The organism is Pseudomonas sp. BW16M2, assembly GCF_014268865.1.
Classification (GTDB): Bacteria; Pseudomonadota; Gammaproteobacteria; order Pseudomonadales; family Pseudomonadaceae; genus Aquipseudomonas; species Aquipseudomonas peradeniyensis.
Genome location: NZ_JABWRI010000031.1, coordinates 1 through 57,671, shown reverse-complemented (window position 1 = coordinate 57,671; position 57,671 = coordinate 1). Strand labels below are relative to the sequence as shown.

49 protein-coding genes (1 of these 49 running past the window's edge) are annotated in these 57,671 nt (G+C 62.2%); 13 read left to right on the top strand and 36 right to left on the bottom strand.

Features of this window, described 5'->3' with window-relative positions; all coding sequences use genetic code 11:
* Positions 1 to 298, bottom strand: partial view of a cupin-like domain-containing protein gene (locus tag HU735_RS22240; protein WP_186715366.1) — the 5' end (the start) only. Its footprint begins 848 nt before the window's first position; only the first 298 of its 1,146 coding nucleotides appear in the window; it begins with the start codon at positions 296 to 298; its stop codon lies beyond the left edge, outside the window.
* A gap of 36 nt (positions 299 to 334) precedes the next feature.
* Positions 335 to 1,447 (bottom strand): SbmA/BacA-like family transporter, encoded by a 1,113-nt coding sequence (locus HU735_RS22235; protein WP_186715364.1) that lies wholly within the window; start codon positions 1,445 to 1,447, stop codon positions 335 to 337.
* Positions 1,448 to 2,579: 1,132 nt separating this feature from the next.
* Between HU735_RS22235 and HU735_RS22230 the strand changes: the two genes are divergently transcribed.
* Entirely contained in the window at positions 2,580 to 3,059 is a 480-nt protein-coding gene (locus tag HU735_RS22230) for a hypothetical protein (protein ID WP_186715362.1), read from the top strand.
* Positions 3,060 to 3,262: 203 nt separating this feature from the next.
* On the opposite strand, the gene HU735_RS22225 is transcribed toward HU735_RS22230, so the two are convergent.
* The 4 genes from HU735_RS22225 to HU735_RS22210 form a co-directional block, all read right to left on the bottom strand.
* Positions 3,263 to 3,502, bottom strand: coding sequence for a hypothetical protein (locus HU735_RS22225; RefSeq protein WP_186715360.1), 240 nt, complete (start codon positions 3,500 to 3,502; stop codon positions 3,263 to 3,265).
* A gap of 127 nt (positions 3,503 to 3,629) precedes the next feature.
* A complete protein-coding gene (locus HU735_RS22220) occupies positions 3,630 to 5,042 on the bottom strand; it encodes a TolC family protein (protein WP_186715358.1) in 1,413 nt (470 codons plus the stop codon).
* The gene (locus tag HU735_RS22215; protein ID WP_186715356.1) at positions 5,039 to 7,192 is read right to left on the bottom strand and encodes a peptidase domain-containing ABC transporter; all 2,154 of its coding nucleotides are present in this window, start codon (positions 7,190 to 7,192) and stop codon (positions 5,039 to 5,041) included. The genes HU735_RS22220 and HU735_RS22215 overlap by 4 nt, the downstream gene beginning before the upstream one ends.
* Before the next feature lie 10 nt (positions 7,193 to 7,202).
* A complete protein-coding gene (locus tag HU735_RS22210; protein WP_186715381.1) occupies positions 7,203 to 8,456 on the bottom strand; it encodes an HlyD family efflux transporter periplasmic adaptor subunit in 1,254 nt (417 codons plus the stop codon).
* Positions 8,457 to 9,100: 644 nt separating this feature from the next.
* Here HU735_RS22210 and HU735_RS22200 point away from each other — a divergent pair.
* The 4 genes from HU735_RS22200 (at position 9,101) to HU735_RS22185 (ending at position 14,007) form a co-directional block, all read left to right on the top strand.
* A complete protein-coding gene (locus HU735_RS22200; RefSeq protein WP_186715354.1) occupies positions 9,101 to 10,813 on the top strand; it encodes a hypothetical protein in 1,713 nt (570 codons plus the stop codon).
* A 4-nt stretch (positions 10,814 to 10,817) separates the two neighbouring features.
* A complete protein-coding gene (locus HU735_RS22195; RefSeq protein ID WP_186715353.1) occupies positions 10,818 to 11,294 on the top strand; it encodes a toxin-activating lysine-acyltransferase in 477 nt (158 codons plus the stop codon).
* Between the two features lie 431 nt (positions 11,295 to 11,725).
* A complete protein-coding gene (locus HU735_RS22190) occupies positions 11,726 to 13,261 on the top strand; it encodes an NCS1 family nucleobase:cation symporter-1 (RefSeq protein ID WP_186715352.1) in 1,536 nt (511 codons plus the stop codon).
* Positions 13,262 to 13,278: 17 nt separating this feature from the next.
* Positions 13,279 to 14,007 (top strand): aspartate/glutamate racemase family protein, encoded by a 729-nt coding sequence (locus HU735_RS22185; RefSeq protein WP_186715351.1) that lies wholly within the window; start codon positions 13,279 to 13,281, stop codon positions 14,005 to 14,007.
* Between the two features lie 69 nt (positions 14,008 to 14,076).
* Here HU735_RS22185 and HU735_RS22180 read toward each other — a convergent pair whose 3' ends face one another.
* From HU735_RS22180 to HU735_RS22165, 4 genes are all read right to left on the bottom strand, one after another.
* Positions 14,077 to 15,270 (bottom strand): D-amino acid dehydrogenase, encoded by a 1,194-nt coding sequence (locus tag HU735_RS22180; RefSeq protein ID WP_186715350.1) that lies wholly within the window; start codon positions 15,268 to 15,270, stop codon positions 14,077 to 14,079.
* Positions 15,271 to 15,315: 45 nt separating this feature from the next.
* A complete protein-coding gene (locus HU735_RS22175) occupies positions 15,316 to 15,978 on the bottom strand; it encodes a histidine phosphatase family protein (protein WP_186715349.1) in 663 nt (220 codons plus the stop codon).
* A gap of 214 nt (positions 15,979 to 16,192) precedes the next feature.
* On the bottom strand, positions 16,193 to 16,531 hold the full coding sequence (locus tag HU735_RS22170; RefSeq protein ID WP_186715347.1) for an FKBP-type peptidyl-prolyl cis-trans isomerase: 339 nt from the start codon (positions 16,529 to 16,531) through the stop codon (positions 16,193 to 16,195).
* 73 nt (positions 16,532 to 16,604) lie between these two features.
* On the bottom strand, positions 16,605 to 17,018 hold the full coding sequence (locus HU735_RS22165; RefSeq protein ID WP_186715345.1) for a GFA family protein: 414 nt from the start codon (positions 17,016 to 17,018) through the stop codon (positions 16,605 to 16,607).
* Positions 17,019 to 17,335: 317 nt separating this feature from the next.
* Between HU735_RS22165 and HU735_RS22160 the strand changes: the two genes are divergently transcribed.
* From HU735_RS22160 to HU735_RS22145, 4 genes are all read left to right on the top strand, one after another.
* On the top strand, positions 17,336 to 19,135 hold the full coding sequence (locus HU735_RS22160) for a hypothetical protein (RefSeq protein WP_186715343.1): 1,800 nt from the start codon (positions 17,336 to 17,338) through the stop codon (positions 19,133 to 19,135).
* A 258-nt stretch (positions 19,136 to 19,393) separates the two neighbouring features.
* Complete coding sequence (locus tag HU735_RS22155) at positions 19,394 to 21,622, top strand: autotransporter outer membrane beta-barrel domain-containing protein (RefSeq protein WP_186715342.1); 2,229 nt, start codon at positions 19,394 to 19,396, stop codon at positions 21,620 to 21,622.
* Between the two features lie 219 nt (positions 21,623 to 21,841).
* Positions 21,842 to 23,872 carry a hypothetical protein gene (locus HU735_RS22150; RefSeq protein ID WP_186715341.1) on the top strand — a complete coding sequence of 677 codons (2,031 nt, stop codon included), beginning with the start codon at positions 21,842 to 21,844 and terminating at the stop codon, positions 23,870 to 23,872.
* Positions 23,873 to 24,176: 304 nt separating this feature from the next.
* Positions 24,177 to 26,225, top strand: coding sequence for a hypothetical protein (locus HU735_RS22145; protein ID WP_186715340.1), 2,049 nt, complete (start codon positions 24,177 to 24,179; stop codon positions 26,223 to 26,225).
* 63 nt (positions 26,226 to 26,288) lie between these two features.
* On the opposite strand, the gene HU735_RS22140 is transcribed toward HU735_RS22145, so the two are convergent.
* From HU735_RS22140 to ccmA, 12 genes are all read right to left on the bottom strand, one after another.
* Entirely contained in the window at positions 26,289 to 27,077 is a 789-nt protein-coding gene (locus HU735_RS22140; protein ID WP_186715338.1) for a PhzF family phenazine biosynthesis protein, read from the bottom strand.
* Positions 27,078 to 27,108: 31 nt separating this feature from the next.
* Positions 27,109 to 28,047 (bottom strand): NAD(P)-dependent oxidoreductase, encoded by a 939-nt coding sequence (locus HU735_RS22135; protein ID WP_186715336.1) that lies wholly within the window; start codon positions 28,045 to 28,047, stop codon positions 27,109 to 27,111.
* 147 nt (positions 28,048 to 28,194) lie between these two features.
* Positions 28,195 to 28,620 (bottom strand): hypothetical protein, encoded by a 426-nt coding sequence (locus tag HU735_RS22130; protein ID WP_186715334.1) that lies wholly within the window; start codon positions 28,618 to 28,620, stop codon positions 28,195 to 28,197.
* A gap of 12 nt (positions 28,621 to 28,632) precedes the next feature.
* Positions 28,633 to 29,820, bottom strand: coding sequence for a c-type cytochrome biogenesis protein CcmI (ccmI, locus tag HU735_RS22125; RefSeq protein ID WP_186715332.1), 1,188 nt, complete (start codon positions 29,818 to 29,820; stop codon positions 28,633 to 28,635).
* A complete protein-coding gene (locus HU735_RS22120; RefSeq protein ID WP_186715331.1) occupies positions 29,813 to 30,289 on the bottom strand; it encodes a cytochrome c-type biogenesis protein in 477 nt (158 codons plus the stop codon). Before HU735_RS22120 ends, ccmI begins: the two co-directional genes overlap by 8 nt.
* Positions 30,286 to 30,822 (bottom strand): DsbE family thiol:disulfide interchange protein, encoded by a 537-nt coding sequence (locus HU735_RS22115; protein WP_050706642.1) that lies wholly within the window; start codon positions 30,820 to 30,822, stop codon positions 30,286 to 30,288. The genes HU735_RS22120 and HU735_RS22115 overlap by 4 nt, the downstream gene beginning before the upstream one ends.
* On the bottom strand, positions 30,819 to 32,792 hold the full coding sequence (locus tag HU735_RS22110) for a heme lyase CcmF/NrfE family subunit (RefSeq protein ID WP_186715380.1): 1,974 nt from the start codon (positions 32,790 to 32,792) through the stop codon (positions 30,819 to 30,821). The genes HU735_RS22115 and HU735_RS22110 overlap by 4 nt, the downstream gene beginning before the upstream one ends.
* An 11-nt stretch (positions 32,793 to 32,803) precedes the next feature.
* A complete protein-coding gene (ccmE, locus tag HU735_RS22105) occupies positions 32,804 to 33,259 on the bottom strand; it encodes a cytochrome c maturation protein CcmE (RefSeq protein ID WP_028691020.1) in 456 nt (151 codons plus the stop codon).
* Positions 33,256 to 33,432, bottom strand: a complete 177-nt coding sequence (ccmD, locus tag HU735_RS22100; RefSeq protein ID WP_011534872.1) for a heme exporter protein CcmD — start codon at positions 33,430 to 33,432, stop codon at positions 33,256 to 33,258. The genes ccmE and ccmD overlap by 4 nt, the downstream gene beginning before the upstream one ends.
* Positions 33,429 to 34,196: a heme ABC transporter permease gene (locus HU735_RS22095; protein ID WP_050706644.1), complete on the bottom strand. Its 768-nt coding sequence runs from the start codon at positions 34,194 to 34,196 to the stop codon at positions 33,429 to 33,431. Before HU735_RS22095 ends, ccmD begins: the two co-directional genes overlap by 4 nt.
* 46 nt (positions 34,197 to 34,242) lie before the next feature.
* The gene (gene ccmB, locus HU735_RS22090) at positions 34,243 to 34,911 is read right to left on the bottom strand and encodes a heme exporter protein CcmB (protein ID WP_028691018.1); all 669 of its coding nucleotides are present in this window, start codon (positions 34,909 to 34,911) and stop codon (positions 34,243 to 34,245) included.
* On the bottom strand, positions 34,908 to 35,540 hold the full coding sequence (gene ccmA / locus HU735_RS22085) for a cytochrome c biogenesis heme-transporting ATPase CcmA (RefSeq protein ID WP_186715329.1): 633 nt from the start codon (positions 35,538 to 35,540) through the stop codon (positions 34,908 to 34,910). The genes ccmB and ccmA overlap by 4 nt, the downstream gene beginning before the upstream one ends.
* 186 nt (positions 35,541 to 35,726) lie before the next feature.
* Between ccmA and HU735_RS22080 the strand changes: the two genes are divergently transcribed.
* From HU735_RS22080 to HU735_RS22065, 4 genes are all read left to right on the top strand, one after another.
* Entirely contained in the window at positions 35,727 to 37,289 is a 1,563-nt protein-coding gene (locus tag HU735_RS22080; protein ID WP_186715326.1) for a flagellar hook-length control protein FliK, read from the top strand.
* A complete protein-coding gene (locus HU735_RS22075; RefSeq protein WP_050706647.1) occupies positions 37,286 to 37,627 on the top strand; it encodes an EscU/YscU/HrcU family type III secretion system export apparatus switch protein in 342 nt (113 codons plus the stop codon). Before HU735_RS22080 ends, HU735_RS22075 begins: the two co-directional genes overlap by 4 nt.
* Positions 37,628 to 37,732: 105 nt before the next feature.
* A complete protein-coding gene (locus HU735_RS22070; protein ID WP_186715324.1) occupies positions 37,733 to 40,441 on the top strand; it encodes a DUF6543 domain-containing protein in 2,709 nt (902 codons plus the stop codon).
* 116 nt (positions 40,442 to 40,557) lie between these two features.
* Positions 40,558 to 43,275: a DUF6543 domain-containing protein gene (locus HU735_RS22065; RefSeq protein ID WP_186715322.1), complete on the top strand. Its 2,718-nt coding sequence runs from the start codon at positions 40,558 to 40,560 to the stop codon at positions 43,273 to 43,275.
* A 32-nt stretch (positions 43,276 to 43,307) separates the two neighbouring features.
* Here the strand turns inward: HU735_RS22065 and HU735_RS22060 are convergent, their stop codons facing one another.
* The 14 genes from HU735_RS22060 to flhA form a co-directional block, all read right to left on the bottom strand.
* On the bottom strand, positions 43,308 to 43,703 hold the full coding sequence (locus HU735_RS22060) for a DUF2802 domain-containing protein (protein WP_023630608.1): 396 nt from the start codon (positions 43,701 to 43,703) through the stop codon (positions 43,308 to 43,310).
* A 1-nt stretch (position 43,704) separates the two neighbouring features.
* On the bottom strand, positions 43,705 to 44,184 hold the full coding sequence (locus HU735_RS22055) for a chemotaxis protein CheW (RefSeq protein WP_003254393.1): 480 nt from the start codon (positions 44,182 to 44,184) through the stop codon (positions 43,705 to 43,707).
* Between the two features lie 67 nt (positions 44,185 to 44,251).
* The gene (locus HU735_RS22050) at positions 44,252 to 45,172 is read right to left on the bottom strand and encodes a CheW domain-containing protein (protein ID WP_186715321.1); all 921 of its coding nucleotides are present in this window, start codon (positions 45,170 to 45,172) and stop codon (positions 44,252 to 44,254) included.
* Complete coding sequence (locus HU735_RS22045) at positions 45,172 to 45,960, bottom strand: ParA family protein (protein ID WP_028691011.1); 789 nt, start codon at positions 45,958 to 45,960, stop codon at positions 45,172 to 45,174. Before HU735_RS22045 ends, HU735_RS22050 begins: the two co-directional genes overlap by 1 nt.
* Before the next feature lie 78 nt (positions 45,961 to 46,038).
* Positions 46,039 to 46,896: a flagellar motor protein MotD gene (gene motD / locus HU735_RS22040; RefSeq protein ID WP_186715319.1), complete on the bottom strand. Its 858-nt coding sequence runs from the start codon at positions 46,894 to 46,896 to the stop codon at positions 46,039 to 46,041.
* A 3-nt stretch (positions 46,897 to 46,899) separates the two neighbouring features.
* Positions 46,900 to 47,640: a flagellar motor protein gene (locus tag HU735_RS22035; protein WP_186715317.1), complete on the bottom strand. Its 741-nt coding sequence runs from the start codon at positions 47,638 to 47,640 to the stop codon at positions 46,900 to 46,902.
* Positions 47,640 to 48,764, bottom strand: a complete 1,125-nt coding sequence (locus HU735_RS22030; protein ID WP_186715315.1) for a chemotaxis response regulator protein-glutamate methylesterase — start codon at positions 48,762 to 48,764, stop codon at positions 47,640 to 47,642. The genes HU735_RS22035 and HU735_RS22030 overlap by 1 nt, the downstream gene beginning before the upstream one ends.
* A gap of 45 nt (positions 48,765 to 48,809) precedes the next feature.
* Positions 48,810 to 51,032: a chemotaxis protein CheA gene (locus HU735_RS22025; RefSeq protein ID WP_186715313.1), complete on the bottom strand. Its 2,223-nt coding sequence runs from the start codon at positions 51,030 to 51,032 to the stop codon at positions 48,810 to 48,812.
* A gap of 12 nt (positions 51,033 to 51,044) precedes the next feature.
* Positions 51,045 to 51,833, bottom strand: a complete 789-nt coding sequence (locus tag HU735_RS22020) for a protein phosphatase CheZ (protein WP_186715311.1) — start codon at positions 51,831 to 51,833, stop codon at positions 51,045 to 51,047.
* 19 nt (positions 51,834 to 51,852) lie between these two features.
* Positions 51,853 to 52,227 carry a chemotaxis response regulator CheY gene (locus tag HU735_RS22015; RefSeq protein ID WP_172402424.1) on the bottom strand — a complete coding sequence of 125 codons (375 nt, stop codon included), beginning with the start codon at positions 52,225 to 52,227 and terminating at the stop codon, positions 51,853 to 51,855.
* Between the two features lie 103 nt (positions 52,228 to 52,330).
* Entirely contained in the window at positions 52,331 to 53,071 is a 741-nt protein-coding gene (gene fliA, locus HU735_RS22010; RefSeq protein ID WP_050706656.1) for an RNA polymerase sigma factor FliA, read from the bottom strand.
* Positions 53,068 to 53,901, bottom strand: coding sequence for a flagellar synthesis regulator FleN (fleN, locus tag HU735_RS22005; protein WP_016393812.1), 834 nt, complete (start codon positions 53,899 to 53,901; stop codon positions 53,068 to 53,070). The genes fliA and fleN overlap by 4 nt, the downstream gene beginning before the upstream one ends.
* Before the next feature lie 114 nt (positions 53,902 to 54,015).
* Positions 54,016 to 55,329 (bottom strand): flagellar biosynthesis protein FlhF, encoded by a 1,314-nt coding sequence (gene flhF / locus HU735_RS22000; RefSeq protein WP_186715309.1) that lies wholly within the window; start codon positions 55,327 to 55,329, stop codon positions 54,016 to 54,018.
* 11 nt (positions 55,330 to 55,340) lie between these two features.
* Positions 55,341 to 57,470, bottom strand: a complete 2,130-nt coding sequence (gene flhA, locus HU735_RS21995; protein ID WP_186715308.1) for a flagellar biosynthesis protein FlhA — start codon at positions 57,468 to 57,470, stop codon at positions 55,341 to 55,343.
* Between the last annotated feature and the right edge of the window lie 201 nt (positions 57,471 to 57,671).

Below are 57,671 nucleotides of genomic sequence, written 5' to 3'. Positions count from 1 at the left end.
ATCGACCGACCAAACGTGGAAGTAACGTAGCCAGACCAATACGACCTTCGATTTTCAGCCGTCCTTGGGCAAATAGCGCTTCAATATCGGACTGACCACGCATGATGGCGAGAAACACCGACGCCTCCATGGCGATAGTGACATCTGCATCTGGATGAAGGCCCGGATTGACCTCGGTGCAAGCCGGTGGACTCACCCAAAAATGTTCCTGCCCGGAGAACACGAACTGGAAGGTACCCGCAACCCCCACCTCACTTGCCCCTGCAAACAATGACGACAGGGCAGACTGCACTAACATGTCGAACACCTCTGATCACGCCTTCCTGGAATCAGGTTACTTGGCAAAGACAGTGCCATGCCCATGCGCTTCGCGATGGGTTTCGGAACGCTCGGCCAAGGCCCCGTCGAACGAGATCAAACGGTCCGTCGTGGCTTTCCAGTCGGCCAGACGGTGATAGGCATTGATGAACCAGCTCAGGTTCCCGCAAAGATTGCCGAATGCCGAGTTGATCTGCATGACGTCGCCAAACATGATGGCGCCGGAAAAGAAACGCGGAACAGCCAACAAGCTGCTGAACACCAGCGACAGCTGGCTGTAGCTCTCGGTAAACAGGGAAAGACGCATTTTCACATTGATGGTACGGCGCATGTTCGCCACGCTGACATCGAGCTTCTCACTGATCCGCTCTTTCTCGCCATGACGAGCACGCGAGATCGCGTGCTCGTTGGAACTGTCGCGAAAACGGATCAGGAAATAACGCAGATCCGCCTCCGAGCGTTGCTGATTATTGCTCAAGGAGACCAGCTTGAAACCGATTTTCTGGCTGATATAGGTGCCCAGAAACGCATAAAGAATGGCGACCCAGAACATGTAGGCAGGAATGTTCAAGCCCCACATCTGGGCACTACCGGAAATACTGATCAACACCACGCTGAACGACACGACACTGGCCAAGGTGTAGGACAAACCGCATGCCAGGTCGATGGTCTCGAACGTAAACTTGTTGATATCCTCCGCTATGCGCTGATCAGGATTGTCGACCTGCCGCTCGACCTGATCGGGGCGCTGCGACTCAACGACCCATGCAGACAAGTAATGATTGGTCAGCCAGCGGCGCCATCTCAACGCAAAAACATCGACCCAATAAGTGATCAATACCGAACGCAGCACCGAGAACAGCACGATGACAATGAAGACCACTACAAGCCGATAGAAGGCGTAGGCATCGAGTTCCTGGATGGCGTTGTAGAAGTGCTTGTACCATTCATTAATCGCCAGCGCAGTGCCCACGGCCAGAAGGGACAGCACAAGCAGCGCGACCAGCGAACACCAAGCAAACAGTTTCTCTTCGCTTCTCCAATACAGGGCTACTACCAAATAAACTTTACGGTAAAATGAAGCTTTTTCAGGGGCGACATCACACCCCATGGTGTTTTTTGGATTCATCGGCATCACGACTAATAAATTATTATTGGCGGGGTATACATCCCCCTATGGATACGGCACGGACAATCCTGTCCTCGTACACCAACCTGCATACTCCAGACCTTCGATCGCCCCCGACAACCAATAGAACTCTTTTTTGGCCAGGCTACGCGCCACTTGCACTAGTCAGCCCGAGCTATTCCGTAGACCGCCCCAACAGTCAACAACCACCCGGAGACCCCATTCAACTTAATACACGAAGGGAAGCAGTGATGACGACTGCCATTAAAGCGTATTTCATGTAGACATTAACCATCCAATAGTCGGCAAGCGCGCCCGCTATCACCCCGATGGATATAGTTGCAACCATCGTAAAAAAGCCCTTCATAGCGTGCTCTCCAAAGCATACTCCGCACATCCTTTAGGGTCTGTACGAAATGTGTCTGCGCGAAGGCCAGACAAGGCGAAACGGGGGGAGGAAGCGGAGTGTACTGGAGTACATGAGCATTCCGAGCCCCGTTTCAACGCAGTATGGGCGAGTGCAGATACATTTCGTACAGAGCCTAGGACTTGATGCCACCCACTCTGCACATCATTATCGACCGACAATAGAAAGCCCATAGCCATCATTGATATCAAGTCTATCGGTACCCTGTCGCCCCCGACACCCTACAGGTGTAGGGATGGCCCTATGCCGCATCGCTGATAACATCAGTACTCACGACTGATGGCATATCGTGAGACCTATCCAGGACAACAACACCTACAATCTCGCACAGGATGATTTAAGCGATGAGAGATCTCACCGAATATGAAGTGGCTCAGGTTTCCGGCGCCGATGCCGGTTCAACCTTCATGGAGAACGTCGGCTCCACACTGGGAGGTGCCTTAGGCGCAGCTATCGGCTCCAGGACCGGACTGGGCCCGGTAGGTGGCGCCGCTCTGGGTAGCGGCGCAGGCGCTGTGGCGGGGGGAGCCGCATACAATACCGTGAAGGATGCTGCCAAGGCGTGGGACCCGTCGCCGTTCAGGGGCACTTCATTCTTCCCACAGACAAGCGGCGCCTGATTCACGCATGATACACTCGGCGCACGACGGTCGTGCGTCGTTTACCTAAAAGAACAAACAACAGCAATGACTGCGAGCCGTTAATATGCACCACACACTGAAACGTGCCAAACTTAGCGAACAGATCTCTGCAGACCCCTTGAAGATATTGGCCTTGGGCGAAAACATCCTTGCCAATATCGCTCTGACAACCTTGGTATTTCTGGCGCTACAAAAAACCGGCCTGACATCTCACTTTCTGACCGGGGCCGCACTTTGCGGCATCTTGGCATTCCTGATAATAACCACAAAAAACATGTATCACGACAACGCCCTTTCCCAGCTTGAGCTTGCAGCCGGGACCGACCCTACCGTGATAAACAGCGCGCTTGAAAACATTGGCTACACGCGAAACGACAGTGGCGAGTTTGTGAAAAAGAAGAAAATGTTCAGCCTGCTTCATCGCTGTAAAAGCGAAAAAATCCTTATCGAAATCCATGACACGCGGCTTAAGCTCAAAGGCCCGCATGCCGAGCTTGAGAAAGTCCTTGCTACCCCTGCTCTTATTCAAAGCACATCGGTTTGATTCTCGAGAGCTGCTGACCGGTCAGCAGCCGCAAACCGCCTGACGCCCCCGTTATTACTTCAGGCCCACCCTTCCTGTGCTCGACAGCTGATCCAGAAATCTCATTGCAGGCTGGCCTGAACAGCGCCGACACTACGCCCAGGCTACAATCTGCTGACGCTCGTTACCCCGCGTGTTGCTCACACGCAAGCTCGGCACTCCTGCTATACTGGGAATGGAAACAACGCAGCACAGAGCAAAGCAAGCGAGCTCGTCATCGGGAGCATGATGGCGACCTTGAGTGGCTGAGGCACACTACGCCGAGCAATGCGCTCAAACCCTTCTATGAGTAGACGCGACAGCGCCAGCATTATCATCCCCCAGGCAAAAATGTTGAAAAACTCATGAAACGAAAAATCTGCCATTACCTCATCCTCGCAGCCTGAACGGTTATCGGCTTTCATGTGCATTGCCAGTCCTGAAGCCCGGCCAGGAATGGCCGAGGCTCCATCAGGCTCACGCGCCGCTGCTCCCCCAGCCCCGCAGACGACATATCCAGGTACCACTTGCCAGACCTGTCAATGACAGCCATCAAAGCGCCCAGAACCCCAGGCGCCCCAAACTCGCCACCAGTCGCAAACGCGCGAGCTGCCAACGATTTAATGTCGCTGTATGCTCCTGCTCCGCCATTGCATAAGCGGAAGAAGCATTGAGCAGCTCGATCATGCTGCCCACTCCAGAGCGATAACGACCCTGGACCACTTGCAAGGCGAGCATTGCCTGCTCCACCCACTCGGCGGTTCTGTCCAGTGCCTGGGTCTCGATCCCCAGGGACTGGTAACTGGCCCACAGCTCCAGCGCCACTCGCTGCCGAGCATCCGCCAGTTCTGCCTCTTGAACCTGAACCCTGGCCCGGGCACCCCGAACCTGATAGGTGCGCCCGAACCCTTCAAACAGCGGGATGGTGACCTGAAGGCCAACGCTGTTGTCACGAATATGGCTATCACCGCTGTAATCCATGGCCTGATGGGTCTTTACATCCGATAGCGAGGCAATCAACGACAACGACGGGCGACCGGCAGCCTCACGCTCGACAACGACTGCCTTTGCCGCCTCCAGCTTCGCCTTGGCGGCGATCAACGCAGGATGGTCGTTGCCTGCCTGCTCAAGCAGTGCGGCCAGGTCCTTGACGAAGGCGGTATCCGGCCGTCGTGTCAGCGTTTGCGCCAGCATGAGCCGCGTCTGCGGCGCCATCCCCATACGCATGGCCATCTGACCCTTGGCATCGCGCACCAGCCCCTGGCCACGAACCAGATTCAGGCGGGCCTGCGAATAAGCAGTCTGCGCCTGAAGACGATCGCTCAACGCTGCAGCACCTGCGTCGAACTTGGCGCTTGCATCCTTGAGGTTTTCAGCTGCTAGCGCGGCGACCCGCTCAGCGGCCCGCTGCCTGTCCTGGGCGGCCAACGCGTCGTAGTACAGACTGGCTGCCCGCACAAAGGCGTCCTGCAAGCGTTCATCCTGATTCGCATTGGCCGCAACCAGCAACTGCCGCGCATTGCGAAGGTCAGCTTCACGCCGGCCGGAATCGAACAGCACCCAGCTCAGCTGCAGACGATGGTCGAGCTGACGCTGACGCCCGTGGACCGATGAATCCGTCTCCTCATAACGGGTGTCGTTGCGCCCACGACTGTAGGTGGCGGTGGCATCAAGCTTGGGCAGGTACGCCGAGCGCGCTACCCCAACCTGCGCCGCCTGAGCCTTGGCCTGCGCCCAAGCCTGCCGAACCTGGGGATCATGGCACAACACCCGCTCGACCATTACCTCCAGGGTGAGTACCTCCGGTAGTGCCGCGTCGACGCATGCCGCCCCGAGGCCTGCGCCTTCGAGCACGGCCCCGGGTGCCACGGTGTCGACAGTCGAGAACACATCCAGTGCAGCGGCACAGGACGCCCATGAGCACAGAAACGCCAGCAAGCAGCGGTTGAAAACAGCTGCACTCATGGCGTAACGGCTTCGCCCAGATCCGACGACAGCATCGTCCCGCGCTGATCGAGCACTACCCGCCCCGCTTCAAGACGCACCACCCGATCTGCCGAGGCAATCGTCTCGGCACGGTGGGCAACGATGATTCGGGTCACGGCGAGTGCCCGCACCGCAGCATTGACCCGCTGCTCACTGGCCACATCGAGATGGCTTGTCGCCTCGTCGAGGATGAGGATATCCGGCCGCTTGTACAGTGCCCTGGCCAGCAGCAAGCGTTGCTTCTGCCCCCCCGACAGCACCGTGCCCATGTCGCCCACCAAGGTGTTGTAGCCCATCGGCATGGCCATGATTTCGGCATGAATGGCCGCCATGCGCGCGCATTCCATGGCCCACTCCAGGTCGGGGCTCGATTCGAAGAAGGTGATATTGTCCGCGAGCGAGCCGGCGAACAGGCAGTCGTCCTGCATCACCGTGCCAATCCGCCCGCGCCAGGACGCCATGTCCAGCTGGCGCAGTTCATGTCCGCCCATGCGAATCTGTCCGCTGGTGGGCGGCAATATCCCCAGCAACACATTCACCAAGGTACTCTTGCCGCACCCAGAGGCACCGGTGATGGCAACGGACTCCCCGGGCGCAATGCGCAGGTCAATGCCATCGAGCACCAGCGGCTCGTGCTCGGAGTAGCGATAGCTCAAGCCCTGGATGTCGATGGTCATCTGGCGCGCGGGCCAGTCCACGCTCTGAGGGGCGTCCCGCTGTTCCTCGGGGGGGTGCATGACGATGTCGGCCAGCCGCTCGCCCTGCAAACGCAACATGTGCAGTTCGAACAGATGATCTACCAGACTAGCTACACGGCTGACGAACTGCCCCTTGTACGCCATGAACGCCATCAGCACGCCCACCGTGAAGTGATTGTCCATGACCAGCGATGCACCTAGACCGATGGTGCAAAGATTCTCCAGGCCGAAGATCAGCGCGTTGAGCTGGGTATAGAGCAACTGCAGTTTCTGCGTGCGCAATCCGGCGTTGATCTGGGCCACCAACAACCCGAGCCAGGTGGAGCGCCGCTCGCCTTGACGCTGGAACAGCTTGAGCGTGCGTACCCCTCGCAGCGTTTCGAGGAAATGGCTCTGCTGGCGTGCCGCATGAACGATCTGTTCCTCGCTGGCACGGCGCAGTGGGCCATACCACGCCCAGCGAACCAGGATATAGGCCACCATCGCCAGTACAGCGATCATCGCCAGCGACGGACTGTAGAGAAACATCAACACAAGGGTGGCGACAGTCATCAGGCCGTCGAGTATCGCCGAGAAGAACGCCGCGGTCAGCGTATGCTGAATCTGATCGACAGCCCCGAAGCGGGACACCACGTCACCCAGGTGACGCTTCTCGAAGTACTGGATCGGCAGACGCAGCAGGTGAGTGAAGAGGTTTGCCCGCCACTGCACGCTGAGCAACGTGCTCATGTGCATCATGACCCAGGCGCGCGTGGCGCTGACCAGCTGCTGCATCAACAGCAACAGGCCGAAGCCGATCATCAGCGTGGTCAGCAGATCACGGTCCTGGGTGACCACCACGTTGTCGAGGGTCCATTGCAACAGGAACGGACTGACCAGCGAGAACACTTCCAGCACCAGCGCCAACAGCAGCACCTGGGCCAAGCCACGGTACAGCCCGCTCACACGGCCGAGCATCTTGGTCAAGCCCAACCGGGGCTTGGCGGCCTGCTGCTCGAAACCCTGCTCGGGCCATACCTCCAGGGCAACACCGGTAAAGCATTCGCTGGCTTGGGCAAAGCTCAGCTGCCGCACCCCTTGACCGGGATCATGCAGGGTCAGGTGCTGCCCATGGACAGCCTTGAGCACCACGAAATGGTTGAAGTTCCAATGCAGCACACAGGGCAGCTTGAGCTTGTTCAGATCGCTCAGCTCCAGCCTGACCGCACGGGTGCCCAGGTTGAGGCGCTCGGCAGTCTGCATCAGTTGCCTGAGGGTGATGCCTTTGAGCGAAACACTGAACTGCCGGCGCAGCTCCATCAGGGTCGTATGATGGCCGTGCATGCCTGCGATCATGGCCAGGCAGGCCAGTCCGCACTCGGTGGCCTCGGTCTGCAGGATCAGCGGAAGACGGCGTCCCAGGCTCGGGGTGATGGCGTCGATGTAGTTCATGCGTCCATTCCTAGAGTTTGCCCGTCAGGCTGTAGAGCGGTTCGAGCACCCACTCGTAAAGACGCCGGGTTTCCTGCAGCACATCCGCCTCGACCAGCATGCCGGCCTGCAATGCCCGGGACTCCCCGTACGCCTGCACCGACTGCCTATCGATCGCCACGCGAATGCGATAGATCTGTTCGCCGTTGCCTCCCAGGCCGGGCACGCTCCCGACCACATTGGCAAGCTCGGCAGCGGAAAGCGTGGTCCTGGACACCGATATGACCTGGCCATGGTGCTGGCCAAATTTCTGATAGGGGTAGGCCTGGTAGCGAAGCAGTACCGCATCGCCCGCCTGGATAAAGCCAATGGCTTTGCTGGGGGCATATAGCTCTGCCTGCAGGTTGGCATCCGCCGGTACCAGGCTCATCAGCGCGCGCGAACTATCCACCACCTGCCCCGGCCCCACCAGGATGGCGGTGGCCACGCCTGGCTGGGGTGCCGTAATGACCAGCGAGCGCTTGGCTTCGCTTTCGATCAGCGCCTGCTGCACCGACGACAGCGATCGGCGAATGCTGGCCAGCTGATTACCATGCAGCGCCTCCAGCCCTGCCCGTTCATGCTGTCGCTCGACCAACTGCTGCCTGAGCACGGTCGATTCGCGCACCAGGCCCTGAAGACTCTGGCGCTGCCCCAGAAGCTCGGCCTGGCGCTGTTGAAGCTGGTCCATGGAGATATAGCCTTTGTCCATGAGCCCCTGATAGCGCTCGGCCGCATTGCCGGCCAGCTGCACGAGCCGCTGCTGGCTGGCGATCTGCTGCGCCAGCGTGTCCAGTTCCTGAGTGAGGCTTCGCAGCTTGCTATCCAGACTCTGCCGCGCCTCAACCTGCAGTTGCTGCTGCTTGCGCAGCTCTTCCTCCAGGGAACGACGCTGGCCCTGAAGCTGATCGCTGACCTCTGCCTGGACAGGCCCCGAGTCGACCGAGCGCTCACTGGAAATCAGGAACAGCCGCCCGCCCTGCTCTACCTGCTGCCCTTCCTCGACGTAACGTTCCAGCACGACACCGTACTGCGACGAATGAATTTTCAACTGTCCGGACGACGGCACCAGCTGGCCAGGAACGGTGCTACGCCTTGTATAACTGCCATAGAAGAAAAAACTGACGACCATCAGCGCGAGCAACAACGCCACGACTGTCATCACGGTGAAGGAAACAGGCCTGACCAGCACGATGTCACCCAGCCAGGTGCTCTGTCGCGCAGCCAGCGCTTCGGTTCGAAACAAGGGGGCCTTACCTGTCACGCAGTCATCCTTTACCTGGCCGGGTGGCTTCACACCGGGCCCGACCTCAGCGGGTCGACTTGATTACGAAGGTGCCCTCAAAGGACAACAAGCAAAAATCATGTGCGGCCCAACTAAATTTTTGACGCCGTCGCTCGTCCTCCCCCACCATGAACAGGACAGCACACAGAGCCACTTGACTTTGTCATCCGCCGCCTGACATTCGGCAACCGCAACACAAAGGAAACATGCGTTGAACATCACGGAACGAGAACACGACGTTATTCATTGCTTATCGAGAGGGTTGACCAACAAGGAAATCGGGCAACAACTGGGTATCAGCCAACACACCGTCAGGGACCATTTGTCCTCGGTATTCAAAAAGTTGAATGTTGGCAGCCGCATTGAATTGGCCATACTGTTCAGCACATCAAACGAACCCCCGCCCTCGCTTCAACACAAAGCCGCAGGCAATACGTAATTATTCACATTCTTGAAGCGCAGGCCATCCTACACCTGTAGGGTGGCACTTTGGCATGCCAGCAGGGTATAAACGTCAACATGCCCGCCTTGCAGAGCCGCGCGCCGTAGCGGGCCTCCCCGGCCTTGACACGCCTCGACTAATTGCCAGAACTTGTTCCGTCCAGATGATCGCCCCAGACAATGAAGTGGCGCAACTCAACGAGTTGCACGAAGTATTCGTCCCTTTTGAAACGGAATATATCGAGGGTTGCGAAGTTATTTATCTTAACGAGGCGCTGTGTGAACAGCAGACCTCGGCTGACTTGCTGGCTTCTTACAGCTACATGATCCGGACCGATACCGTGTCCCGGCGTGCCAATGCAATACGCAAGACCTTCATGGCTGAACGTTACGGCGGCGACGGCATTCTCAGCAACGGCGGCGGCGCACGCTGTGGTTTTGATGGAGTGTGGCAACTCAAGGGACTTGGGGCCAATCCGCTGGTAGGTCACGATGTGGATGCGGGACATGGTGATGGCAACTTGTCGTTGACCACCGCACTCTATGAGTCGGTGTGGGCAGAAATCATCGCGTCGGTGCTGCCTTTCGGGGCGACAAGAACCATTGCCATCCTCGACACCGGCCTGACCTATGACACCTGGCGCGGGACGCTGAAACGCGGCCTGCTGGTTCGCCAGCCGGTTGTGCGCCCGGCGCATTTCATCAGGTCCATCTACTTCAGACAGCAGCGCCTGGATGGCCTGGGTGAAGATGCCCTACGGGTGAAACAGGCCATTCAACGGCTCGTCGAGTTCCTTCCCCAAACACGAGCCTCGACAACGCCAATACCCTCACTCGAACAACGCCTGGAAAATGGCCTGGTCGAGTTGGCCGGGCGCTACGCCGAGCAGTTCGCGGCCGCGCGCGCCAAGCACATCATCCATTTCAATGTCAGTGCATCCAACGTTTCCCTGACCGGTGGCTGGCTGGACCTGAGCGGCATTTGCCTGTTCACTCACTTCATCAATGGTGACCGCTCCAGCATCGACCGCTTCAACAGCGAATACCTGCCTGCCCTGCAGAGCCTGCAGAGCCTGTGCTACTACCTGGGCAAGTACGCAGTCGTGGACAACGAGGTGTCGCTACACCTCTGGCAAAAGACCCTTGAGCAATTCAACCAACGCTACAGCCATTACCTGAATCTGTATCAGGTCGCCCAGGCCGGATTCCCACTCTGGTTGTTGCGCCGCCTGGAGAACACCCCGGAACTCAACGCCTTTGCCACTGCACTGCAGCGCATTCTGGCGCTTGACGATTTCACTGTTACCGCCATCGCCGACACCACGGGCTGGGACGGTTATCAACGCTGGACTGGACGACTCTTTCACGCGCTGCTGTCGCGCAACGGCAAAGATGGCGATCTGGCTTGGCTGGGGAGCGATGCCACGCTGACCGACCCATTGTGCTCAAGCTACGACCTGCTGTTTACCAGGGTTGCGCAGGCGGCTGGCGAGTACAACATAGACCGCCATAACCTCCAGCTCACCCTGCTGATCAATGCCACCCGGCTGAACCGGAGCCACCGTGTGCTGCATGATCTGCAGAGCCTTATCGAGGCTATCGATGCAGAACCGGTCGGCGACCGAAGAGCGGCCTTGCATGCACTGCAAGACCACGCGCTGCTGGCTGGTCGCTTCAATCTCGGCCACGAACAGCCGGATGCCCTGCCATTCTGGTCAAGTGCCACGCTAGCCATCTGCTTCAACCCGCAAACCGGCCGGTTCAGCCTGTCGGAGCGCGAAACAACCCCGCTGACGCTGGAGGCGTTGTCGGCAAAAGCCGAAGGCCATGAAGAAATCAGGCAGGCATTGAACTTCTACCCTGGCCTCGTGAGGTAAACAGATGAACAAACATTACACTCTGCAGACCAGCTGCCGAGACGCCAAGCTCAATGACAAGGCAACGATGCTGGGCCATGCCGCCATGGTCATGGCCGGCTGCCGACGCTCTTCAGGCTTCCAGATACGCACGTTGTACTACTGGCTCGCACCCGCTATCGAGCACGCACAGATCATCATGCTCTTCGACTCGACCTGTGCGCCGAGGGGCTTTCTCATCTGGGCGCACCTGGCGCCCGACACCGAGCAACGTCTGCTCCAGGACCCTAACTTCCTGCTGCACCCGAGTGAATGGAATGAGGGTGGACGCGCCTGGGTCATCGATTTCTGTTTCCCGGGGGGCGCTGTCAAAGAGGCGCTTTCCATGCTGAGACAGCATTTGCGCGAGGCTGGCATCGACCAGATTTCCTGGGTGCGCAGGCGCGCAGACTATTCGATTCGACGAATCGGCAGCTGCAGGACAGAGAAGCAAACCAGATGAATACTTGTACACACAAATGTCACGTTTAGTGCCATTTTTGTGTGCACTCTATCGGGGTAACGCCCCAATAGGTTACACATCCCCATCAAGAAAATTGACCAAATGATCAACTAAATCAACACTATAAAATTTAAACCTGTTCACTAGGTCAATTTATAGTTCAATGTTTTCATTTACTTACCTTTTCCATAGATAGATTCGAAATAAAGGTTAACTAGCATTCCCACTCCTGCTGGCATGGAACTGGCTTTTGTGTGCTTGTGTTTTGTATACAAGTTTTACGAAACATAAATACACAAGAACCCGCAGCGTCGCCCCACCGGCGACCGTTGCGCCCAGAACCCAGTGATGCCAACGCCTGCACCGACGAGATGGCGAGCCCGTGCGCCAGCGCCCGCTCATCGCAGTCACACGCATCAGGAGCCGCCGGAATGAGTAGCAGCCTCCCCCTTGCCCCTGAACTTTCCGTTGCCAGCACCCATCCCTCGACCACCACCCTCGAAGGCCAACCGGCCGATCTCGAACTGAGCCCACGCCTGCACAACCGCGACCTCGCCCCGACCAAACTGGCAGGCCGCCGCTGGGGCGGCTACAGCATCTTCGCGCTGTGGACCAACGACGTGCACAACATCGCCAACTACTCCTTCGCCATGGGGCTGTTCGCCCTCGGCCTGGGCGGCTGGCAGATCCTGCTATCGCTAGCGATCGGCGCGGCGCTGGTGTACTTCTTCATGAACCTGTCCGGCTACATGGGGCAGAAGACCGGCGTGCCGTTCCCGGTGATCAGCCGCATCGCCTTCGGCATCCATGGCGCGCAGATACCGGCGCTGATCCGCGCAGTGATCGCCATCGCCTGGTTCGGCATCCAGACCTACCTGGCCTCGGTGGTGCTGCGGGTGCTGCTGACCGCCGTGTGGCCGCAGGTGGCCGCCTATGACCACGACAGCATACTCGGCCTGTCGAGCCTGGGCTGGGTGTGCTTCGTGGCGATCTGGTTGGTGCAGCTGGTGATCCTCGCCTACGGCATGGAGATGGTGCGCCGCTACGAGGCTTTCGCCGGCCCGGTGATCCTGCTGACCGTGGCGAGCCTGGCGGTATTCATGTACTTCAAGGCCGATGCGCGCATCGCCTGGTCGGTCGCCGAGCCCCTGAGCGGCTACGAAATGTGGCGCAATATCTTCGCCGGCGGCGCGCTGTGGCTGGCGATCTACGGCACCCTGGTGCTCAACTTCTGCGACTTCGCCCGCTCCTCGCCATGCCGCAGGACCATCCGCGTCGGCAACTTCTGGGGCCTGCCGGTGAACATCCTGGTGTTCGCGGCGATCACCGTGGTGCTGTGCGGCGCGCAGTTCCAGATCAACGGCCAGGTCATCGACAGCCCGACGCAGATCGTCGCCAGCATCCCCAACACCGCGTTCCTGGTGCTGGGCTGCCTGGCCTTCCTGATCGTCACCGTGGCGGTGAACATCATGGCCAACTTCGTCGCCCCGGCCTTCGTGCTCAGCAACCTGGCGCCGCGCCACCTGAACTTCCGCCGCGCCGGGCTGATCAGCGCCACCCTGGCGGTGCTGATCCTGCCCTGGAACCTGTACAACAGCCCGCTGGTGATCGTGTACTTCCTCTCAGGCCTGGGCGCCCTGCTCGGCCCGCTGTACGGCGTGATCATGGCCGACTACTGGCTGCTGCGTAAGGGCCGCATCAACGTGCCCGAGCTGTACAGCGAGAACCCCACCGGCGCCTACCACTACACCCGCGGCATCAACCTGCGCGCCGTGGCCGCGTTCATCCCGGCCGCGCTGCTGGCGATCATCCTGGCCCTGGTGCCCAACTTCCACGGCATCGCGCCGTTCTCCTGGCTGATCGGTGCCGGCATCGCCGCCGCTGTCTACCTGCTGATCGCGCCACGCCACCGCCAATACCTCGATGTCAGCGGCGAATGCATCGCCGTCGACCACAGCAGCCACTGAATTCAGGGAGATCCGTCATGCGTATTCTGATCGCCAACGTCAACACCACCGAAGCCATCACCGAAGCCATTGCCGAGCAAGCGCGCAGCGTGGCCGCGCCCGGTACCGAGATCGTCGGCCTGACCCCGTGGTTCGGCGCCGAGTCGGTGGAGGGCAATTTCGAGAGTTACCTGGCCGCCATCGCGGTGATGGACCGGGTGCTGGCCTACGACCAGCCCTTCGATGCCGTGATCCAGGCCGGCTACGGCGAGCATGGCCGCGAAGGCCTGCAGGAGCTGCTGGACGTGCCGGTGGTGGACATCACCGATGCCGCCGCCAGCACCGCCATGTACCTGGGCCACGCCTACTCGGTGGTGACCACCCTGGACCGCACCGTGCCGCTGATCGAGGACCGCCTGAAACTGTCCGGGCTATACGAGCACTGCGCCTCGGTGCGCGCCAGCGGCCTGGCGGTGCTGGAGCTGGAAAGCGACCCACGGCGCGCGGTGGAAGCCATCGTCGAGCAGGCCGAACGGGCCGTGCGCGAGGACAAGGCCGAGGTCATCTGCCTGGGTTGCGGCGGCATGGCCGGGCTCGACGAGCAGATCCGCCAGCGCACCGGGGTGCCGGTGGTAGACGGCGTGAGCGCTGCGGTGACCATTGCCGAGTCGCTGGTGAGGTTGGGGCTGAGCACCTCCAAGGTGCGCACCTACGCCACGCCGCGGGCGAAGAAGGTGGTGGGCTGGCCGATGCGCTTCGGTCGCTGATCTGCCTATCGCGGGGCAAGTCGCATCGGCGCGCCGATGCGACTTGCCCAGTAATTAAGGTCAGCACAGTCAGCGCAACAACTTCGCCACTCGCTCGGCACTGCCGCAAGCCAGGGTGAACCCCAGGGCTCCATGCCCCAGGTTCAGCCACAGGTTGCGATACCGCGTGGCGCCAATGATCGGCACCCCGGTCGGCGTCGCCGGCCGCATGCCCGCCCATTCCACCGCCTGCCCGTAGTCGGCGGCCCGGGGCAAGGTTTCCCGGGCCAGCCGTCGCATGCTCGCGAGCCTGCCGGCATCCACCGATTCGTCGTAGCCGACGATATCCACCATCGCCGCCACACGCAGTTGGTCTTCCAGCCGGGCATAGACGATCTTGCGTTCGTAGTCGGTGATACTTAGCTCGGGCGCCCGATGCGCGGCGCCAATCGGCGCGGTCAGGCTGTAACCTTTCAAGGGATAGACCGGCAAATTCAAGCCCGGCAATGCCAGGCCAGCACTACGGTGCCCGGCGCTGAGCACCAGGTGCTGCACTTCCAGCCGCTCGTTGCCCATATCAAGCGCCAGCACCTGATCATCGTGCGCGATCAACCGTGTCACCGGCCGCCCCAACAGCAACCGGCATTGCCCGGACACTTCCAGGCGCTCGGCCAGGCGCAGGCAGAAACGGTGGCAATCGGCGACTTCCTCGCCCGGAGTGAACACACCGCCAACGAAGGGTGCATCGGCCAGCGCCGGATCGAGTCCACGCAGCTCGGCGGCATCCAGCGTTCGTTGGCTGTCGGGATCGAGCAAGTGTTGGCGCCCGTGGTCGAATGCACGCTGGGTACGGAATGCGACCAGCTTGCCATTGCGCCGCCAGGCGAAATCATCGAGGCCGTCCTGCTCGCGCCAACGCTGCAGAGCCGCCTGGCTTTCGAGCGCCAGGCTCAGCAGCTGAGCGGCATTACGGCGATTGACGGACGTTCGGCAGGCCATGACGAAAGCCGCCAGCCAATGCCACTGCGCCGGGTCCAGACGCACACGCAGGCGCAACGGCGAATCCCCCCGCAGCAGCCAGCCAAGCGCCTGCCACGGCACACCGGCATCGGCCAGAGGCGCCACGTAGCGGTACGAAAGTTGCCCGCCGTTGGCAAAGCTTGTGGCGCTGGCCAGGCTTTCACGGGCTTCGACCAGATCTACCTGCCAGCCGTCGCGCACTAGCGCATAAGCCGTCGCCAGGCCGACCACCCCGCCGCCGATCACTGTCACCCGCTGGTTCATGCATCCATTCCCGTCCAGGCCTGATGGCCCGACAGTAACAGCAGGTCAGGTCGGGCAGCCAGGCTCACCGTGATCGAGCCCCTGGCGCACGTTGCGGCTGAGCAGGGTCGCCTTGCCATCGCGCCAGGTCAGCGTGAGCACGTACAAGGTATCGAAGTCGTCGCGGTGCCAGTCTTCACTGAGCACCCGCTCCTCACCCAGGGCCTTGCCGGCCACGGTGTTGATCAGTTCCGGGAGATAACCGCGGGACCAGGCGGTGTAGACCGTCGCGTTGCGGTACTTGATACTGAGTAATTCGTCAGCCAGATCGTCGGTGTCGTTGGCGCCATAGTCGATGTTCACCGGCAAGCCGAGGCGGATGGCGCTGGGGCTGATGGTCATCAGCGGACGGATATAGCTGTAGCGCTCATCCTGGCTACCTTCCTCGACACCCCGCGAAGGGTTGGCGGCGAATACGTAGTCAGCCTTGCCGAAGCGCTCGGGCAGCAAGGTCGCGAGGTCCAGGGCGCGGTTGAGTCCCTGGCAGTTCAACTGCCCCAGCCCTTCGCCGGGCTTCTCGGCGTGGCGCAGGAAGACCAGGGTCTGGGTGCCATCCACGGGTTGCGCGCGGCTCTCGACCACAGCCAAGGCCAACGGCACAGCCGCAGCGGCGAGCGTCAGGCTCAACAACAGGTGGCGACGACGGCGAAGGAAGGTGGGCAGCTTCATCTGGGACGGACTCTTGTGGCAAGGGGTACTGGGTTGCCCCGCCACATGGTCCGGCAGCCCTGGCTGCTGGTCGTCCCTGTCGTGAATGCCATCCGTGGCAGCGAGTGAGGCTCAGAGTGCCTTCGACCCGTTTGGTTCCTCCCTGGGCGCACATGCCGTTCCATGGACAAAGGCCACGTTAACGCCTGTGTGTTGCTGAATTATTGCTCGCGGCTCAATCGTCCCGGGTCAGTACCTCCAGCAACTCGATCTCGAAGGTGAGGTCCGAATTCGGTGGAATCGAACCGACCGAGCGCTCGCCATAGCCCAGGTGCGCCGGCACCAGCAGCTTGCGCTTGCCGCCCACGCGCATGCCCATTAGGCCCTGATCCCAGCCCTTGATCACCCGGCCGGTGCCGATCACGCACTGGAACGGCTTGCCGCGCGACCAGGACGAATCGAACTCGCTGCCATCGGCCAGCGTGCCGCGGTACTGGGTGGTGATCAGCGCGCCCTTGACCACGGCCTTGCCGTCGCCTTCCTGTAGATCGATGACTTGCAGCTCACTGCTCATGGCAGGTTCCTCGAGACGGTTTTGGTGGGCGCCCTTTTCTCAGGAATATGCGGGTTTGGCAAGGCGGGTCGGCTCAAGACGGGGCGAACTGGTCGAAGATCTGTTGGCCGGTGAGGTTCTTGGTCTCGTTCTTGAAGCAGTACCAGGCGGGTTTTTCGTCGATGAAGATCTGCTCGGTGAAGGTCCAGTTTTCCGTGCCGTCCAGCAGGCCGACCGGAACGACGTAGAGGTTGCTCTCTTTCAGACGGTAGAACAGGTGCGTGCCACACTGGCCGCAGAAGCCGCGCTGGGCCCAGGGGGAGGAATCATAGACGCGGGGGGCTGGGCCTTCGAACTGTGGGGGTTCGGCGCAATGTACCGCCAGCAGCGGGCCACCGGTCCATTTGCGACACATGCTGCAATGGCAGGCGCTGACATGGGTATTGTCGATTGTTGCGCTCAGGCGGGTTGCGCGGCACAGGCAACTGCCTTGTTTTTCCACGGGCATCTTGGGGCTCCTTGCGGTTGTTCCGGGGAGTTGCAGTATAGGCGCAGGCTCCCGACATGTCCGGTATCGCGCTGCCGCAGGCCAGGGTGAAGCCCAGCCCGCCATGCCTGATCTTCAACCACAGTAGGCAGGCCCCAACGGCTGAAACGAAGGCGCTTGTTTTTCAGGCATGCACAGGTTTGGCAAGTGTGCATGGCCTCCAAGCCGGCTCACATCCGCACGACCTAGCATTTTTGCCAGTTGTTGCACATCAGGACAATTTCTAACTTGAGAGTTCCGGCAATGCCTGTCCCCCGCGCCGGCCAGGAGAAGCACCTATGAGCAGCACATCCAAAACGCCCGCGAAAACAACTGCAACTACTGCACCCGCCACTCACATCACAACGACAACTACAACGACGTCAACACCTACAACAACCACAACCACAACCACAACTACAACCACCACAAATGGCACCAGCCCCATTTCCTACGCCAACCTGATGCCTCCGAAAATGGTGGACGCCGACGACGATGGCCAGGGAAATGGTGGCCTCGGTTATTATGACTTGTTGCACGACCCAAAGAAGATTCTTGAAACGCGTGTTGGCCCGTACCTCGACGTAGCGGATGGAGATGACATTCAGTTGTTTCTGGACGACACCATGATATACAGTCGATTCGTAAAAAAAGACGAGACCGGCGTCATAGTGCTAGAACCTACTGCAGAACACTTTATAAATACAAAAGAAGGCTTGTATGGCCTCTGGTACAAGTTCATAAGTTTCCCGGGCGGCATAGAATTCCCCTCGGATAAAACCGAGCTCTATATCAAGACCACGATCCCCGGGGACCCTGATAAAGACCTGCCGCTCCCAGACGAGAACTACAAGCTGGAAAAAGCGTCGATCGTCCCTGAGTGGTTAGCAGGGGACACCGAGAAGGTCACCATAACGGTTCCCAAATGGACTTACCAATCCAGATACGACACCTTGACGATACATTGGTCTGGTTTCGAACACAGTATCCGAATTGATGATATCGATAATGACACGGTGATCGTCCTCGACGACTTGCAACCCAAGATCCCTGGCGGCAGAACTTCGCTGACCTACAGCATTACCGACGATGCAGGCAATTACTCGCTCCTGGCCCCGCCCACGACGGTGGACGTGGACTTCGACTATCCCGAACAGCCTGGCGCACCGCGCGTTCTTGTCGACGGTCAGGAAGACCAAGAGATCGACATGAGGTACCTGTTGACCGCCGACCTGGCTGTTGTGGTGCCTGCGGATGAGAAGCTGCTGCCCGGACAAATTGTCGTCGTTGAAGCGTATGGTCGGAACGCCGATGGCGTAGACATGCCTTTTACAAGTGAACCACAGAACGTCGGCTCTCCGGTTGGAGACATGTTGTTCAAAATTCCCAATGACTTCGTAAAAGCATTGGTGAACGGTTCGATCCGTGTCGCCTACCACGTGGACGGGCAACATCTTTCGAAAAGTGCTTTCCGGCCGGTAATCTATTCTGTCATTGAAGCCCCCACGCTTCCCCAAGCCAGGAACAACAAGCTGGATTACCTACGCGATGTGCAGCCCGATCAACATCTCAAGGTCGATGTGGAGCCTTACCCCGGTATGCGAGCTGGACAAAAGGTCACTGTAGTGTGGAAGGCAACGGGCGTTGTTGAATGGCGCAGCGAGGAGAAAATAGTCCGTTCGAGGGAGACCCTGAATTTCTTGTTGCCGGACTCGCTGGCGATGGGGGGCTACTCAACTGAGGTCTTGGTGACCAGTTTCGTCAATGGCATAGCCTCGACGCCCCGCAAGGTGACTATCGAGCCCCAGGCTGTGGGTACACCGGCCATCAAGATCACCTCGAACGGCGACAAATACACCGCCGATGTGGACTTTTCGAACCGAGAGGATGGCGACCAAGTCAACATCATTATCAATGGCCGCGTGAGAAAACAAACCTCTTCTTACCACCCACTTGACGAAACAGGCCAGGCAACAATCCAGGTCTCGGATTCCTGGATCACAGAGAACCGAGGCGGTCCCGTCCTGTTCAACTACAGCATCTGGCGTCGCAAGGAGACTACCTACTTCTTCTCACCTCCCGCGTTCATTCAACTTTGAACCAGCGACCAGGGCCCAAGCCGGGCCCTGGCAATCCATGCCGCTTTCCTCGCACCTGAAAACTAGCATTTTTGTCAGGTTACTTCCCATCACCCTTGGCTCAAGCTACCCGCACGCATGAGCCAGGAAGTGACGCCCATGTTCACCTTTTCCCGTGCCAAGCTCAGACTATTCCTACAGCCTCAATTCACTTCTTCCCGCACTCTTCAACGCTCCCCGAATGCCTGTCCCACTTACTTATTCGCGTCGGAGTCTACGATGAAAAAAGACCTGTGCCTGCGTGTCCGCAGGCCGTATCGATTTGCCTGTGTCCTGCTGCTCGGCTGCATGCCCCTGGCCACTGCGGGCGTCCTTGAAGGGCGCAGTGAACAGGCCACGGTCGAGGCCGGCAGCCCTGCGGAGTCGTGGCAGGTGAGCAATGGCGCCACCCTGAACATGAACGCCGGCAGCCAGGCCGATGCCTCGGATTCGTCCTCGGGCTTGGCGATATCACTGACCCAAGGCGCTAACCTCAACGCCACTGGCGCCACCATCAGTGCCGCCGGGCGTGCGATTCTCAACAACGACAGCAATGTCGCCTTGGAACGCACCCATGTGATCGCCACCAGTGATGGCACCAGCGCCTTGTCTGGCGTCGCACTGCAGATGTACGGCGGCACCAGCACCATCGGCGACGAATCGAAGCTCGAGGGCGACCTCCACGCAATTGCCATCAGCTCGGACAGCCGAGGTGATAACCCCGGTAATCAAGAAGCCACCCTGAACATCGCCAACAGCACGCTGATCTCGACCACCGGCAGCGCGATCCATGTCGGCAAGGCCTTCGACTCGGAACCTATCGCCCCCATAGCCCATATCAACCTTAGCGATGGCACCGTGGTGGAAGCAGGGAACGGAACCTTGCTCGAGGTGGAAGACGACGCCAGCGTGTTCCTGACCATCAAGACCAGTGAAATCGAAGGCGATATCGTCTCTGCCGACACCGCCACGACCCATGTGGCACTCGGTGAACAAGCCATATTGCGTGGTGCGATGCAGGGCGTGGACCAGCTCGATGTCGGCGGCTCTGCACAATGGATCGTCACCGCTGACTCCTCCATCGACAAACTTCTTACCAACAGTGGCAGGATCACCTTTCAAAACGACAGGGAAGGCGACGAACCCGGCCGAATTCTGACCGTGCATGGCAACTATGTCGGCGTCGATGGGAGCAGCATAGAATTCAACGCCAAGCTGGAGGGCGATGCCTCGGTAACCGACAGGTTGATCATCGAAGGCGATACCAGCGGCACCACGTCGGTCAGTGTCAACAACCTCGGCGGATCCGGCGCCAAGACCTTGAACGGTATCGAACTGATCACCGTCGGCGGCGCCTCCAACGGGGAATTCACTCAGTCAGGTCGCATCGTCGCCGGGGCCTATGACTATCAACTGGTACGGGGTGAAGGCGACAACTACGGCAACTGGTACCTGCGAAATGAACTGATCGATCCGGGCAACCCGGATGCGCCAATCCTGATCGTCCGTCCCGAAGGCGGCGCCTACGCGGCCAACCTGTACGCGATGAGCACGTTGTTCGACGCCAGTGTCGGCCAGCGCGGCGGCGACACCGAACGTGCAGACACCCTGGCGGCCGATGGCCGTTCGACCAACCTGTGGATGAAGCACAGCGGCGGGCACCAGCGCAGCACCGACAGCAGCGGGCAACTCAACACCCATGTCAGTCGCAACGCCACGCTGTTCGGCGCCGACCTCGCCGGCGGCTCGACTTATGCCGGCGGCGCCTGGCGCGCCGGGGTCTTTGCCGGCTACGGCAACAGCCATGGCAACAGCACCTCGCAGCTGACCAACCACTCCGCCAGCAGCCAGGTCAAGGGCTATACCACCGGTGTCTATGGCACCTGGTTTGCCAACGGTAACAGCGAACAGGGCCTGTACACCGACGCCGTGCTGCAGTACAGCTGGTTCGACGCCCAGGTCTCCGGCGACGACGTGGCCACCGAGCGCTACAGTGCCAAGGGCGTCTCCACGTCACTGGAAGCCGGCTATGTGTTCAGCGACCGCTTCGACGACGGCGATGCCTGGTACCTGCAACCCAAGGCCAAGGTGGTCTGGTCGGGTGTGACCCCCGACGATCACCGTGAAGACAACGGCACCGTCGTCTCCACCCAGGGCAGCGATACCCTGAGCGTCAGTGTCGGCGCCCGCGCCTCGCTCAAGCTGAACTACACCGGCGATGACACCCTGGCCGACAGCTTCAAGCCCTTCGTCGAAACCAACTGGATCCACAACAACCGCCAGGCCGGCGTCAGCCTCGATGGCGTCAGCGTGACCCAGGCAGGCACCCGCAATATCGCCGAGTTCAAGGCCGGCGCGGAAGGCCGCATCAACCGCGATCTGACCATCACCGCGTCGCTGGCCCAGCAAGTGGGCAGCAACGACTTCTCCGACAGTGCGGCGTCCTTGGCCTTGCGCCTGTCGTTCTGACCTTCTGGGCATGTGTTGGACAACCCGACGCATGCCCTCCTGACACCCCACCCGCCAGCGCGACCTAGTAATTCTGTCAGCTTACAAGTTCGCGCTTTTTCCCGACTATGAACCTGCGTTCGTTTGCGCCGTGCCCGGTATCGAAACGACTTGGAGCACTGCCAAGGCCCGTCACCGCCTGCCCCAAACCTGAAGCCCTGACAGCACAGGAAAACAACCATGTCTGAACGTTATTTCATCGCCGAGTATCGGCCTGCCACCCTGCCGGCCAAATCCATTGCCTCGCAATGTGGTTGCCATAGCCGGCGCACCTACAAGGTGGTTCGAAAAGCTGCTCGCAATAATGCCAAGTGGGGCTTTGATGAGAAACTGGTGTTTCCCAAGGATGCGCTCGCTCCGCCCCTCCCGGGTGTCGAGGCAGACACCCTGTTGCTGGCAGGCTTCAGGAATCACCCCATCACGCTACGATTCAGGATCCCGGCTAAAGTTGTCGACCCAACCCAGGATGCCGTACTGCTTCTCGTGGACGGGAGCGCGTTCAGCATCCCCATCACCTTCGAGGGCTACAAGGCGGGGGACATCTTTTCCATCGAGCTGCCCGCCAGCGCTCGCAAGGAAGGCACCCATACAATCCAGTACCGCATACATTACTCGAACAACCAGTCGGAGGACGGCCCCCTCCAATCCTTCAAGGTCGATCTGACAGCGCCTGGCCTGCCGTCACTGGCCGAGTTGAACGTTGATCCCGCCATCCGCGATGGCGGGGTCACCTCGGCCACCCTCGAAATCCACAATGGCAAGCACTATCTCAAAACGACCCTCAATGGCTACAACGGTCTTGGAATAGGCGACAGGATCCGTGGCGTGATCGCCGACCTCGACGGGTTCGGCAGCACAACTGATGTCGAGCAGGAAATCGGGCCTGGCGACGAGATCATCCTGCGGTTCCTGAGGGAGGACATTGAACGTGCAGGGGATGGCCTTAAAACATTCGCCTATACCGTCACCGACCGCGCCGGCAATATTTCGCTCCCTTCGCGCCCCGTGACTCTCAAGGTATTGCTCGACGGCGAGCTGACCAACCTTCCGGCACCAGAAGTGGCAGACAGCAACGATGGCATCATCAACGATGAAGAGGCGCGCAATCCGCTGGAAGTGATCATCCCCGCCTATTCGGACAAACCCATTCTGCCAGGCGACGCGATCGAGCTGATCTGGGGTGATGCCCAACACGAACCGCTACCCATCCCCGATGGCGAGGAAGGTGCTCGCCTGCCGATGTACCCGGACTATGCAGCCCTTTACGACACCTGGAAGGCGCAATCGCAGGGGCGCGATGAAACCGCCCGCATCACCGTAAGCTACCGGATCATTCGCCAAGGCATGGTGGCCGGCACCTCCGCAGGGTTGGACGTGGTCATCAACCTGCACCAGGTGGGTGGCGATCCAGAGCCAGAGGTACCGACCCACCCGAACCTGCGCCCAGCCGTGCTGATGTCCTGGTCAGGGCAGCTCAACTACATCCCCAAAGATGACTATGACAAGGACGCCAGGCTCTTCGTACCTTGGTTTGACCGGCACTCACCGACGGCACCGGTACTGATCGAAAACGATGTGGTCCGGCTCAGGTATGGCACCCATGCGTTCCTCCCACGGACCGTCAGCGCCGCTGACGTCGGCAAAAAGGTCGACCTCGAGTTTGCCCTCACGGCCGACCTGATCGCAGGCCAAGGGGGAGGTACACAGGCCTTGACCTATGAGGTGGAACGCCCTGTCCAAGGCCCAACCCACAACACGTCAAAGGGGCCGGCCCAACCAGTGCTGGTTGACGCTGATGAGCAACTGCCCGGCGATGGCGACCTGGGAGAAGGTGAGTACGCGCCCCTCAAGTCCGCCTGCTGCATCGTCCCGACTGATCTCGAGAATGGCAAGATCGTGTATTTCGTAACGCCGCCCTACAAGCACAAGCGACCTGGCGACCTGATTGAAATCGACTTGGTTCAGGTTGATGGTATTGAACATACAAATAATGAGGCGCCTCTTGAGGAATCGAGAATCACCCTGTCCTATACGGTCCTCGATGCCAGTGAAGAAACCGAGGAGTACAAATTCCCACTTCCAACGGACAAGCTGCTCGCTCCCAAGAAACGCTGCCATATACATTCCACCTGGCGGGTCCTCAGGAATGGGAAACCGGTAGAGAACGACACCACCGCCCTGCTGATCGTGGACTCCCGCGGCACGCCTTGAGCCGCGCACGGCATTCCAGCCCTCCGTCCATGGGAACCCTTCGGTCGATACCGAGGGGCCTCCCACAACACGTGCGATAAAAGCGCACTCCTTGCCAGCTTCCTTCAGTGGCCACGCTCGCCAGCCACGGGCGACCTGGCAATTCTGTCAGGTTACAAGCGCGCGTTTTTTTCCGACCATGACCTTGTGATCGCATCGGCTGCGCCAGGTACCGGGACAGCCAGTAGAACTGCCGTGGCAGCGCCCGACGGGGCATATCGCACGGCAGCAACCCTGTGAATCCCCTAGCCTCTGGAATGCAACCATGTCAAAACGATCTTCTAGCATCGACGTGCACACACCCGGCAAGGTGCCAAGCCAATCCATTGCCAGGCAAGGACATTGCCAATGCCCAATGGTCTACAAGACGCCCCGCAAACGGTCACCAGGCATACTGGGCTTTACTGATCCCTTGGTGTTTCCGGCAGACGCCCTGGCGGAATTGCCGCCATCCGGCGTTGCAGATAATTTATTGTTGGCAAGCGTCGAGAAGGATACGCTCAAGCTCACATTTCCAGTGCCTGACACGATCAAGGAGCCGGAGAAGGATAAAGTGCAACTGGTAGTAGATGGTGTTCCATTGGATCCGCCCGTCATGTTCACAGGTAAAGAACCTGGGGACCCTTTTGAACTCGACCTGCCTGCTTCTGTTCGCACCGAAGGCCCCCACACGATCATCTACAAAGTCATATACTCCGGTAGTGGAACAGAGAGCGGCCCAGCACAATCCTTCATTGTCGACCGGACCGCGCCTGGCGAGCCCTTGCTGGCCGAGTTGATTGTCGACGAGCTAATCAAAACGAACGGGCTGACCTCGGACAAACTCACGGAAGAGAGCGGCGAGCAATACCTGGAATGCACCATCGCCGGTTATGGCGGCCTGGCGCCCGGCGACATCATCGAGGGGACAATCAGCAGCACGTTACGTTCTCGACGCAAAGCCCGGGGGAGCATGCGTCATCGTCCCAAGGACGGATTGACGCTGCGCTTCCTGCGGGCAGATATCGAGGCCTTGGGAGATGGTACCCTCGTTTTCACCTACAAAGTCACGGATCGGGCGGGCAATGTTTCGAGGGTGTCCCTCCCGCTGACGTTGAGGGTACTCCTCAAGGGGGAGCTGACAGGCCTGCTCGCCCCGCTGATTGCTGCTCACGGTGATGGTCTCATCATCGATGCAGAAGCACGCGAGCCTCTGGAACTGGTCGTGCCCGCCCATACTGGCACGCCGGCTATCCAGAAGGGTGACGAGATTGAACTGGTGTGGGGTGACGCCGTGCATGATCTGGAGCCCATTCCACCTGGTGAAGAAGGTAATCCGCGGACTTTGTATCCCTCTTATGCAGCCCTCTACGATACCTGGAAGAAGGCAACGGCAGGTGACAACCTGGTCGCCAGTATCGAGGTGTTCTACCGCATTATTCGAAACGGTATTGTTGCCGGCAAATCGCTGATCACCACAGTGGCGGTCAACTTGTTCCAGGTCGGGGGCGATCCAAATCCAGATCCGGAAGATCCGGTGCATCCGAACCTGCGCCCCCCTTATTTGGAGACCGCGAGCAAACAATACAATGAAATCCCCAGTGATGAATTCGACCAGGACGCCACGATCTACATACCGTTGTACGATCGTAAATTCCCACCCGGGAAGGTCTTGGAGAAGGACGACAAGGTCTTGGTCTTTTATGGTGCGATAGCGTTTCCTGTACGTACTGTCACCCAACAGGAAGCGGACGGTACGGACGATCTGCAGTTCACCCTGACTGCCACCCAGATCGCGCAGGAAGGCTCTGGTTCAAAACCGCTCTACTTCATGGTAACACGAGCGATCACAGGGGGGGCGGAGAATACTTCGCTGTCCTATGAACAACCGATCTCGGTGCACGGAAACGATGAACTACCGGGCGAAGGAAGCCTCGACGATGGTGAATATGCCCCTCTCAATGCCTCCGGCAGAATCACAAGGGACGAGATCAATCGAGGGGTCAAGTTCATTACACCGCACTATGCGAACAAGAAGCTGGGTGACACTATTTCGATCGAGCTGTACCAGGCCGTTGGTGGTACACACGACGGTAGCGAAACGCCTATCGAAGGGAGCAGATACTCCTTCTTGAAAACCGTTGGTGAAAACGATAAAGCCAAAGAAACAGAGTTTGAAATCCCGGCACATCACCTGTTGTTCCCAAATGACTTTTGCCATATCCATGCCACATGGACCGCGACAAATGAATTTGGGCCTGTATCAAATTCCACGACTCCCGTGGTAATTGTCGACACCCGCGGCGATAACGCTGAGTCTAAAAACAAGTCCTAACTACAGTAAACAATGGCAAGCATGCACCATCAGCGTACCCCCTCCGGGGGTACGCCCTCTTCGTTACAAAGTCACCGTACCGCGTAAATACAACGCCGCATGACCACTGATGATTACCCGGCCATTGCCCGGCTGTTCACAGACCAGCTGCCCCTTGCGCGCCCCACCCTGTTCGCAACGAAGCCGTGCCAGCCCAAGCCGCTCGGCCCAATAAGGGACCAACGAGGTATGCGCCGAGCCGGTGACCGGATCTTCATTGACTCCGACCCGAGGCCCGAACCAACGTGTGACGAAATCGAACCCTCCCCCCGGCGCCGTCACCGCGATGCCGCGCACGTCGAAGCGAGACAAAGCCACGAAGTCGGGCTGCAAGGCCGCAAGCTCCGCTGGGTCATCGATCACCACGATGTAGTCGTCGGTACGATACAGGCCTCGCGCACTGGCCAGGCCCAGGGCCTCCAGCAAGCCTGCGGGCATGTCCGCCGCCAGCGGCTGCTTGGCCGGGAAATCCATCGCCAACAGATCCTCGGCGCCGCGGCTGACCCGCAGTTCACCGCTGCGGGTGTTGAAGCGCATCACTTCACGCTGCTCGCCCAACTGCTCGAACAGCACCCAGGCCGACGCCAGGGTGGCATGACCGCACAGATCGACTTCGACCGTCGGGGTGAACCAGCGCAGGTCGTAGCCTTGACCATTGCGAACGAAATAGGCGGTCTCGGACAGGTTGTTTTCCTCGGCGATACGCTGCAGCAGCGCATCGGGTAGCCAGCTGTCGAGGGGAATCACTGCCGCCGGGTTGCCGCCGAACGGCGTGGCGGAAAAGGCATCGACCTGGAAGATCTCGAGTTGCATGCAGCACTCCTTGGGTAAGTGAAAGCAAAGGCTATTCGCGTACTGGCGTGAGCACCGACTCGCCGGCAAAGAACGCCTGCAGGTTACGCAGCACCAGGCTGACCGTGTCGCGGGCGGCCTCGGGCGACTGGCCGGCGACATGGGGGGTGAGCACGGTATTGCCGAGGGCCTTGAGGGCATCGGGCACGCCGGGTTCGTCATCGAACACATCGAGCGCGGCACCGGCAATCCGCCCTTGGGCCAGGGCGGCGACCAGCGCCTGGGTATCGACCACGCTGGCGCGGGCGATATTCATCAGGTAGCCCTCGGCGCCCAGCGCGTCGAGCACCTGCGCGTCGACCAGGTGCTGGGTGCCGGACCCGCCTGGGGTGGCGACGACCAGGATATCGACGGCATCGGCCAGGTGCAGCGGGCTGTCGTACCAGGTGTAGGGCACATCGTTGCGCGGGGTACGGCTGTGATAGCTGACGGGCATGTCGAAGCCGAGGCTGGCACGCTTGGCGATTGCCAACCCCACCGCGCCCAGCCCCAGGATGCCCAGGCGTTTGCCGCTCACCGACGGGCTGATCACCCGCTGCCATTCGCCACGGCGGGTGCTGGCGTCGGCACGGGGGATGTCGCGCAACAGGGCCAGCAGCAGGGCCAGGGCGTGGTCGGCCACGGCGGCGGCATTGGCACCGGCGCCATTGGTGACGGTGATGCCACGGGCAGCGGCGGCGGCCAGGTCGACCTGCTCGTAGCCGGCACCGATCACACAGATGATCTGCAGCTTGGTCAGTGTGGCTATTTCGTCGGCCGTGAGACCCAGCGGGCCGCGGGTAAGCACGGCGTCGATTTCGCCTGCGTGACGGGCGATGGCGTCGGCGCGCATCTGCGGCGACGGTGCGCGGATCAGGCGATAGCCGGCCCGTTCCAATAGCGGCAGGTAGTCATCGACGGTTTCCACCAGCACCAGGACTGTCTTGCTCATGCCACCCTCCGGTTGAATGCGAAGGGGGATTATGCCAGCTGTTGGCGTCGCCGGCCTTATCGCGGGGCAAGCCCGCTCCCACGCCAGTGATGCTCATCGCTATTTGCGTGGGAGCGGGCTTGCCCCGCGATAAGGCCTCAACGGCAATTATTGCCCAAACGCCCTGCCCAACCCACCCGGCACGCCACTGCTGTCGGTGTCCTGCCACGGCCCGTTGGGGCTCAGCGACCAGCTCCAGCCATTGTTCCAGCGGTAATAGGTGCGCTGGCGGTAGAAGGTGTTGGGTTGCTTCTCCAGCACATAGACCCCCAGTTTCGGGTCCCAGTGACTGGCGCCCCCCGGCGGCGGCGCGAAGCTGGCGGAGGTGCGTGGCATCGGCTTGGGAATCGCCGCCGGCTTGCTCGGCTGGGTGCCGGGCTGGCCACCTGGCAGTGGCTTGACCACCGGCCCTTTGTGCGGCGGCGGGGTGCTCTCGATCGGCGGCAGCGGCTCACGCTCCCCCGGCTGGTGCACCGTACACGCGGAAAGACCCAGGGCCAGGGAAATCAGGGTCAGGCGGACGGTGCTGTTCATGGGGGTGCTCTCTTATGAGTCGGGGCTGTCGATGGTCACGCGCTGGGTGCCCTGGGTACCGGTGGCCAGCGGGGCGCTCTGGCCCTTCCATTCACCTTGGGTGGGCTGTCCGGCGCGCGAGACGCGGGCAACCAGTTGGACTTCGGCAAAGTCCGACAGTTTCATCTGCGGCATCATTGCGTCGGCATCGGACAGCTCCACCTCGATCGGCAGCTGCGCCACCGTCACCCGCTTGGCCGCCAGCGGCATGGGCGGGCCATTGCTGGCACGGGCGAAGATGAACACGGTGTCGTCCGGGCGCACCTTGTCCTTGAGCGCCGCAGCCAGCTCCACCCTCACCTTCAGGCGCGCCGTCTCGGCCACCTTGCCGCCACCGGCCTTGAGCTTGTCGGCGGCGCGGTCGATGCCGCCCTGCAGCGCGTCGCGGGACGCGTCACCCTGCGGCAACTGCGCCAGCAGACGCTGCCAGAAGTCGATGGCCTCCTGGTAGCGCTCGCCCTCGAAGGCGGCGATGCCGCGCAGGCCGAGGCTGGTGACCTCCCGTGGGTCGGCCTTGAGCGCTTCGTCGGTGAGTGCCTGCAATTGCGCCGACCACTGCTTGTCGGCGGCGAAGTACAGCGACTGCGCCCACTGCCCGAGCAGCTCGGGCTGACGCCCGGCCAGGGCCACGGCGCGCTCGAAGGCCTTGGCCGCGTCGGCTGGGCGCTGCTCGGCCATATAGGCACGACCTAGGAAGTACAGGCCTTCTGCAGAATCGGGCTGGGCCTGCACCGCACGCTCCAGGCGCGCGGTCATTTCCGTCATCGACTGTGGCGCGCGGGCGAACTCCTGGGTCAGCTCGACCTTGTCCGCGGCGCCGAAGTGCAGGTACAGCCCCAGGGCCATGGCCGGCACCAGCACCGCCGCCAGCAGCGGCACGGCCTTGCCCAGGTGGCCCTGGCGCGTCACCTCGCCGCGCTCGGTGTCGGCCAGCAGCTCACGGGCGGCCTCGTCACGACCATTGGCCAGTTGTTGTTCATCAAGAACGCCGGCCGCCTGCTGGGCAGTCAGTTCGGCGACGCGCTCTTCATAAAGCGCCACGTTAAGGGCGGTACGGTCCTGTTCGGCTTGCTGGCGGCGGTGACCGCGCAGGATCGGCAGCAGCAGGAAAGCCAGGGCGGCGAGCAGCAGCAGGCCCGCGCTAAGCCAGAATTCAGTCATGGTTACGTTCTTTATCCAGCAGTTTGGCCAGACGCTCGCGTTCGTCGGCGGACAGTTCGGTGTTGCCGGCCACGGCCTGGCCACGGCGACGGCGCACGATCAGCGCCAGCACCACGAAACCTCCAGCCAGGAGGATCCCCGGACCGAACCAGAGCAGCCAGGTGCGCCCGCTGAGCGCTGGCTTGTAGCGCACGAAGTCGCCATAGCGATCGACCATGAAATCGACGATCTGCTGATTGTTCTTGCCCTCGCCCAACATGCGGAAGATCTCGCGGCGCAGGTCGGCGGCGATGGGCGCGTTGGAGTCGGCTATGTCCTGGTTCTGGCACTTGGGGCAGCGCAGTTCCTTGGTCAGTTGCTGATAGCGCTCGCGCTCGGCGTCGTCACGGAACTGGTAGGTGTCGATGGCCGCCTTGGCCACGCCGGCCAGGCTCAGGCCGAGCACGGCGGCCGCCAGCCAGCGCCTCATGGCCGGGCCTCGTCGACCAGGCCCTGGTACAGCGGCGCCAGCTGTTCGCGCCACACCGTCGCATCGACCACGCCGACGTGCTTGTAGCGGATGATGCCCTTGGCGTCGATCAGGAAGGTTTCCGGCGCACCGTACACGCCCAGGTCCAGGCCCAGCGAGCCTTGCTGGTCGGCGATGTTCAGCTGGTACGGGTTGTGGAACTCGGCCAGCCACTTCAGCGCGGCGGCGTTGTCGTCCTTGTAGTTGACCCCGTGGATCACCACGCCCTGCTCGGCCAGCTGGTTCAGGTACGGGTGCTCGACCTTGCATGACGGGCACCAGGTGCCCCACACGTTGACCAGTGCCGGGCGGCCGATCAGGTCGGCCTGGGTGAGGCTGCGATCGCCCTGCACGCTCGCCAGCGCGAACGCCGGGAACGGCTTGCCGATCATCGCCGAAGGCAGTTCGTCGGGTTTCAAGAACAACCCCTTGTAGAGAAAGACCGCCACCAGCAGGAACACCGCCAGGGGCACCACCATGATCCAACGCTTCATGCAGTCGCTCCAGACACGCCCAGGGCCTCACGCACCCGGGTCTTGACCTTGACGCGGTAGCGTCGGTCGAAGGCCGCCAGCAAGCCGCCCAGGCCGGTCAGCAGACCGCCCAGCCAGATCCAGCGGACATAGGGTTTGATATGCACCCGCACCGCCCAGGCGCCGTTTTCCAGCGGTTCGCCCAGGGCGACATACAGGTCGCGGGTGAAGCCAGCGTCGATACCGGCCTCGGTCATCATCGACTGCTGCACGGTGTACAGGCGTTTTTCCGGGTGCAGCACGGACACCTCGCGGCCATCGCGCGAGACACGCACGGTGCCCTTGTCGGAAATGAAGTTCGGACCTTCGAAGTGCTTGGCGCCCTCGAACAGGAAGTGATAGCCACCCAGTTCGACAGTCTCGCCCGGCGCCATGCGCAGGTCGCGCTCGGCGCTGTTGTTGCTCGACAGCACCACGCCCAGGGCGCACACCACCAGGCCCAGGTGCGCCAGGTGCATGCCCCAGTAGCTGCGGCTCAGGCCCGCCAGCCCCTTGCCCAGGCCCTTGTGACGGGTCTTGTCGAGGATGTCGCGCACGCCGCTCAGGACCACCCAGGCGGCCAAGGCGAACACGCTCAGGGCCGGCCAGTCGAAGTCGTCGACGATCAGCCCGGCGACCGGCGCCAGCACCGCGCTGCCGACAAGCACCGGGGTCAGCATGCCGGCCAGCCACTTGCCCGGGGTGTCCTTCCAGCGCACCACCACGCCCACGCCGAGCACCACCATCAGCAACGCCATCAGCGGCAGGAACAGGGCGTCGAAGTAAGGTGGGCCGACCGACAGCTTGGCCCCGGTCAGGGCATCGAGCACCAGCGGGTAGAGGGTGCCGAGCAAGATCATCGACGCCGCCACCACCAGCACCAGGTTGTTGGCCAGCAGCAGGGTTTCACGGGACCACAGGGCAAAGCCCACCTGGCTCTTGACCACCGGCGCGCGCAGGGCGAACAGGGTCAGCGAGCCACCGACCACGAACAGCAGGAAGATCAGGATGAAGATGCCGCGCGACGGATCAGCGGCGAACGCGTGCACCGAGGTCAGCACGCCGGAACGTACCAGGAAGGTCCCCAGCAGGCTTAAGGAGAACGCGGCGATGGCCAGCAGCACGGTCCAGCTCTTGAACACCCCGCGCTTTTCGGTGACCGCCAGCGAGTGGATCAGCGCCGTGCCCACCAGCCAGGGCATGAACGAGGCGTTCTCGACCGGGTCCCAGAACCACCAGCCACCCCAGCCCAGCTCGTAGTAGGCCCACCACGAGCCGAGGGTGATGCCCACGCCGAGGAAGGCCCAGGCGACGATGGTCCAGGGCCGCGACCAGCGCGCCCAGGCGGCGTCGAGACGACCGCCCAACAAGGCGGCAATGGCAAAGGCGAAGGCCACCGAGAAGCCCACGTAGCCCATGTACAGCATCGGCGGGTGGACGATCAGGCCAAAGTCTTGCAACAGCGGATTGAGGTCGCGACCATCCCCCGGCACCTGCGGCAGCAGGCGCGAGAACGGGTTGGAGGTGATGATCAGGAAGCTCAGGAAGCCCACGCTGATCATGCCCATCACCGCCAGCACGCGGGCCAGCATCAGCTGCGGCAACTGCCGCGAGAAGATCGACACGGCGAAGGTCCAGCCGCCGAGGATCAGCGCCCACAGCAGCAGCGAGCCTTCGTGGGCGCCCCACACAGCGCTGAACTTGTAGTACCAGGGCAAGGCACTGTTGGAGTTGCTGGCGACGTAGGCGACCGAGAAGTTGTCGGTCATGAAGGCGTGGGTGAGGCAGGCGAAGGCAAACGCCAGGAAGGCGAACTGCCCCCAGGCCGCCGGCCGCGCCAGGCCCATCCACAGGCTGTCGCCGCGCCAGGCGCCGAGCAGCGGTACAGTGGCCTGCACGGCGGCGAAGCAGATCGCCAGGATCATCGCCAACTGGCCGAGCTCGGGGATCACCAGGGCCGCATTCATGGCTTGGCTCCCGCGTCGCTGGCGGCCTGGCCGCTTTCCTTCAGGGCCTTGGTGACTTCCGGCGGCATGTATTTCTCATCGTGCTTGGCCAGCACCTCGTCGGCCACCACCACGCCGTCGGCGTTGAGCTTGCCGAGGGCGACGATGCCCTGCCCTTCGCGGAACAGGTCGGGGAGGATGCCGCGGTAGGTGATCGGCACCGACTTGGTGTAGTCGGTGACCACGAAGCGCACGTCGAGGGAGTCGGCCGAGCGCTGCACCGAGCCTTTCTCGACCATGCCGCCGGCGCGGATGCGGGTGTCCAGCGGCGCCTCGCCGTTGGCGATCTGCGTCGGGGTGTAGAACAGGTTGATGTTCTGCTGCAGCGCGCTCAGGGCGAAGCCCACGGCGACGCCGACACCGGCCAGCAGGCCGAGGATGATGAACAGGCGTTTCTTGCGCTGCGGATTCACGGTTTGCTCTCCCGGCGCAGACGACGCGCCTCTTCTTGCAGGTAGCGGCGACGGGCCAGCAGGGGCGCGGCGACATTCAGCGCCAGCACCGCCAGGCAGATGCCGTAGGCCGACCAGACGTACAGGCCATGGTGGCCCATGGCGAGAAAATCACTGAAGGACGCAAAGCTCATCGTACCGCCTCCCGTCCGAGCTGCCCCAGCACCTCATCCTTGACCCAACTGGCGCGGGCTTCGCGCTTGAGCACTTCGAGGCGCATGCGCAGCAGCAGCACGGCGCCGAAGAAACAATAGAAGCCCAGCGCGGTGAGCAGCAGCGGTAGCCACATCTCAACGGGCATTGCCGGTTTTTCGGTGAGGGTGAAGGTGGCGCCCTGGTGCAGGGTGTTCCACCACTCCACCGAGTACTTGATGATCGGGATGTTGACCACGCCGACGATCGCCAGCACTGCGCAGGCCTTGGCCGCGCTGTCGCGGTTGCTGATGGCCTGGCCCAGGGCGATGATGCCGAAGTACAGGAACAGCAGGATCAGCATGGATGTCAGGCGCGCGTCCCAGACCCACCAGCTGCCCCAGGTAGGCTTGCCCCAGATCGCCCCGGTCACCAAGGCCACCGCGGTCATCCAGGCGCCGATGGGCGCCGCGCACTGCAGCGCGACGTCGGCCAGCTTCATCTTCCACACCAGCCCCACCACCCCCGCCACCGCGAGCATCACGTAGCACGACTGGGCGAGCATGGCGGTCGGCACGTGGATATAGATGATGCGGAAACTATTGCCCTGCTGGTAGTCCTGGGGGGCGAAGGCCAGGCCCCAGGTGATGCCGACCAGCAGCAGCACGATAGAGGAAACGGTCAGCCACGGCAGCATGCGGCCGCTGATGGCATAGAACCATTTGGGGGAACCCAGCTTGTGGAACCACGTCCAACTCATTTTCATCAGGGTACATCCAGGGTATTGGCCGGGCTGCGGTGCCCGGGACTCGTTATTCGCCGACGCTGATCTTCAGGCCGGCCGCGATCGCAAAGGGTGCCAGTGTCACCGCCAGCGCCGTCAGGCTGGCGAGCCAGAGCAGATGGCCGGTGGCTGGCATATTCTGCAACGCCGCCTGCAACGCACCACTGCCCAGGATCAATACAGGGATATACAACGGCAGAATCAGCAACGCCAGCAGCAGGCCGCCGCGCTTCAGGCCAACCGTCAGCGCCGCGCCCACCGCACCCAGCAGGCTCAGCACCGGCGTGCCCAGCAGCAGGGAGGCGAGCAGCACCGGCAGGCAGGCGCTCGGCAGGCCCAGCATCAATGCCAGCAGTGGCGCCAACAATACCAGCGCCAGCCCGGAAAAGATCCAGTGCGCCAGCACCTTGGCCAGTACCAGCAAGGCCAGCGGGTGCGGCGAAAGCACCCACTGTTCGAGCGAACCGTCCTCGAAATCGCTGCGGAACAACCCGTCCAGCGACAGCAGCACCGCCAGCAGGGCCGCGACCCAGACCAGTCCCGGCGACAAGGTTTGCAACAATTGTGTCTCAGGACCGACCGCCAGCGGAAACAGGGCGACGACGATGGCGAAGAACACCAGCGGATTGGCCAGCTCCGCCGGGCGGCGGAACAACAGGCGCGCCTCGCGGCGCAACAGCAGAAGGAATACGCTCATGCCGCCCACTGCCCCAGGTTCAGCTCACGGTAGCCGGATGGCTTGCGTTCGAGCGTGTGATGGGTGGTCAGCACCACGGTGCCGCCCTGCTCGCAGTGGGCCGCAAGGTGGGCCTCCAGCTGGGCCACGCCCTGCTTGTCGAGGGCGGTGAACGGTTCGTCGAGGATCCACAGCGGCGGGCTGTCCAGATAAAGCCGTGCCAGGGCGACCCGGCGCTGCTGGCCGGCGGACAGGGTGTGGCAGGGTACATCCTCGAAACCGCGCAGGCCGACGGCCTCCAGCGCCCGCCAGATTGCCTCGCGGCCGGCCGGCCGGTGCAGGGCGCAGAGCCAGGCAAGGTTCTCTTCGGCGGTAAGCAGGTCCTTGATCCCGGCGGCATGGCCGATCCACAGCAGGATACTGGCCAGGGCATGGCGTTGTTCGGCCAATGGCTGGCCGCCGAGCAGGATCTGCCCGGCGGTGGGTTGCATGAGCCCGGCCAGCAGGCGCAGCAAGCTGGTCTTGCCGCTGCCGTTGGGGCCGGCGATCTGCAGCATGTCGCCAGGGTGCAGTTCGAAGTGAAGGTGCTCGAACAGCAGTCGCCAGTCGCGCTCGCAGGCCAGGCCTGCGGCTTGGAGGTGAAGGGTCACGGTTTCGCCTTATCTTTGTAGGGCTTCGGCGCGGTGTCGCCTGCTTTGCAGGCAACGCCGCTCCAAAGCCCCTATGTCTCAAGTCGCCCGCCGCGCTGCCGTTATACTGGCAACAATGGGCGGTCGGCATTATTACACGCGTCACCGCGCTGCCAAGAGGCCGAGTTCGACAGGTTGTATACAATCATGACTGAAATCAATAGTCTCGGCGCACAAACCGTGCCAGGGCCCCAGGCGGCCAAGGCGGCCATGACCGGCGAGCTGCTGCGCCTGCTGCAAGCGCAACCCGGCCTGCTGGCCCCGGGTGAGACGGCACGTGCCGAGGTCATGTCGATGCGCCAGGTCGGCGTGGATTTCCAGCTGTTGCTGCGTCTGACCCAGGGCAACGGCAACCAGACCCAGTTGCAGGCCAATGCCAGCCAACCCCTGCCCCAGGGCAGCCAGGTCACGGTCACGCAGACTGAAAGCAATCGCCTGGCGGTCATGGTGCAGCAGGTCCACGCCAACAACATCACTACCCTCACCCGCCTGGACACCAGCCAGGTTCCAGTCGGCACACTGCTGCAAGGCAAGGTCCTGACCAGCCAGCCCCTGCCGCAGAACGCAGGCGAGATCGCCAGTTTCCGCTCGCTGGTAAGCCTGCTCAACAGCAGCCAGGCCGGCGCCACCCTGGCCATCGACAGCCCGCGGCCACTGCCCGTCGGCAGCCTGCTCAGCGCGCTGGTACAAGGTGACCAGTCGCTGCGCTTCGTTCCCTTGAGCGGCCGCCAGGATCAATTGGCCATTGCCCAGCAGCTGGTGACCCAGCAAGGCCGACAGGCCTCGCTGCCTGGCTTGCTCAATGCCCTGCAGCAGATCGCCACCTCCGGCGACGCTGGCACACAACTGCGCGCCAGCGCCGAACGCTTGCTGGCCAGCCTGCCCGATGCCCGCCAACTGGGTGATGCGAAAAATCTGGCCCAGGCGCTGAACAACAGTGGCGCCTTCCTTGAAGCCAAGCTGCTGGGCGGCCTGGCAAGCGGCGTGGCGCCCGACCTGAAGACACAACTGGTCAGGCTGATCGCACAGTTGCCCAATCCCCCCACGGGACAAGCGCTCACGCCCGCACAGACCAGTACGCTGGCCCATGCCCTGCCTGGTTTCGCCCGCAGCGCCCTGGGCATGCTCGGCCAGGTCAGCCCGCGCCCGCAACCTGGAGCCTTCCCGTTGCCCTCGCGGCTGTTGCAGAGCCTGGAAAACGAAGGCGACCTGCAGCAGTTGCTGCGCCTGGCCGCCGCCGCCATCTCGCGCCTGCAGAGCCACGCACTGTCCAGCCTGCAGCAATCCGGACCACTGGAGAACGGCAACCAGCAGACCACCTGGCAAACCGAGATCCCCATCCGCCATGGCCAGGAGTTCATTCCCCTGCAAGTCAAGCTGCAGCGCGAGGAAACGCCGGAGCAGCAAGCGGATCGCGAACGTGAAGGGCGTGATCCACTGGAGGCCATATGGCGGATCGAACTGGCCTTCGACCTGTCACCGCTCGGCCCGCTGCAGGTCCAGGCGCAACTGCTGCAAGGACGTCTGTCGGGACAGCTGTGGGCAGAGCAGGAACAGACCGCCCGCCTGATCGACAGTCAGCTCGGCACGCTGCGCGAACGCCTGCTGGCCCGCGGCCTGGATGTCGGTGATTTGGAGTGCCACCCCGGCACGCCACCGCAAGGCCCACGCACACGCCTCGAACAACGCTGGGTGGATGAAACCGCATGAACAAGCAACCACGCCAGGCCATCGCCCTGAGCTATGACGGCCAGCAGGCGCCGACCCTGAGCGCCAAGGGCGACGACGAACTGGCCGAGGCCATCCTCGCCCTGGCCCGCGAACATGAAGTGCCGATCTACGAGAACGCCGAGCTGGTACGCCTGCTGGCCAGGCTGGAACTGGGCGAGCAGATTCCCGAGGCGCTGTACCTGACCATCGCCGAGATCATCGCCTTCGCCTGGCAATTGCGCGGCAAAGTGCCGGTGGGTTTCGACGACCAACCTGCGCCGCCACGGGATATCACGCCCGAGCAGCTGTTCCTGCCGGCAGGCGTGGATACGCACTGACCCCTTTGGGAGTGGTGCCATGCTTGAGCGATATTTCATTACCGCTCCCCGCCATTGGGGTTGAGTCACCGTTGTACCTGGTTTCTCACACAGGTCGACTCAATCATGCCTTTACCCTTCATCACCAACTTGGGTGTACAGCTCGTACGCGATCACCTGCAGGCTATCCCCCGCCCCGACAAGCACGCCGCACAAGCCATCCGTGACTGGGCCAAACACCAGGGATCGGACCTGGATCCGGATCAGACCGACGTCGTCACCCTGCACTACCGAGGCCACCAGGCTGCCATCATCCAGCGCCTGTCACTGACCGAAGCGGTGCTCTCGAACTGGCAAGGCGAGACCGACAAGAACCTGATCGGCCAACTGCTCCCGGGTCATTGGTCCGGCACACTGCCGTCCGGCCCACTGCAGATCGTCGATCGACTTCCAGCTCGCGGAGCATGGGCCAACGGTGCCGATCATTCGGTATTCAATGGTTTGTTCCGCCGCACCGGCAACGGCCAATACGACAGCACGACGCATCTTGCCGTGGATGTCGAGGCCCTGCAGCGCTTCATCTGGAACCTGGACTTTCACGCCCGCTTCACCGCCATGCTGGACGACTACTGGCAGCACGCCCTGCATGGCCACCAGTTGTCCATGCGGATCAGCTTCATCACCGCCTGCAACAAGCAAGTGAGCGAAGGCTCGTTGAGCGATAACGCGCGCCAGCTGGCCTGGCAGGCTGCCGGCCTGGCCCCCCGGGCGGTCGGCCTGCGAATCAGGCCACTGAACGTCTACGGCTACAGCGCCACCGATCTGCTGTGCATTACCGACAAATCCCAGCCGCTCACCCTGCTCTACCTGCCAGGCAACGCCTCCCCCCTCCACGAGTTCGCCAACATGACGGCGCTTCAGGACTGGTTCGCCATACAGTGCCAGAACCCCGAAAAGCGTCAGCGCCTGCGCCAGCATTTCAACTTGGCCGACACGCCAGACGGACTGGACTTCAGCGGCCTTGACACGGCCCTCGAAGGCCTCGGGGCTTATCCCGGCATCCACTATCGTTCGCCAAACCGAGCGGGATTCACTACCGACGGCCGCTGGTCACCCAGGGACTACGTCAACTACCGTCCGGACAAGTACAGCCCGAAGCTCGACGGCGATCTGTTCGAAGCCCTGAGCCTGCGCCAGCGCAAGCGCAGCTATGCCAACGCCGACTTCATCGTTACCAGCAATCAGGAGGTGACCAAGTCGCGCTGGCGCGGCTACGTGATCAATACAATCAATCTGCTGGCACCCTTGGCCGTGGTACTGCCAGAACTGGCGCCGCTGCTTGCCCTGGGTGGCATTGCCCAGTTCGCGGCTGGAATCGATCAGGCAATCAACGGCAAGTCACTCGAAGACAAGGCCGAGGGCGTGACGAACATCGAGTTCGGCCTGATGAACGCTGCACCACTTGCCTTGCGGCCATTGGCGGAACCTCGCGTGACGTACCCCTCCCAGGGCAGACGTTTTGTCTTGCCCAGCCGGGTAAACGACCAACTGGGCTACCCGCTCAGCCCGATCACACCACCCGCGCTGCCTGAGCGCAAACTGGTCGGTTTGTTTGGCTCGACGGTGCCGCCCTTGCCTGGTGGCGATACCGCCATCACCCAATGGCTGGCGCGCGTGCCGGTCTCTGCGGACTCGGAAGCGCAGCTGCAGTCCCTGCTGAATGGCTACAACACACTGGTTCTCTACGACAGTGAACATGATGCGTTCATCCTCGAGTCCGAGGCGAACGAGATAAGGCCAACCTACTACCGGGTATCGCCAGAAGGCCACGGACTTGTCGAGATGACCCCGAACGCCCGGACAGTCACCGACCCGATGCGCATGAGCAGTCTGCGAGCCATGGGCGTGGATGTTCAACTGCCTTTGGAAGTCCCGCCTTTCGAGGCACACCTGCGCCAGCCGATCCCGCGCAAGATCTCGAGCATCTGGGTGGGCGACAAGGTGATCGCTCCCAAACTGTTGACCACGCTGGCACGCAACCAGCAGCGCCTGACGACCAGCCAGTATGCCTATCAGCTGTTCCTGTCCAATGCCAATGCCCTGGCTTTCAGCGAGAACCTGCGGCTGTTGGCCGCGCACGCACCGAATCTCGATGTACTGACCCTGGAGGAGCAACCGTTTTTCGCAAGGTTCCGTGACAGCAAATACTTCGAGCAGTATCAGGATGCCGTTAGCGGCGCAGGTGCAAATTTCTCCTCGGCATCCGACATCCTGCGCTATCCCCTGCTCACCGAAGAAGGCGGGTTGTACCTAGACGTCGACGATACCTTACTCGCCGACCCGGCTCATCCAGACAATCCAAACCGCGCCGCGATCGACTCGGTGACCCTGGCCACCACACCGGACAGCCTCATTTTAGGTGTCCCGATGAACAATGACGCCCTGGGGATGTACTGCCAGTACAACACCAACATGATCGCCAGCCATGCCGGCAACCCGACGCTGCAAGCGATCTCGGACGCCATGCACGAACGCTACCTGGCCAACCGTGACTTCTACGGCAACAGGCCCGTAGTGAAGGGGCCCGAATTCGATGCCTATGCCTTGCGCCTGAGCCACATGACCGGGCCTGGCCTGCTGAACGATGTCATCGACCAGCGCCTGCCACGGCTGCGGGAACTGCGGCGAATCATCAACCTGCACGCCTTGCCGCAACACAATGCGCTGTACCTGGTGGCCCCCGTCGAGCAGGCATTGCGTGAAGCCGCGACAGGCGACATACCGCTCAACCATGTAGCCGAAGTCGGCAACTACCACTCTTGGGCCAAGCCCTGATACAGCCGGGGCGGCCTGACGGTCGCCCTTTTCATCCTGGTGGTAAACATATACGTAAGCTTGGGTAATCGCCGTCGTTACCGTGGAGCCTCATTTATCCACGCGGATCGATTCCAATGGCTTCCACTTTTGTAAACAACGCGGGCGAACAGTTCATCCGCCGACACCTGCAGAATATTCCCAGTCCTAACCTGTATGCCGCCAAGGCAATCCGTGAATGGGCCGAGCAGGAGCAGCATCAGCTTGACCCCGACCAGACCGACGTCGTCACCCTGCACTACCGGGGTAATCAGGCCGTGATTGCCCAGCGACTTTCACTCACCCAGGCGGTGCTGTCGAACTGGCAAGGTGAAAACAACAAGGACCTGATCGGCCAGCTATTCCCGGGTGACTGGGCAGGTACCTTGCCAGACGGCCCGCTGAGCATTGTCGAACATCTGCCAGCGCCCGGACCGCTCGACAACAGCGCACGTTTCTCGGTCTTCAACGGCATCTTCAGCAGGTCCACCCCGGCGCGCTACGACAGCACCACGCACCTGCCGGTCGATGTCGAGGCCATGCAGCGGTTCATCTGGAACCTGGCCCTGCACGCCCGCTTCGTCACTATGCTGGACGAGTATTGGCAAAAGACCAGGAAAACCCATCCACAGTCTCTGCAAATAAGCTTTATTGCCGCCTGCAACAAACAGGTCCTGGAAGGCTCCTTGAGTGACGCTGGCCGTCAGTTGGCCTGGCAAACAGCGGGACTCATGCCGAGAGCTTCCGGCCTGGAAATCAGGCCCTTGAATGTCTATGGCTACGCCGCCACCGATATCATCCAGATTGCTGACCCAGCACATCAGCAAGTACTGCTGTATCTGCCGGGAAATTCATCACCCTTCCATGAGTTCGACGGCATGAACGCCCTGAAGGACTGGTTCGCCGAACAGTGCCGTGACAGCGAAAAACGCCAGCGCCTGCGTCAGTATTTCAAACTGGCCGACACCCCCGACGGCCTGGACTTCAGTGGGCTGGATACCGCGTTGGACGGCCTTGGCACCTATCCACGCTTTCACACCCGGTCGCCCAATCGACCCGGCTTTACCGTCGATGGCCCCTGGCCGCCCAGGGACTACGTCAACTACAAGGCTCACAAGTACAGCCCATTGATAGAAGGCGACTTGTTCGACGCCCTCACGCTGCGCCAGCGCAAACGCAGCTATGCCGACGCCGACTTTCTCATCACCAGCAAGACGCAAGTGACCAAGGCCCGCTGGCGTGACTACCTGGTGACCTCGATCAATCTGCTGGCGCCCCTGGCGCTGGTGGTTCCTGAACTCATACCGCTGCTGGCCGTCGGTGGCATCGCGCAGTTTGGCTTGGGAATCGACCAGGCGATCAACGGCAAGACCCCCGAGGACAAAGCGGGCGGCGTGAGCAACATCGAGTTCGGCCTGCTCAATGCCGCACCGCTGCCCTTGCTACTGGCGACCCGCCCACAAATCCTGTTTCCAGGCAAAAACTGGCGATTCGTCACGCCAACGCGAGTGAGCGATCAGTTGGGCTACTCCCTGAGCCCCATGGACCCTCCCCGGTTACCGGAAGAGGACCCGGCAAGATACTTCCCTCGCCCCTCGTTCCCGTTGCCAACCGTGTCTGCGGGAGATAGCCCGGTAGCCCAGTGGGTAAACAGAGTCATTGACGGAGAAACTGGCGCCACGCGCCTGGAAGCAGTCCTGGACGAACGCAAGGTCGTGGTGCGGTACGACAGCGAGCACGACGCATTCATTCTCGAATCGGATGCCGAAAACAGACAACCGACGTTCTATCAAGTCACGCCTCAAAGTAACGGTCTGGTTGCGATGGAGGACACCAACCGCCTGGTTACAAACCAGATGCGCATGAAGACATTGCGTGCTCTGGGTGTCGACTTGCAGCTGCCCATCGAAATTCCAGCGGTCAACGGAGCCGATCTGAAAGCGCTGCCCAAGACAATCATCAGTATCTGGGTGGGTGACAAGGTTATTCCTGAAGACCTGCTGAAAACTGTCGGCACCAACGTCGAACGCCTGCGGGGAACCAGCTATCGCTATCGGATGTATCTGTCAATGGAGAACCCGCAGGCATTCGCCATCAATGAGACAAACTTGGCGAAATACAGCGACAAGCTGGAGATATTGAAGCTGGAAGACGAACAGCCCTTCGAAGACTTCAAGGACACCGAGTATTACACCCAATACCAAAAGGCCATCGAGATGAAACACTTCGCCTCGGCCTGTGACGTACTCCGTTACCCGCTACTCAACGCGGAAGGCGGAATTTACATGGACGTCGACGACACCTTGCAGATTGCCACGCACAATCTGGACACCAAAGCACTGATCGGCTCGACCACCTTGAGAACGACTCCGGAGGGGCTGGTCCTGAGCGCCCCGATGAGTAACGACCTCATGGGCATGCATCTCGAATACGGCACCAGCATCATCGGCAGCCATGCAGACAACTACACCTTGGAAAGAATCTCCGAAGTGATGCGCGAACGCTTCCTCGACAGGCCAGACTTCTATGAGAGCAGACCATTGAAGGGTGAAGTCGGCTACGAGGATTACGTAAAGGAGTTGAGCAGAATGACCGGACCTCGCGTGCTCAACGACGTGATTGACGATGTCGACAACGAGGAGCTGTCCCGGCTGCGCATCCTGCGACAAATCGCCAAGCTGAGATCGACTCCTCAACGCAACTTCCGATTCCTCATGGCAGAGCCGTTCGGCGCCATTGATGCCGCCGAGAAAAGCGACCAGGCGCTGAGCGCTCTAGTGGAGATCGGCAACGCGCATTCCTGGGGCAAAGCCTGACAAGAACCGGGCGACTTGCGTCGCCCGGTTCTTCACTCGCCGCGGTGCAGCTTGCTCATCAGTTGCGCCTCGGCCTGGGTCAACCCGCAGGTCTGTGTCAGTTCCTCGACGCTCGCCCCCATCCCCACCAGCTTGGCAGCCTGGGCGAAGGTGACGCTGTTAGGGTCGCGCTGCTCCAGTTGCTGCAGCTTCTCGGGCAACGGTGCCACCACCGCGCGCAGCTCATGGATCGCCTCGCCCATGCGCACGGTGCCGTTCTGATAGTCGTCCAGGCGCTTGGCCAGGTCCTTGATGCGCTGGTCACGCAGCGCATCGCCCTGGGCCTGCTGGGCGGCCAGCTCGCGCTGGCGCTTGCTGTAGTTGAGGAAGAACCACAGGCTCAGCGCCCAGAGCAGCGCCAGGAAGATGACAGCAACCTCGAAGATCAACTCAGATGTTCTCCAGCTCGGACCACTCTTCCTCGGTCATCATCTTGTCCAGCTCGACCAGGATCAGCAGCTCGCCGTTCTTGTTGCAGACGCCCTGGATGAACTTGGCCGACTCTTCGTTGCCGACGTTCGGCGCGGTCTCGATCTCCGACTGACGGAGGTAGACCACTTCGGCGACGCTGTCGACGAGGATGCCGACCACTTGCTTGTCCGCCTCGATGATGACGATGCGGGTGTTGTCGGTGACTTCGGTCGGCATCAGGCCGAAGCGCTGGCGGGTGTCGATCACCGTCACCACGTTGCCGCGCAGGTTGATGATGCCCAGGACGTAGCTGGGTGCGCCCGGAACCGGGGCGATCTCGGTGTAGCGCAGGACTTCCTGCACCTGCATGACGTTGATACCGTAGGACTCGTTGTCCAGACGGAAGGTTACCCACTGCAGGATCGGATCTTCGGAACCTTGTGCAGACGACTTTTTCATTCCCCTAGCCCTCAAAATCCGCCATCGGCGGTGTGCTCTGTGTTGCCGCGGCAGTAGCGGCGTTGATTCAGTTGTGTTTGCTGTTCATCTGCTTGACCGCGCCACTGGCGATCAGCTCGGCCAGTTCGGCGACGTCGAGCAGCGCGCACATGTGTTCGATCACCGTGCCGGCCAGCCACGGGCGTTGACCGCGCTGGCTGCGCCACTTGATCTCGTTCGGGTCCAAGCGCAGCGAGCGGCTGACCTGGTGCACGGCCAACCCCCACTCGTAGCCCTGGACCGAAATCACGTATTGCAGGCCCTGGCGGAAATCGTCGCGGTAGCGATCCGGCATCACCCAACGCGCCGTGTCGAGCACCTTGAGGTTGCCCGCCTGGCAGGTGAGGATGCCGAGGAACCAGTCCGGCTGGCCGAACAGTGGTGTCAGCTCCTGGCCGGCCAGGGTGTAGATCGAACCCAGGCATACCAGCGGTACCGCCAGGGTCAGCCCGGCGACATCGAACAACAGGCATTCGAACGGTTCGGCGGCCCAATCCGGACGGCCATCGACGCTGGCCGGCGGCGTTGGCGCAGCGGGTGCCGCCGGCACATGCAGTTCCACCAGCGGCGCGACGGGTTCGATGATATGGGTTTCACTCAGGACCGGGATGCTGGCTTCGGCCAGCACCTCGGTCTCGACCACGGCGACCACCGGCTCCAACACCGGCGCGGCAGGCGGCAGCACGGTCGGCAGGACCTTGGCCTGCGGCTCGGCAAAGGGCCGCGCAGCAGGTGTGGGCGGGATTACCTGGCGCTGGGCGTCTCGAGCCTGTTCCTCGCGGACTGCTGCTTCGAAGTCATCGCCGGGTGCCTGCTCGACAGGCTCCTCGACAGGTGCCTCCAGCTCCGCCGGCAGCTCGAACGACTCGGTGGCCTCCTGCAGCAGCCCATCGAGGTAGGACTGCAAGGCCATCTGTGGCTTGGTGGTGATCTGCCGTGCCTGGTTCATCACGCCACCTGCAACGCGGAACGGTAGGTGAGCAAGTGCTTGAGCAACGCCCGGTAGGCCACCACGCCACGGCTCTTGCCGTCGAACTGCGAAGGCGTGACGCCGTTGCGGCTGGCGTCACGCAGGCGCGTGTCCACCGGAATATAGCCCTGCCAGACCTGGTCACCATAGGTGTCGCGCAGTACCTTCAAGGTGCCCAGCGATGCCTGGGTGCGGCGGTCGAACAGGGTTGGGACGATCTGGTAGGGCAGCGCCTGCTTGCGCGAGCGGTTGATCATGCCCAGGGTGCTGACCATGCGCTCCAGGCCCTTGACCGCAAGGAACTCGGTCTGCACCGGGATCACCAACTGCTGGCTGGCGGCCAGGGCGTTGACCATCAGCACGCCCAGCAAGGGCGGGCTGTCGATCAGGGCGAAGTCGAAATCCTGCCACAGCTGCGCCAGACTCTTGGCGATCACCAGGCCCAGGCCACTCTGCCCCGGCGACTGGCGCTCCAGCACCGCCAGCGCGGTGCTCGACGGCAGCAGCGAAATGCGCTCGTCGCTGGTCGGCAGCAGCAACTGGCCCGGCAAGCCCTCGGGCACCGTGCCCTTGTGCAGGAACAGGTCGTAGCAGCTGTGCTCGAGCGCATCGGGGTTGTGCCCGAAGTAACTGGTCATCGAGCCGTGCGGGTCGAGGTCGACCACGACCACGCGCTTGCCTGCCTCGGCCAGCAGGCCGGCCAAGGCGATGGTGGTGGTGGTCTTGCCGACGCCACCTTTTTGATTGGCTACTGCCCAGACTCTCATCGTGCGTTGCTTCCTCCCGGTATGGCCGCCTGCCCTCCCGGGAACGGTGTGAAATTCAGTGACGGGGATTTGACGAAATCAGCCCCCGGTCGACGGTGCTGGCGAGGCTGGTGCACTTTGTGTGCCAGCCCGGCGCATCGCCGCATCCGGGGTGGCATTGGCGCTGCCGCTGCCGGTCAGGCTGCGGCGCACCTCCAGGTTACGCGAGATCACCAGCACCACCCGGCGGTTGCGCGCACGCCCGTCAGCCGTGTCGTTGCTGGCCACCGGCTGGTACTCGCCATACCCCACCGAGGCCATGCGCCCCGGGCTGACCCCTTCCATGGCCAGCAGTCTGACAATGCTCGCCGCCCGCGCCGACGACAGCTCCCAGTTGGTCGGGTACTGGGCGGTGCGGATCGGCAGGTTGTCGGTGAAGCCCTCGACGTGCACCGGGTTGGCGAACGGCCTGAGGATCTTCGCCACCTTCTCGATGATCTCGAAGGCGACATCGCTGGGCATGGCGTCGGCGCTGGCGAATAGCAAGGAGGAGTTGAGCTCGATCTCCACCCACAGTTCGTTGCCGCGCACGGTCATCTGGTTGGACTTGATCAGGTCGCCGAAGGCGTCGCGGACATCGTCGGTGATGGTCTTCAGCGGGTCGGCACTGGTCTGCGCCAGGCCCGCGTCGGTCTGCTCGCTGTCCTTGATCAGCGGTTCGGCGGGCTTGACGCTCAGCGGCCGCTCGTCACCAATAGGGATCGGCTTCATGCTGCGCTCGGGGTCATTGAAGACCCCGATCAGCGCCTGGGAAATCTGCTTGTACTTGCCCTCGTTGATCGACGAGATCGAGTACATGACCACGAAGAAGGCGAACAGCAGGGTGATGAAGTCGGCATACGAGACCAGCCAGCGCTCGTGGTTCTCGTGCTCTTCGATCTTGCGACGACGGGCCATGGCTTACTCCATGAAGCCTTGCAGCTTCAGCTCGATCGAGCGTGGGTTCTCGCCTTCGGCGATCGACAGCAGGCCCTCGAGCAGCATCTCGCGGTAGCGCGATTGGCGCAGGGTGATGGCCTTGAGCTTGTTGGCGACCGGCAGCAGGATCAGGTTGGCGCTGGCCACGCCGTAGATGGTGGCGACGAAGGCCACGGCAATGCCGTTGCCCAGTTGCGACGGGTCGGCCAGGTTGCCCATCACGTGGATCAGGCCCATCACCGCACCGATGATACCGATGGTCGGCGCGTAGCCGCCCATGCTCTCGAACACCTTGGCGGCCTGGATGTCGCGGGCTTCCTGGGTCAGGAAGTCGACTTCGAGGATGCTGCGAATGGCTTCCGGCTCGGCGCCGTCGACCAGCAGTTGCAGGCCTTTGCGCGCATAGGGATCGGGCTCGGCGTCGGCCACACCTTCCAGGCCCAGCAGGCCTTCCTTGCGTGCGGTCAGGCTCCAGTTCACCACCCGGTCGATGCCGCCGGCCAGGTCGACCCGTGGCGGGAAGAAGATCCAGCGCACGATCTGCAGCGCGCGCTTGAACGACGACAGCGGCGACTGCAGCAATGCCGCCGCCAAGGTACCACCGAGCACGATCAGCGCCGCCGGGCCGTTGATCAGCGCACCGACATGGCCGCCCTCCATGAAGTTGCCACCGACAATGGCGACAAAGGCGAGGATCAGGCCGATAAGGCTCAACACATCCATCAGACGCAGGCCTCGACCAGGTGCTTGCCAATCTCGTCCAGGCTGTACACGGCATCGGCCAGGTTGGCCTTGACGATGGCCATGGGCATGCCATAGATCACGCAGCTGGCTTCATCCTGCGCCCATACGGTGCTGCCGCCCTGCTTGAGCAGGCGCGCGCCTTCGCGACCGTCGGCGCCCATGCCGGTGAGCACCACCGAAAGCACCTTGTCGCCATAGGACTTGGCAGCGGAGCCGAAGGTGATGTCGACGCAGGGCTTGTAGTTCAGGCGCTCGTCACCCGGCAGGATCTTCACCGTGCCACGACCGTCGACCATCATCTGCTTGCCACCCGGGGCCAGCAGGGCCAGGCCCGGACGCAGCACGTCACCGTCCTCGGCTTCCTTGACGCTGATCTTGCACAGTTTGTCCAGACGCTCGGCGAAGGCCTTGGTGAAGGCCGCCGGCATGTGCTGGATCAGCACGATCGGCGCCGGGAATCCGGCGGGCAGCTGGGTCAGCACCCGCTGCAGCGCCACCGGACCACCGGTGGAGGTGCCGATGGCGACCAGCTTGTACGGCTTGCGCTTGGGCGCCGGCGAATGCGCGGCAGCCGGTGCCGCGGCACGGACCGGGGCGGCCGTGCGCGCAGGGGCGGTGCTGGCAAAGCTGCTGGCCGGCGCATGGCTGCTGGCCGGGGCCGGCGCGGCGGCGGGTGCCGGGCTGGAATAGGCGCTGAAACGGCGGTTGCTGCGCGAGATGGTGTGGACCTTCTCGCAAAGCATCTGCTTGACCTTTTCCGGGTTGCGCGAAATGTCCTCGAAGTTCTTCGGCAGGTAGTCGACCGCACCGGCGTCCAGGGCGTCGAGGGTGACGCGGGCGCCTTCGTGGGTCAGCGAGGAGAACATCAGCACCGGCGTCGGGCAGCGCTGCATGATGTGCCGCACCGCGGTGATGCCGTCCATCATGGGCATTTCATAGTCCATGGTGATGACATCGGGCTTGAGCGCCAGCGCCTGGTCGATCGCTTCCTTGCCGTTGGTCGCGGTACCCACGACCTGGATCGTCGGGTCCGCCGAGAGAATTTCCGAGACACGGCGGCGGAAGAAACCGGAATCATCCACCACCAGGACCTTGACTGCCATAAACACTCCATTAGGCGGCGCACCCGCCAGGGCGCGCCACCGAAATCAAATACGCCGGGCGGCGTAACGCTTGAGCATGCTCGGGACGTCGAGGATCAGCGCGATCCGGCCGTCACCGGTGATGGTCGCGCCGGACATGCCCGGGGTGCCCTGCAGCATCTTGCCCAGTGGCTTGATCACCACCTCTTCCTGGCCGACCAGCTGGTCGACGACGAAGCCGATGCGCTGGGTGCCGACCGACAGGATCACCACATGGCCTTCGTGCTGCTCCTCGTGCTCGTGGTCCTGGACCAGCCAGCGCTTGAGGTAGAACAACGGCAGCGCCTTGTCGCGCACGATCACCACTTCCTGGCCGTCGACCACGTTGGTGCGCGACAGGTCGAGGTGGAAGATCTCGTTGACGTTGACCAGCGGGAAGGCGAACGCCTGGTTGCCCAGCATCACCATCAGGGTCGGCATGATCGCCAAGGTCAGCGGCACCTTGATGACGATCTTCGACCCCTGGCCCTTGGCCGAGAAGATGTTGATCGAGCCGTTGAGCTGGGAAATCTTGGTCTTCACCACGTCCATGCCGACGCCGCGGCCGGACACGTCGGAGATCTCGGTCTTGGTCGAGAAGCCCGGGGCGAAGATCAGGTTGTAGCAGTCCGACTCGCTCAGGCGGTCGGCCGCGTCCTTGTCCATCAGGCCCTTTTCCACCGCCTTGGCGCGCAGGATGCTCGGGTCCATGCCCTTGCCGTCGTCGGAGATCGACAGCAGGATGTGGTCGCCCTCCTGCTCGGCGGACAGCACCACCCGGCCCATGCGCGACTTGCCGGAGGCTTCGCGCTCGTCGGGCATCTCGACGCCATGGTCGACGGCGTTGCGCACCAAGTGCACCAACGGGTCGGCCAGGGCCTCGACCAGGTTCTTGTCGAGGTCGGTCTCTTCACCGACCAGCTCGAGGTTGATCTCTTTCTTGAGCTGGCGGGCCAGGTCGCGAACCAGGCGCGGGAAGCGGCCGAAGACTTTCTTGATCGGCTGCATGCGGGTCTTCATGACCGCGGTCTGCAGGTCGGCGGTGACCACATCGAGGTTGGACACGGCCTTGGACATGGCCTCGTCGCCGCTGTTGAGCCCCAGGCGCACCAGGCGGTTACGCACCAGCACCAGTTCGCCGACCATGTTCATGATCTCGTCCAGGCGCGCGGTATCGACCCGCACGGTGGTTTCCGCCTCGCTGGCGCCGTGCTTCTCGGCGGCCGGCGCCGGGGCGCGGGCCGCAGCGGCAGGCTTGGCGGCAGCTGGAGCTGCAGCAGGCGCGGGAGCCGGTGCCGGCTTGGCAACTGGCTTGACCTCGGCCTTGGCCGCGACAGGTGCGGCAACGGCAGCGGCAGGCGCTTCGGCGGTGACTGCGTCACCGGAGAACTTGCCCTTACCGTGCAACTGGTCGAGCAGGGCCTCGAATTCGTGTTCGCTGATGCTCTCATCGCCCGCAGCGGGTGCGGCGCTGGCCGCTGGCGCGGCGGCGCCTGGCAGTGCGTCGACGGCGAAGGTGCCTTTGCCGTGCAACTGGTCGAGCAGCGACTCGAACTCGTCGTCGGTAATCTCGTCGCTGGCCGGGGTGGCTGGCGCAGGCGCGCTGACGGCGGCATCGGCCGAGAACTGGCCCTTGCCGTGCAACTGATCGAGCAGCGACTCGAACTCGGCATCGGTGATCTCGTCACCGCCGCCACTGACCTCTTCACCTTGCAGTTGCTCATGCACCTGAGCTTCGGCCTTGACCGCATCGAGCGAGTCGAGCAGTTGCTCGAACTCGGTATCGGTGATGTCGGGCTCGGCAGCTGCGGCTTCGACCGCGGGAGCCGCCTCGACCACCGGGGCCGGGGCTTCGGCGCCACCAGGCTCGGCCAGGCGCGACAGCGCCGCCAGCAGCTCCGGCGTGGCCGGCGTGACATCGGTACGTTCGCGCACCTGGCCGAACATGCTGTTGACCGTGTCGAGGGCCTCGAGCACCACGTCCATCAGTTCCGCGTCAACCCGGCGCTCACCTTTGCGCAGGATGTCGAACACGTTCTCGGCAATGTGGCAGCACTCCACCAACTCATTGAGCTGAAGGAAGCCGGCGCCCCCTTTTACAGTGTGGAAACCGCGGAAAATCGCGTTGAGCAGGTCCGCATCATCGGGCCGGCTTTCCAGCTCGACCAATTGCTCGGACAGTTGCTCGAGGATTTCGCCGGCTTCTACCAGGAAATCCTGAAGGATTTCTTCATCGGCGCCGAAGCTCATTAAACGTGCTCCTTAAAAACCCAGGCTGGACAACAGATCGTCGACATCGTCCTGGCTGGACACGACGTCTTCACGCTTATCGGCATGAATCTGCGGACCTTCACCCCGAGTCGGATGTTTTTCTTGATCTTTTTCAGCGCGCAGCTGCTGGTGGTCATGTTCGATCCCGGCAAAGCGGTCGACCTGGCTTGCCATCAGCACGAGCTTGAGCAGATTGCTTTCGACTTCGGTGACCAGCGTGGTCACCCGTTTGATCACCTGGCCGGTGAGATCCTGATAATCCTGGGCCAGGACGATATCGTTGAGATGGCCGGCGACCTTCTGGTTACCTTCGGCGCTGTGCGCCAGGAAACTGTCCACACGCTTGACCAGCTCACGGAATTCCGGCGCTGCCACCTCGCGGCGCATGAAGCGCTGCCAGTCGGCGGACAGGCTCTGGGCCTCGGCGGCGAGGTCGTTGAGCACCGGGGTGCACGCCTCCGCCAGGTCCATGGTGCGGTTGGCCGCACCTTCGGTGAGGCGAACCACGTAGGAGAGGCGTTCGGCGGCGTCGGTAATCTGCGACACTTCCTCGGCCTGTGGCATGGACGGGTCGATCTGGAAGTTGACGATTGCACTGTGCAGTTCACGGGTGAGCTTGCCAACCTCCTGGTACAGCCCGCGATCGCGGGTCTGGTTCAGTTGGTGGATCAGCTGCACCGCATCACCGAACCGGCCGCGCTCGAGGCTCTCGACCAGCTCCTGGGCATGCTTCTTCAGGGTTGATTCAAACTCACCCAAAGAGTTGTTGGTTGACTCCATTGCGCCCCCCAGACGTGACTCAGCCGTTGACGCGTTCGAAGATCTTCTCGATCTTTTCTTTCAGCGCCACGGCGGTGAAAGGCTTGACCACATAGCCGTTTACACCGGCCTGGGCAGCTTCGATGATCTGCTCGCGCTTGGCTTCGGCGGTAACCATCAACACCGGCAGGTGCTTCAGGCGCTCGTCGGCACGAACCGCGCGCAGCAGGTCGATACCGGTCATGCCCGGCATGTTCCAGTCGGTCACCAGGAAGTCAAAGTGCTCGCTGGTGAGCATCGGCAGTGCCGTGTTGCCGTCATCGGCTTCCTTGACGTTGGTGAAACCCAGATCACGCAACAGGTTCTTGATGATCCGCCGCATCGTCGAAAAGTCGTCAACGATGAGGATTTTCATGTCTTTGTTCAATTAGACCTCCAAGCAGTCTTAAACGCGCTCGGCGCCGAGCGCGCACTCAATCAATTCGGCACCACAAAAAACGACTGCATCGAACCTTGGCTCAACGCGCCCGCCATTCACCCAGGCGACTGCGCAGACGTGCCGCGCACTGGCTGTGCAACTGGCTGACACGCGATTCGCTGACCCCCAGCACCTCACCGATTTCCTTGAGGTTCAGCTCTTCGTCGTAGTACAGCGCCAGGACCAGGCGCTCGCGTTCCGGCAGGTTGGCGATCGCTTCGGCCAATGCGGCCTGGAAGCGCTCGTCCTCCAGGTCCCGCGCCGGCTCCAGCTGGTTGCTGGCGCCATCCTCGTGCAGCCCCTCGTGTTCGCCGTCCTGCAGCAGGTCGTCGAAACTGAACAGGCGGCTGCCCAGGGTGTCGTTCAGAATCCCGTAGTAATCATCGAGACTCAATTGGAGTTCGGCAGCAACCTCGTGATCTTTAGCGTCGCGTCCCGTCTTTGCTTCAACGCAGCGAATCGCGTCACTGACCATGCGCGTGTTGCGGTGCACCGAGCGTGGCGCCCAGTCCCCCTTGCGCACCTCGTCGAGCATGGCGCCGCGGATGCGGATGCCGGCATAGGTCTCGAAACTGGCGCCCTTGCTGGCGTCGTACTTGTTGGCCACTTCCAGCAGGCCGATCATCCCGGCCTGGATCAGGTCCTCGACCTGGACGTTGGCCGGCAGCCGCGCCAGCAGGTGGTAGGCGATACGCTTGACCAGTGGCGCGTAGCGTTCGATCAGCTCGTACTGAGCGTCCTTGGCGGCCTTGCTGTACATCTTGAAACCACTCGCGTTCATAACACTGGCCCTGCGCTGGTGGGCTGCACCAGGCGCTCGACGAAGAATTCCAGGTGCCCGCGCGGGTTTGCAGGCAACGGCCAGCTGTCGACCTTCTGCGCGATGGCCTTGAACGCCAGCGCGCACTTGGAGCGAGGGAAGGCCTCGTAGACCGCCCGCTGCTTCTGCACGGCCTTGCGCACACACTCGTCGTACGGCACGGCGCCAACGTATTGTAGGGCGACGTCGAGGAAGCGATCGGTGACCTTGGTCAACTTGGCGAACAGGTTGCGCCCTTCCTGCGGGCTCTGGGCCATGTTGGCCAGCACGCGGAACCGATTCATCCCGTAGTCGCGGTTGAGCAGCTTGATCAGGGCGTAGGCGTCGGTGATCGAGGTGGGCTCGTCGCACACCACCAGCAACACTTCCTGGGCGGCGCGGACAAAGCTGACCACCGAGTCACCAATACCCGCAGCGGTGTCTATCACCAGCACGTCGAGGTTGTCGCCGATCTCGCTGAAGGCCTGAATCAGGCCGGCATGTTGAGCCGGCGCCAGGTGCACCATGCTCTGGGTGCCGGAGGCCGCCGGAACAATGCGCACACCACCGGGACCCTGCAACAGCACATCGCGCAGCTCGCAGCGACCCTCGATGACGTCGGCCAGGGTGCGCTTGGGCGTGAGCCCCAGCAGAACGTCGACATTGGCCAGGCCCAGGTCGGCGTCCAGCAACATGACCCGGCGGCCGAGCTCGGCCAGTGCCAGGGACAGGTTCACTGAAACGTTAGTCTTGCCGACGCCACCTTTGCCACCGGTCACGGCGATCACCTGTACGGGATGCATGCTACCCATGTCTGTTCTTTACCTTGTCTCGCTTGGACCCAGGCCACATGAGGGGCTGAACGTTCAAGGCCACGGTCCGGCCGGGCAACCCCATGATGTAGGTACTTTGCACAGTATTCACCCTCAACCCGCACGCTTGCCAGGGTTGTGGTAGAGATCAGCGAACATGTCGGCCATGGCCTCGTCGCTGGGCTCGTCCTGCAACTGCACGCTGACCGCGCGACTCACCAGCTGGTGCTTGCGCGGCAGTTGCAGGTCGTCAGGAATGCGCGGCCCATCGGTCAGATAGGCCACCGGCAGTTCATGACTGATGGCAAGGCTCAGCACTTCGCCGAGGCATGCCGTTTCATCGAGCTTGGTCAGGATGCAACCGGCCAGGCCGCAGCGCTTGTAGCTGTGGTAGGCGGCGGTGAGCACCTGCTTCTGGCTGGTGGTTGCCAGCACCAGGTAATTCTTGGCGGCGATGCCGCGCCCGGCCAGGGTCTCGAGCTGCATGCGCAGCGCCGGGTCGCTGGCCTGCAGGCCGGCGGTGTCGATCAGCACCACGCGCTTGCGCAGCAGCGGCTCCAGCGCCTGGGCCAGCGACTCGCCCGGGTCGACGTAGGTGACCGGCACGTTGAGGATGCGCCCCAGGGTCTTGAGCTGCTCCTGGGCGCCAATGCGGAAGCTGTCCATGCTGACCAGCGCCAGGTTGTTCGCGCCGTACTTGAGCACATAGCGCGCAGCCAGCTTGGCCAGGGTGGTGGTCTTGCCCATGCCGGCCGGGCCGACCATGGCGATGACCCCGCCCTCCTCGATCGGTTCGATCTCGGGCACTTCGATCATCCGCGCCAGGTGCGCCAGGACCATGCGCCAGGCATGACGCGGGTCTTCGATTTCGGCAGTGAGGTCGAGCAGCTCGCGGGCCAGGCCACCGGACAGGCCGAGACGCTGCAGTCGGCGCCAGAGATTGGCCTGCTGTGGCTTGCTGCCCTGCAGCTGGCTCCAGGCGAGCGAACCGAGCTGGACTTCCAGCAGCTCGCGCAGGCCGGTCAGCTCGGAGCGCATGGCATCGAACAGACGCGGATCGACGGGGGCCGCTGGCGGCACAGCCGCGACCACCGACTCATCGACGTGCGGTTCGATCAACGGCTCGGACGCAGTCAGCGACTGGCCGGCAAACAATTGCCGGTTGCCGCCTTCGACGGCATCACCGCGCCCGGTCAGTTCGGCCTGGGCGGTGACGATGCGCGACTGCGTCTTGCGCAGCTCGTCCTCGAGCTCCGCATTGGGCACGCGTGGGGCCAGGGCGGACAGCTTGTAGTCCAGCGCGGCCGTCAGTTCGACACCGCCAGCGATGCGGCGGTTGCCGATGATGGCGGCGTCGGAGCCGAGCTCATCCCGGACCAGCTTCATGGCCTGACGCATATCGGCGGCGAAAAAACGCTTAACTTGCATAACCCACTACCTCAGCCGTTGGGGCCCACGGTGGCAACAATGGTGACTTGCTTGTTGTCAGGTATTTCCTGATACGCCAAAACATGCAAATTCGGTACAGCCAGGCGACCGAAGCGCGACAGCATGGCGCGGATCGGGCCGGCGACCAGGAGGATGGCCGGCTGGCCCTGCATTTCCTGACGCTGGGCCGCCTCGATCAGCGAGCGCTGAAGCTTCTCGGCCATGCTCGGTTCAAGAAGAACACCATCTTCCTGACCCTGCCCGGCCCTTTGCAAACTATTGAGCAAGATCTGTTCCAACCTTGGTTCCAAGGTAATCACAGGCAGCTCGGACTCAACGCCGACAATGCTTTGCACGATAGCGCGGGACAATCCGACCCGCACCAGCGCCACCAGCGCGGCGGTATCTTGACTCTTCGCCGGGTTGTTGGCGATGGCTTCGGCAATGCTGCGGATGTCACGCACCGGTACCTGCTCGGCGAGCAGCGCCTGCAGGACCTTGAGCAGGCCCGACAAGGAAATGACACCCGGCACCACCTCCTCGGCCAGCTTCGGCGAGACCTTGGCCAGCACCTGCAGCAGTTGCACCACCTCCTCGTGCCCGATCAACTCGTGGCAGTGCTTCTGCAGGATCTGGTTGAGGTGAGTGGCGACCACGGTGCTGGCGTCCACCACCGTGTAGCCCAGCGATTGCGCCTGGGCGCGCTGGCCGACATCGATCCACACGGCTTCCAGGCCGAAGGCAGGATCGCGCGAGGCGATACCATTGACCGAGCCGAACACCTGGCCCGGGTTGATCGCCAGCTCCCGATCCGGGTAGATCTCGGCCTCGGCCAGGATCACCCCCATCAGCGTCAGGCGGTAGGCACTGGGCTGCAGGTCGAGGTTGTCGCGAATGTGTACGGTAGGCATGAGGAAGCCCAGGTCCTGGGAGAGCTTCTTGCGCACACCCTTGATCCGCGCCAGCAACTGGCCACCCTGGTTGCGATCCACCAGCGGAATCAGGCGATAGCCGACCTCAAGGCCGATCATGTCGATGGGCGAGACGTCGTCCCAGCCCAGCTCCTTGGTGTCCATGGCGCGCTGCGGCGACGGCAGCAGGTCTTGCTGGCGCTGGGCCTCCTGCTCAGCCACGACCTTGGCCTTCTGCTGCTTCTTCCACACCAGGTAGGCGCCACCGCAAGCCAACCCGCCCAAGCCGAGGAAGGCGATGTGCGGCATGCCAGGCACCAGGCCCATGACGATCATCAACGCACCGGAGACCGCCAGGGCCTTGGGCGAGTCGAACATCTGGCGGTTGATCAGCTTGCCCATGTCCTCGGACCCCGAGGCACGGGTAACCATGATCGCGGCGGCGGTGGACAGCAGCAGCGATGGCAATTGCGCCACCAATCCGTCACCGATGGTCAGCAGGGCGTAGACCTTGCCGGCGTCGCCGAAGGTCATGCCATGCTGCAGCATGCCGATCAGCATGCCGCCAATGAGGTTGATGAACAGGATCAGCAGGCCGGCGATAGCGTCACCGCGGACGAACTTGCTGGCACCGTCCATGGAGCCGTAGAACTCGGCCTCCTGGGCGACTTCGGCGCGGCGCGACTTGGCCTGGGCCTGGTCGATCAGGCCGGCGTTGAGGTCGGCGTCGATGGCCATCTGCTTGCCGGGCATGGCGTCGAGGGTGAAGCGCGCGCTCACCTCGGAGATTCGCCCGGCACCCTTGGTCACCACGACGAAGTTGATGATCATGAGGATGGCGAACACCACCGCACCGACAACGTAGTTGCCGCCGATCACCACTTCACCGAAGGCCTGGATCACCTTGCCCGCGGCGCCGTGGCCTTCCTGGCCGTGGAGCATGACCACGCGGGTGGAGGCGACGTTCAGCGCCAGGCGCAGCAGCGTTGCCACCAGCAGGATGGTGGGGAACGCGGCGAAGTCCAACGGGCGCAGGGCGTAGACGCAGACCAGCAGGACCACGATCGACAGGGCGATGTTGAAGGTGAAGAACACGTCGAGCAGGAACGGCGGGATCGGCAACATCATCATTGCCAGCATCACCAGCAGGAGCAGCGGCACGCCGAGGTTGCCCCGGCCGAGACCGGCCAGGTTGTTGCGGGCGTTGCTGATTAACTGAGTGCGATCCACCGCGATTCCTCTTCAAGCAAAACTTTGACGCCTGTGTGGCGGCTGGCGCTGCCTTTGCAAGAAGCTTTCCAACTTTTCTGGGGGTGGGGGTTTTCGGGGGTTCGGGTTCGGACTCAAGGATTACTGTTTTGATTTTTTTATGCGCATTCATTGGCGATGGTGACGCATAGTCACCTTTCCGCCCTTACGGCGGGTCCCTTT

Excerpts from the sequence above, each read along its gene's own strand:
- HU735_RS22035 (WP_186715317.1), bottom strand. The coding sequence starts at position 47,640 with ATGGATGTGTTGAGCCTTATCGGCCTGATCCTCGCCTTTGTCGCCATT.
- HU735_RS22070 (WP_186715324.1), top strand. The coding sequence starts at position 37,733 with ATGCCTTTACCCTTCATCACCAACTTGGGTGTACAGCTCGTACGCGAT.
- HU735_RS22055 (WP_003254393.1), bottom strand. The coding sequence starts at position 44,184 with ATGAAAAAGTCGTCTGCACAAGGTTCCGAAGATCCGATCCTGCAGTGG.
- HU735_RS22175 (WP_186715349.1), bottom strand. The coding sequence starts at position 15,978 with ATGAAGCTGCCCACCTTCCTTCGCCGTCGTCGCCACCTGTTGTTGAGC.
- motD (WP_186715319.1), bottom strand. The coding sequence starts at position 46,896 with ATGGCCCGTCGTCGCAAGATCGAAGAGCACGAGAACCACGAGCGCTGG.
- HU735_RS22050 (WP_186715321.1), bottom strand. The coding sequence starts at position 45,172 with ATGAACCAGGCACGGCAGATCACCACCAAGCCACAGATGGCCTTGCAG.
- HU735_RS22150 (WP_186715341.1), top strand. The coding sequence starts at position 21,842 with ATGTCTGAACGTTATTTCATCGCCGAGTATCGGCCTGCCACCCTGCCG.
- HU735_RS22130 (WP_186715334.1), bottom strand. The coding sequence starts at position 28,620 with ATGAACAGCACCGTCCGCCTGACCCTGATTTCCCTGGCCCTGGGTCTT.
- HU735_RS22095 (WP_050706644.1), bottom strand. The coding sequence starts at position 34,196 with ATGAAAATGAGTTGGACGTGGTTCCACAAGCTGGGTTCCCCCAAATGG.
- flhF (WP_186715309.1), bottom strand. The coding sequence starts at position 55,329 with ATGCAAGTTAAGCGTTTTTTCGCCGCCGATATGCGTCAGGCCATGAAG.
- HU735_RS22225 (WP_186715360.1), bottom strand. The coding sequence starts at position 3,502 with ATGAAAGCCGATAACCGTTCAGGCTGCGAGGATGAGGTAATGGCAGAT.
- ccmB (WP_028691018.1), bottom strand. The coding sequence starts at position 34,911 with ATGAGCGTATTCCTTCTGCTGTTGCGCCGCGAGGCGCGCCTGTTGTTC.
- HU735_RS22135 (WP_186715336.1), bottom strand. The coding sequence starts at position 28,047 with ATGAGCAAGACAGTCCTGGTGCTGGTGGAAACCGTCGATGACTACCTG.
- ccmI (WP_186715332.1), bottom strand. The coding sequence starts at position 29,820 with ATGACTGAATTCTGGCTTAGCGCGGGCCTGCTGCTGCTCGCCGCCCTG.
- HU735_RS22115 (WP_050706642.1), bottom strand. The coding sequence starts at position 30,822 with ATGAAGCGTTGGATCATGGTGGTGCCCCTGGCGGTGTTCCTGCTGGTG.
- HU735_RS22235 (WP_186715364.1), bottom strand. The coding sequence starts at position 1,447 with ATGAATCCAAAAAACACCATGGGGTGTGATGTCGCCCCTGAAAAAGCT.
- HU735_RS22015 (WP_172402424.1), bottom strand. The coding sequence starts at position 52,227 with ATGAAAATCCTCATCGTTGACGACTTTTCGACGATGCGGCGGATCATC.
- fleN (WP_016393812.1), bottom strand. The coding sequence starts at position 53,901 with ATGGGTAGCATGCATCCCGTACAGGTGATCGCCGTGACCGGTGGCAAA.
- HU735_RS22160 (WP_186715343.1), top strand. The coding sequence starts at position 17,336 with ATGAGCAGCACATCCAAAACGCCCGCGAAAACAACTGCAACTACTGCA.
- HU735_RS22215 (WP_186715356.1), bottom strand. The coding sequence starts at position 7,192 with ATGAACTACATCGACGCCATCACCCCGAGCCTGGGACGCCGTCTTCCG.
- HU735_RS22165 (WP_186715345.1), bottom strand. The coding sequence starts at position 17,018 with ATGCCCGTGGAAAAACAAGGCAGTTGCCTGTGCCGCGCAACCCGCCTG.
- HU735_RS22020 (WP_186715311.1), bottom strand. The coding sequence starts at position 51,833 with ATGGAGTCAACCAACAACTCTTTGGGTGAGTTTGAATCAACCCTGAAG.
- HU735_RS22220 (WP_186715358.1), bottom strand. The coding sequence starts at position 5,042 with ATGAGTGCAGCTGTTTTCAACCGCTGCTTGCTGGCGTTTCTGTGCTCA.
- HU735_RS22195 (WP_186715353.1), top strand. The coding sequence starts at position 10,818 with ATGAACAAACATTACACTCTGCAGACCAGCTGCCGAGACGCCAAGCTC.
- ccmD (WP_011534872.1), bottom strand. The coding sequence starts at position 33,432 with ATGAGCTTTGCGTCCTTCAGTGATTTTCTCGCCATGGGCCACCATGGC.
- HU735_RS22155 (WP_186715342.1), top strand. The coding sequence starts at position 19,394 with ATGAAAAAAGACCTGTGCCTGCGTGTCCGCAGGCCGTATCGATTTGCC.
- fliA (WP_050706656.1), bottom strand. The coding sequence starts at position 53,071 with ATGAACGCGAGTGGTTTCAAGATGTACAGCAAGGCCGCCAAGGACGCT.
- HU735_RS22140 (WP_186715338.1), bottom strand. The coding sequence starts at position 27,077 with ATGCAACTCGAGATCTTCCAGGTCGATGCCTTTTCCGCCACGCCGTTC.
- HU735_RS22185 (WP_186715351.1), top strand. The coding sequence starts at position 13,279 with ATGCGTATTCTGATCGCCAACGTCAACACCACCGAAGCCATCACCGAA.
- HU735_RS22145 (WP_186715340.1), top strand. The coding sequence starts at position 24,177 with ATGTCAAAACGATCTTCTAGCATCGACGTGCACACACCCGGCAAGGTG.
- HU735_RS22065 (WP_186715322.1), top strand. The coding sequence starts at position 40,558 with ATGGCTTCCACTTTTGTAAACAACGCGGGCGAACAGTTCATCCGCCGA.
- HU735_RS22230 (WP_186715362.1), top strand. The coding sequence starts at position 2,580 with ATGCACCACACACTGAAACGTGCCAAACTTAGCGAACAGATCTCTGCA.
- HU735_RS22200 (WP_186715354.1), top strand. The coding sequence starts at position 9,101 with ATGATCGCCCCAGACAATGAAGTGGCGCAACTCAACGAGTTGCACGAA.
- HU735_RS22075 (WP_050706647.1), top strand. The coding sequence starts at position 37,286 with ATGAACAAGCAACCACGCCAGGCCATCGCCCTGAGCTATGACGGCCAG.
- HU735_RS22080 (WP_186715326.1), top strand. The coding sequence starts at position 35,727 with ATGACTGAAATCAATAGTCTCGGCGCACAAACCGTGCCAGGGCCCCAG.
- HU735_RS22045 (WP_028691011.1), bottom strand. The coding sequence starts at position 45,960 with ATGAGAGTCTGGGCAGTAGCCAATCAAAAAGGTGGCGTCGGCAAGACC.
- HU735_RS22030 (WP_186715315.1), bottom strand. The coding sequence starts at position 48,764 with ATGGCAGTCAAGGTCCTGGTGGTGGATGATTCCGGTTTCTTCCGCCGC.
- HU735_RS22120 (WP_186715331.1), bottom strand. The coding sequence starts at position 30,289 with ATGAGGCGCTGGCTGGCGGCCGCCGTGCTCGGCCTGAGCCTGGCCGGC.
- HU735_RS22190 (WP_186715352.1), top strand. The coding sequence starts at position 11,726 with ATGAGTAGCAGCCTCCCCCTTGCCCCTGAACTTTCCGTTGCCAGCACC.
- HU735_RS22180 (WP_186715350.1), bottom strand. The coding sequence starts at position 15,270 with ATGAACCAGCGGGTGACAGTGATCGGCGGCGGGGTGGTCGGCCTGGCG.
- HU735_RS22170 (WP_186715347.1), bottom strand. The coding sequence starts at position 16,531 with ATGAGCAGTGAGCTGCAAGTCATCGATCTACAGGAAGGCGACGGCAAG.
- HU735_RS22025 (WP_186715313.1), bottom strand. The coding sequence starts at position 51,032 with ATGAGCTTCGGCGCCGATGAAGAAATCCTTCAGGATTTCCTGGTAGAA.